General features: G+C 65.1%; 50 protein-coding genes (1 of these 50 running past the window's edge). 21 read left to right on the forward strand and 29 right to left on the reverse strand.

The annotated features are described in order from the left end of the window. A protein-coding gene (locus EJ067_RS14785; RefSeq protein WP_126086392.1) for a GntR family transcriptional regulator crosses the window boundary here: on the reverse strand, positions 1-217 show its beginning. Its footprint begins 563 nt before the window's first position; the window shows 217 of its 780 coding nt (coding positions 1-217); its start codon is at positions 215-217; its stop codon lies off the left edge, out of view. Between the two features lie 90 nt (positions 218-307). After that, the gene (locus tag EJ067_RS14790; RefSeq protein WP_126086393.1) at positions 308-1,189 is read right to left on the reverse strand and encodes an N-acetylglucosamine kinase; all 882 of its coding nucleotides are present in this window, start codon (positions 1,187-1,189) and stop codon (positions 308-310) included. A 200-nt stretch (positions 1,190-1,389) separates the two neighbouring features. Between EJ067_RS14790 and EJ067_RS14795 the strand changes: the two genes are divergently transcribed. From EJ067_RS14795 to EJ067_RS14820, 6 genes are all read left to right on the forward strand, one after another. Next, complete coding sequence (locus EJ067_RS14795) at positions 1,390-2,298, forward strand: N-acetylmuramic acid 6-phosphate etherase (RefSeq protein ID WP_126086394.1); 909 nt, start codon at positions 1,390-1,392, stop codon at positions 2,296-2,298. Positions 2,299-2,350: 52 nt separating this feature from the next. Beyond that, complete coding sequence (locus EJ067_RS14800) at positions 2,351-3,610, forward strand: ABC transporter substrate-binding protein (protein ID WP_126086395.1); 1,260 nt, start codon at positions 2,351-2,353, stop codon at positions 3,608-3,610. 225 nt (positions 3,611-3,835) lie between these two features. Beyond that, a complete protein-coding gene (locus tag EJ067_RS14805) occupies positions 3,836-4,765 on the forward strand; it encodes a sugar ABC transporter permease (protein WP_126086396.1) in 930 nt (309 codons plus the stop codon). Between the two features lie 8 nt (positions 4,766-4,773). Next, positions 4,774-5,613, forward strand: a complete 840-nt coding sequence (locus tag EJ067_RS14810) for a carbohydrate ABC transporter permease (RefSeq protein WP_126086397.1) — start codon at positions 4,774-4,776, stop codon at positions 5,611-5,613. After that, a complete protein-coding gene (locus tag EJ067_RS14815; RefSeq protein ID WP_126086398.1) occupies positions 5,610-6,671 on the forward strand; it encodes a Gfo/Idh/MocA family oxidoreductase in 1,062 nt (353 codons plus the stop codon). Before EJ067_RS14810 ends, EJ067_RS14815 begins: the two co-directional genes overlap by 4 nt. A 15-nt stretch (positions 6,672-6,686) precedes the next feature. Further along, positions 6,687-7,685 carry an ABC transporter ATP-binding protein gene (locus EJ067_RS14820; protein ID WP_126086399.1) on the forward strand — a complete coding sequence of 333 codons (999 nt, stop codon included), beginning with the start codon at positions 6,687-6,689 and terminating at the stop codon, positions 7,683-7,685. A 205-nt stretch (positions 7,686-7,890) separates the two neighbouring features. On the opposite strand, the gene EJ067_RS14825 is transcribed toward EJ067_RS14820, so the two are convergent. The 5 genes from EJ067_RS14825 to EJ067_RS14850 form a co-directional block, all read right to left on the reverse strand. After that, the gene (locus EJ067_RS14825; RefSeq protein WP_126086400.1) at positions 7,891-8,736 is read right to left on the reverse strand and encodes a fumarylacetoacetate hydrolase family protein; all 846 of its coding nucleotides are present in this window, start codon (positions 8,734-8,736) and stop codon (positions 7,891-7,893) included. Positions 8,737-8,948: 212 nt separating this feature from the next. Further along, positions 8,949-9,680, reverse strand: a complete 732-nt coding sequence (locus tag EJ067_RS14830; protein WP_126086401.1) for an SDR family oxidoreductase — start codon at positions 9,678-9,680, stop codon at positions 8,949-8,951. 210 nt (positions 9,681-9,890) lie between these two features. Continuing rightward, the gene (locus EJ067_RS14835; protein WP_126086402.1) at positions 9,891-12,266 is read right to left on the reverse strand and encodes an aldehyde dehydrogenase family protein; all 2,376 of its coding nucleotides are present in this window, start codon (positions 12,264-12,266) and stop codon (positions 9,891-9,893) included. Between the two features lie 235 nt (positions 12,267-12,501). Continuing rightward, positions 12,502-13,557 carry a deoxyribose-phosphate aldolase gene (gene deoC / locus EJ067_RS14845; protein ID WP_126086403.1) on the reverse strand — a complete coding sequence of 352 codons (1,056 nt, stop codon included), beginning with the start codon at positions 13,555-13,557 and terminating at the stop codon, positions 12,502-12,504. A gap of 191 nt (positions 13,558-13,748) precedes the next feature. Then, positions 13,749-14,576, reverse strand: a complete 828-nt coding sequence (locus EJ067_RS14850; protein ID WP_126086404.1) for a ferredoxin--NADP reductase — start codon at positions 14,574-14,576, stop codon at positions 13,749-13,751. A gap of 218 nt (positions 14,577-14,794) precedes the next feature. Between EJ067_RS14850 and EJ067_RS14855 the strand changes: the two genes are divergently transcribed. Both EJ067_RS14855 and EJ067_RS14860 read left to right on the forward strand, forming a co-directional pair. Further along, positions 14,795-16,867 (forward strand): hydantoinase/oxoprolinase family protein, encoded by a 2,073-nt coding sequence (locus EJ067_RS14855; RefSeq protein ID WP_126086405.1) that lies wholly within the window; start codon positions 14,795-14,797, stop codon positions 16,865-16,867. Between the two features lies 1 nt (position 16,868). After that, the gene (locus EJ067_RS14860; protein ID WP_126086406.1) at positions 16,869-18,563 is read left to right on the forward strand and encodes a hydantoinase B/oxoprolinase family protein; all 1,695 of its coding nucleotides are present in this window, start codon (positions 16,869-16,871) and stop codon (positions 18,561-18,563) included. Here the strand turns inward: EJ067_RS14860 and EJ067_RS14865 are convergent, their stop codons facing one another. The 6 genes from EJ067_RS14865 to EJ067_RS14890 are packed head-to-tail and all read right to left on the reverse strand — an operon-like array spanning position 18,564 to position 25,667. Next, entirely contained in the window at positions 18,564-19,025 is a 462-nt protein-coding gene (locus tag EJ067_RS14865; RefSeq protein WP_126086407.1) for a MarR family transcriptional regulator, read from the reverse strand. It abuts the gene before it with no gap. Then, a complete protein-coding gene (locus EJ067_RS14870; protein WP_126086408.1) occupies positions 19,022-19,606 on the reverse strand; it encodes an amino acid synthesis family protein in 585 nt (194 codons plus the stop codon). Before EJ067_RS14870 ends, EJ067_RS14865 begins: the two co-directional genes overlap by 4 nt. Further along, positions 19,599-20,480, reverse strand: coding sequence for a UPF0280 family protein (locus EJ067_RS14875; RefSeq protein WP_126086409.1), 882 nt, complete (start codon positions 20,478-20,480; stop codon positions 19,599-19,601). The genes EJ067_RS14870 and EJ067_RS14875 overlap by 8 nt, the downstream gene beginning before the upstream one ends. Next, entirely contained in the window at positions 20,480-22,021 is a 1,542-nt protein-coding gene (locus EJ067_RS14880; protein WP_126086410.1) for a 6-hydroxynicotinate reductase, read from the reverse strand. Before EJ067_RS14880 ends, EJ067_RS14875 begins: the two co-directional genes overlap by 1 nt. Continuing rightward, the gene (locus tag EJ067_RS14885) at positions 22,018-24,813 is read right to left on the reverse strand and encodes a molybdopterin-dependent oxidoreductase (protein ID WP_126086411.1); all 2,796 of its coding nucleotides are present in this window, start codon (positions 24,811-24,813) and stop codon (positions 22,018-22,020) included. Before EJ067_RS14885 ends, EJ067_RS14880 begins: the two co-directional genes overlap by 4 nt. Continuing rightward, on the reverse strand, positions 24,810-25,667 hold the full coding sequence (locus EJ067_RS14890; protein WP_126086412.1) for a xanthine dehydrogenase family protein subunit M: 858 nt from the start codon (positions 25,665-25,667) through the stop codon (positions 24,810-24,812). The genes EJ067_RS14885 and EJ067_RS14890 overlap by 4 nt, the downstream gene beginning before the upstream one ends. A gap of 248 nt (positions 25,668-25,915) precedes the next feature. Between EJ067_RS14890 and pncA the strand changes: the two genes are divergently transcribed. From pncA to EJ067_RS14905, 3 genes are all read left to right on the forward strand, one after another. Further along, complete coding sequence (gene pncA / locus EJ067_RS14895) at positions 25,916-26,530, forward strand: bifunctional nicotinamidase/pyrazinamidase (protein ID WP_126086413.1); 615 nt, start codon at positions 25,916-25,918, stop codon at positions 26,528-26,530. Between the two features lie 58 nt (positions 26,531-26,588). Then, positions 26,589-27,989, forward strand: a complete 1,401-nt coding sequence (locus tag EJ067_RS14900) for a sodium:proton antiporter (protein WP_126086414.1) — start codon at positions 26,589-26,591, stop codon at positions 27,987-27,989. 201 nt (positions 27,990-28,190) lie between these two features. After that, positions 28,191-29,147 (forward strand): ornithine cyclodeaminase family protein, encoded by a 957-nt coding sequence (locus tag EJ067_RS14905; RefSeq protein WP_126086415.1) that lies wholly within the window; start codon positions 28,191-28,193, stop codon positions 29,145-29,147. A 122-nt stretch (positions 29,148-29,269) separates the two neighbouring features. On the opposite strand, the gene EJ067_RS14910 is transcribed toward EJ067_RS14905, so the two are convergent. The 8 genes from EJ067_RS14910 to gcvA form a co-directional block, all read right to left on the reverse strand. Further along, positions 29,270-29,977 carry an ABC transporter ATP-binding protein gene (locus EJ067_RS14910; RefSeq protein ID WP_126086416.1) on the reverse strand — a complete coding sequence of 236 codons (708 nt, stop codon included), beginning with the start codon at positions 29,975-29,977 and terminating at the stop codon, positions 29,270-29,272. After that, positions 29,970-30,698 carry an ABC transporter ATP-binding protein gene (locus EJ067_RS14915; RefSeq protein ID WP_126086417.1) on the reverse strand — a complete coding sequence of 243 codons (729 nt, stop codon included), beginning with the start codon at positions 30,696-30,698 and terminating at the stop codon, positions 29,970-29,972. The genes EJ067_RS14910 and EJ067_RS14915 overlap by 8 nt, the downstream gene beginning before the upstream one ends. Next, positions 30,695-31,657, reverse strand: a complete 963-nt coding sequence (locus EJ067_RS14920) for a branched-chain amino acid ABC transporter permease (RefSeq protein ID WP_126086418.1) — start codon at positions 31,655-31,657, stop codon at positions 30,695-30,697. The genes EJ067_RS14915 and EJ067_RS14920 overlap by 4 nt, the downstream gene beginning before the upstream one ends. Next, positions 31,654-32,535, reverse strand: coding sequence for a branched-chain amino acid ABC transporter permease (locus EJ067_RS14925; RefSeq protein WP_126086419.1), 882 nt, complete (start codon positions 32,533-32,535; stop codon positions 31,654-31,656). Before EJ067_RS14925 ends, EJ067_RS14920 begins: the two co-directional genes overlap by 4 nt. Positions 32,536-32,694: 159 nt before the next feature. After that, on the reverse strand, positions 32,695-33,999 hold the full coding sequence (locus EJ067_RS14930; RefSeq protein ID WP_126086420.1) for an ABC transporter substrate-binding protein: 1,305 nt from the start codon (positions 33,997-33,999) through the stop codon (positions 32,695-32,697). A 138-nt stretch (positions 34,000-34,137) separates the two neighbouring features. Next, the gene (locus EJ067_RS14935; protein ID WP_126086421.1) at positions 34,138-35,574 is read right to left on the reverse strand and encodes a hypothetical protein; all 1,437 of its coding nucleotides are present in this window, start codon (positions 35,572-35,574) and stop codon (positions 34,138-34,140) included. Positions 35,575-35,772: 198 nt separating this feature from the next. Continuing rightward, a complete protein-coding gene (pncB, locus tag EJ067_RS14945) occupies positions 35,773-37,077 on the reverse strand; it encodes a nicotinate phosphoribosyltransferase (RefSeq protein ID WP_126086422.1) in 1,305 nt (434 codons plus the stop codon). A 317-nt stretch (positions 37,078-37,394) separates the two neighbouring features. Further along, positions 37,395-38,378, reverse strand: coding sequence for a transcriptional regulator GcvA (gene gcvA, locus EJ067_RS14950; protein ID WP_126086423.1), 984 nt, complete (start codon positions 38,376-38,378; stop codon positions 37,395-37,397). Positions 38,379-38,600: 222 nt separating this feature from the next. Between gcvA and speB the strand changes: the two genes are divergently transcribed. The 4 genes from speB (at position 38,601) to EJ067_RS14970 (ending at position 42,063) form a co-directional block, all read left to right on the forward strand. After that, positions 38,601-39,656 carry an agmatinase gene (gene speB / locus EJ067_RS14955; protein WP_126086424.1) on the forward strand — a complete coding sequence of 352 codons (1,056 nt, stop codon included), beginning with the start codon at positions 38,601-38,603 and terminating at the stop codon, positions 39,654-39,656. 156 nt (positions 39,657-39,812) lie between these two features. Further along, on the forward strand, positions 39,813-40,613 hold the full coding sequence (locus tag EJ067_RS14960; protein ID WP_126086425.1) for a transporter substrate-binding domain-containing protein: 801 nt from the start codon (positions 39,813-39,815) through the stop codon (positions 40,611-40,613). Positions 40,614-40,753: 140 nt separating this feature from the next. Continuing rightward, positions 40,754-41,422, forward strand: a complete 669-nt coding sequence (locus tag EJ067_RS14965; protein WP_126086426.1) for an amino acid ABC transporter permease — start codon at positions 40,754-40,756, stop codon at positions 41,420-41,422. Then, positions 41,419-42,063, forward strand: coding sequence for an amino acid ABC transporter permease (locus EJ067_RS14970; RefSeq protein ID WP_126086427.1), 645 nt, complete (start codon positions 41,419-41,421; stop codon positions 42,061-42,063). Before EJ067_RS14965 ends, EJ067_RS14970 begins: the two co-directional genes overlap by 4 nt. Before the next feature lie 37 nt (positions 42,064-42,100). On the opposite strand, the gene EJ067_RS14975 is transcribed toward EJ067_RS14970, so the two are convergent. After that, a complete protein-coding gene (locus tag EJ067_RS14975; protein WP_126086428.1) occupies positions 42,101-43,504 on the reverse strand; it encodes an MATE family efflux transporter in 1,404 nt (467 codons plus the stop codon). 242 nt (positions 43,505-43,746) lie between these two features. Here EJ067_RS14975 and EJ067_RS14980 point away from each other — a divergent pair, with 242 nt between their 5' ends. The 6 genes from EJ067_RS14980 (at position 43,747) to ugpC (ending at position 50,100) form a co-directional block, all read left to right on the forward strand. Next, positions 43,747-44,664, forward strand: a complete 918-nt coding sequence (locus EJ067_RS14980; RefSeq protein ID WP_126086429.1) for an AraC family transcriptional regulator — start codon at positions 43,747-43,749, stop codon at positions 44,662-44,664. Positions 44,665-44,894: 230 nt separating this feature from the next. Continuing rightward, a complete protein-coding gene (locus tag EJ067_RS14985) occupies positions 44,895-46,169 on the forward strand; it encodes an extracellular solute-binding protein (protein WP_126086430.1) in 1,275 nt (424 codons plus the stop codon). Between the two features lie 102 nt (positions 46,170-46,271). Continuing rightward, positions 46,272-47,138 (forward strand): sugar ABC transporter permease, encoded by an 867-nt coding sequence (locus tag EJ067_RS14990; protein ID WP_126086431.1) that lies wholly within the window; start codon positions 46,272-46,274, stop codon positions 47,136-47,138. Further along, entirely contained in the window at positions 47,135-47,950 is an 816-nt protein-coding gene (locus EJ067_RS14995; protein ID WP_126086432.1) for a carbohydrate ABC transporter permease, read from the forward strand. The genes EJ067_RS14990 and EJ067_RS14995 overlap by 4 nt, the downstream gene beginning before the upstream one ends. Positions 47,951-47,964: 14 nt before the next feature. Further along, positions 47,965-49,011 (forward strand): NAD(P)-dependent alcohol dehydrogenase, encoded by a 1,047-nt coding sequence (locus EJ067_RS15000; protein WP_126089623.1) that lies wholly within the window; start codon positions 47,965-47,967, stop codon positions 49,009-49,011. A gap of 3 nt (positions 49,012-49,014) precedes the next feature. Further along, on the forward strand, positions 49,015-50,100 hold the full coding sequence (gene ugpC, locus EJ067_RS15005; RefSeq protein ID WP_126086433.1) for a sn-glycerol-3-phosphate ABC transporter ATP-binding protein UgpC: 1,086 nt from the start codon (positions 49,015-49,017) through the stop codon (positions 50,098-50,100). Between the two features lie 19 nt (positions 50,101-50,119). Here the strand turns inward: ugpC and EJ067_RS15010 are convergent, their stop codons facing one another. The 7 genes from EJ067_RS15010 to EJ067_RS15040 all read right to left on the reverse strand — a co-directional run bounded on the left by EJ067_RS15010 (position 50,120) and on the right by EJ067_RS15040 (position 57,575). Further along, positions 50,120-51,706 (reverse strand): FGGY-family carbohydrate kinase, encoded by a 1,587-nt coding sequence (locus tag EJ067_RS15010; RefSeq protein ID WP_126086434.1) that lies wholly within the window; start codon positions 51,704-51,706, stop codon positions 50,120-50,122. Further along, positions 51,703-52,386 carry an HAD family hydrolase gene (locus EJ067_RS15015; RefSeq protein WP_126086435.1) on the reverse strand — a complete coding sequence of 228 codons (684 nt, stop codon included), beginning with the start codon at positions 52,384-52,386 and terminating at the stop codon, positions 51,703-51,705. The genes EJ067_RS15010 and EJ067_RS15015 overlap by 4 nt, the downstream gene beginning before the upstream one ends. Before the next feature lie 16 nt (positions 52,387-52,402). Continuing rightward, positions 52,403-53,881 carry a mannitol dehydrogenase family protein gene (locus tag EJ067_RS15020; protein ID WP_126086436.1) on the reverse strand — a complete coding sequence of 493 codons (1,479 nt, stop codon included), beginning with the start codon at positions 53,879-53,881 and terminating at the stop codon, positions 52,403-52,405. Between the two features lie 156 nt (positions 53,882-54,037). Then, on the reverse strand, positions 54,038-54,808 hold the full coding sequence (locus EJ067_RS15025; RefSeq protein WP_126086437.1) for an L-iditol 2-dehydrogenase: 771 nt from the start codon (positions 54,806-54,808) through the stop codon (positions 54,038-54,040). Positions 54,809-54,818: 10 nt separating this feature from the next. After that, a complete protein-coding gene (locus EJ067_RS15030) occupies positions 54,819-55,823 on the reverse strand; it encodes an ABC transporter ATP-binding protein (protein WP_126086438.1) in 1,005 nt (334 codons plus the stop codon). A 43-nt stretch (positions 55,824-55,866) separates the two neighbouring features. Then, entirely contained in the window at positions 55,867-56,691 is an 825-nt protein-coding gene (locus tag EJ067_RS15035; protein ID WP_126086439.1) for a carbohydrate ABC transporter permease, read from the reverse strand. Between the two features lie 11 nt (positions 56,692-56,702). Next, a complete protein-coding gene (locus EJ067_RS15040) occupies positions 56,703-57,575 on the reverse strand; it encodes a sugar ABC transporter permease (protein ID WP_126086440.1) in 873 nt (290 codons plus the stop codon). Positions 57,576-57,671 lie beyond the last annotated feature (96 nt).

Below are 57,671 nucleotides of genomic sequence, written 5' to 3' on the forward strand. Positions count from 1 at the left end.
TGCCGCCTTTGACCAGGTCCTGCACCGCCTTGCGCACCGTGACGCGCGAGATGTCGGCCTTGCTGGCGATGTCGCGCTCGGAGGGCAGCGCGTCGCCCGGACCGATCAGGCCGCGATTGACCGCTTCCTCGATGCTTTTCCTCAGCTGCAGATAGAGCGGCGCGCCGCTCTGCGAGGATTCCTTCAGCATCGCGAAGATCTGGTCGGCGGCGCTCATCGCGACGCCTCCGGCAGCATGGCGAAGATCTGGTCGGCGGCGCTCATCGCGACGCCTCCGGCAGCATGGCGAAGATCTGGTCGGCGGCGCTCATCGGGCTGTCCCCGACTTGCCGGCGAAGATGCGCACGGCCATCTGCACCGCGCCGCCGAGCGCGTCATCGAGCGGGGCTTTCAGCAGCGCCTGATAGCGCGCCGACAGGCGCGGCGCATAGAGCGGCGCCAGGCCGCCGAGCAGGCAGAGCGGAGCACCGTCCGCAAGATCGAGCGCGCCGAGCGAGGCCTCGACATCGGCAACCGCCTTGTCGAGGATCCAGTTGGCGACAACGTCGCCCCTCTCGGCATGCTCGAAGACTTTTGGCGCGAAGCCGCCGAAGTCGCCCGGCTTGGCGTTGGTGGTGAACTCGACCACGTCCTCGGGATTGTTGCGGAAGACGGCGAGCATGGCGTCCGTCAGCGGCGAGCCGGGGCGGATGCCGTCATAGGCAAGCAGCGTCTGCTCGAGCAGATCGCGGCCGATGCGGGCGCCGCTGCCCTGGTCGCCGACCTGGAAACCCCAGCCGCCGATGGCGCGCGACTTGCCGTCCTTGCGCGCCATATAGGCGGTGCCGGTGCCGAGAATCGCCATGGCGCCGTCGCCAGAGCCGACCGCGCCTTCAAGCGCGATCTCGGCGTCGGTTTCGACGCGGCTCCTGCTGAAGGGCAGGATCGCTTCCAGCTGCTGCCTGTAGGTGCCGACATTGGCGCCGGCAAGGCCGAGGATGGCGGGCGTCTCAGGGATCAGCTGAGGGTCCTGGCCGGAGGCCAGGAATGCCTGCCTTGCCGCCTCGACGATGTTGGCTCGCGCGCCGGTGAGATCGGTGCGGATGTTGGCCGCGCCGCTTTTGGCGCGACCGACGACGGCGCCGTCGACGGTCGCAAGGGCCGCCCTGCAGCTGGTGCCGCCGCCATCGATGCCAAGCACGAATTTCACGCGATTTTCTCCTCGCCGAGGATAATACCAATAAAATACCAATAGCCAAGCGTTAATTTCGGTTCGAAAAAGATTAACGCGTATCTTATTGAAAAATCAGTGGAATTTGCCGACAAGGTATTTTGAAGGCACGAAAAGTGTTAATGGATGTGGACAAGTGGTATTTTTTTGGTATTGTTCGTTCAGTTGGAGGACGTTGGATGGTCGAGACGCGCACGGAAGCGCTTCATCAAAACGCCGAGGGGCTGGATGTCCAGACCCCGGAAGCCATCCTGGCGTTCCTGGCCAATGCCCAGGTCGAGGCCGCCAAGGCCGTGCATGGCGCCATTCCGGCGATCGCCGCGGCAGCCGAACTTATCGCAAGACAATTGAAGAGCGGCGGCAGGCTCGCCTATGCGGCGGCCGGCAGCTCCGGCCTGATGGCTGTTGCCGACGCGCTGGAACTTCCCGGCACCTTCGGCATCGCGCGCGACCGCATCGCCATCCTGATCGCCGGCGGCAACGAGGCCTTCCGCACGCTTGCCGGCGGACCGGAAGACGACACCGAGGAAGCCGCGGCAGCGGTCGCAAAGGCCGATATCGGCAAGGGCGACTGCCTGATCGCGATCTCGGCCAGCGGTTCGACACCTTATGCCGTCCAGGCGATCGGCGATGCGCGACGCCGGGGCGCCGCGACGATCGCGATCGCCAACAACAGCGGCGCGCCGCTGTTCGGCGAGGCCGATGTCGCCATCCTGCTCGAAACGCCGCCGGAACTGATCGCCGGCTCGACCCGCATGGGCGCCGGCACCGCGCAGAAGATCGCGCTCAACATGCTGTCGACGCTTGCCGCTGTCCATCTCGGCCATGTGCATGACGGCTACATGGTCAACCTCACCGCCGACAACATCAAGCTGCGCGACCGCGCGGTGCGCATGGTGGCCGCCATCACCGGCCGCAGCCGCGACGAGGCGGCGCGCCTGCTCGAAGAGAGCGGCGGTGTGGTCAAGACTGCCATTCTGCTCGCCGCCGGCGCCGCCAACGCCGACGCGGCCGAGAAGATACTGGAAGGAACCGGCCAGAAGCTCAGGCCGGCGCTTTCCGCGATCGAGGGGAGCAAGGGGCGCTAGCCCCTGTTCTCATCAGAACCGAACCTGAAAAAGGTCAACAGGGAGACTGAACATGACGACCAAACTACTGACGGCCCTTCTGCTCGGCACGAGCATCCTCGGCACCACCGGGATGGCGCTGGCCGAGGACGTGACGCTCAACATCGAAAGCTGGCGCGGCGACGACCTGACCATCTGGAAGGACAAGCTGATCCCGGCCTTCGAGGCCAAGAACCCCGGCATCAAGGTGGTGTTCGCGCCCTCGGCGCCGACTGAGTACGACGCAGCCCTCGGCGCCAAGCTCACCGCCGGCTCGGCGGGCGACCTGATCACCTGCCGGCCGTTCGACAAGTCGCTGGAGCTGTTCAAGAAGGGCAACCTCACCGACCTCTCGTCGCTGCCCGGCATGGACAACTTCTCGGCCGTCGCCAAGGCCGCCTGGCAGACCGATGATGGCAAGTCGAGCTTCTGCGTGCCGATGGCCTCGGTCATCCACGGCTTCATCTACAACAAGGACGCCTTCGACAAGCTCGGCCTCAAGGTGCCGACCACGAATGAAGAGTTCTACGCCGTGCTCGACAAGATCAAGGCGGACGGCACCTACATCCCGATGGCGATGGGCACCAAGGACCTCTGGGAAGCCGCGACCATGGGCTACCAGAACATCGGCCCGAACTACTGGAAGGGCGAGGACGGCCGCCAGGCGCTGATCAAGGGCGAGCAGAAGCTGACCGACGCCGACTGGGTCGAGCCCTACAAGGAACTGGCCAAGTGGAAGCCCTATCTCGGCGACGGCTTCGAGGCGCAGACCTATCCGGACAGCCAGAACCTGTTCACGCTCGGCCGCGCCGCCATCTATCCGGCCGGCTCGTGGGAGATCGGCCTGTTCAACACCCAGGCGCAGTTCAAGATGGGCGCCTTCCCGCCGCCGGTGCAGAAGGCCGGCGACACCTGCTACATTTCCGACCATACCGACATCGGCATGGGCCTGAATGCGGCATCGAAGCATCCGGAAGAGGCCAAGAAGTTCCTGGAATGGGTCGCCTCGCCGGACTTCGCCACCATCTACGCCAACGCGCTGCCGGGCTTCTTCAGCCTGAACAGCACGCCGGTGAAGATGGAAGACCCGCTGGCGCAGGAATTCGTCTCCTGGCGCGGCAAGTGCAAGTCGACGATCCGCTCGACCTATCAGATCCTGTCGCGCGGCACGCCGAACCTCGAGAACGAGACCTGGGTTGAATCGGCCAACGTGATCAACGGCACCGATACGCCGGAAGCCGCGGCCAAGAAGCTGCAGGACGGCCTCGACAGCTGGTACAAGCCGGCGAAGTAAAAGCTCAGGCAACGGCCGGCCGGGAACATGCCCGGCCGGCATTCGAACAGTTCTCAGATAGCGATTGTCGGCGCCGCCTCTCGGTCCTACCCTCATCTTGCGGGGAAGACGAAGCCGTACGGTCGCTGGCCTTGTCCACCCGTGAATGGGGACCGTCAGGCCGTGCATCGAGGCATCAGCTAAGCATCATCGACCTGGAACCGAGAGACGGCGGGGACCGAACTCATGGCCGCACAAACACGACCCAAGAAACCGATCCGCTGGCATATCGGCGTCTTCCTGGCGCCGGCGGTGCTCGTCTACACGGCGGTCATGATCCTGCCGCTGTTCGGCACTTTGCAGCTCTCCTTGTTCCGCAACATCGAGCAGTCCCAGGTGTTCGTCGGGCTGGGCAACTTCCGCACGCTGTTCGGCGATCCCAACTGGTCGGTGAACTTCTGGAACGCGCTCAGGAACAATGTCTGGTTCTTCATCATCCACATGCTGGTGCAGAACCCGATCGGCATCCTGCTCGCAGCCCTTCTGTCCAGCCCGCGGCTGCGCTTCGCCGCCTTCTACCGGACGGCGATCTTCGTGCCGACGATCCTGTCCTTCGTCATCGTCGGCTTCGCCTGGAAGCTGATCCTGTCGCCGATCTGGGGCGTGGCGCCGCACCTGCTTGACTTCGTCGGGCTGAAGAGCCTGTTCACGCCGTGGCTCGGCAAGGAGCAGTATGCGCTGACCGCGCTCAGCCTGGTCTCGGTCTGGCAGTTCGTCGGCATCCCGATGATGCTGATCTATGCCGCGCTGCTGTCGATCCCCGATGAGGTGATCGAGGCCGCCGAATGCGACGGCGTCACCGGCATGGCGCAGTTCTGGAAGATCAAGCTGCCGCTGATCCTGCCTTCGATCGGCATCATCTCCATCCTGACCTTCGTCGGCAATTTCAATGCCTTCGACCTGATCTACACCGCGCAAGGGGCGCTCGCCGGGCCGAACTATTCGACCGACATCCTCGGCACCTTCCTCTACCGCGCCTTCTTCGGCTTCCAGCTGCAGGTCGGCGACCCCAACATGGGCGCGGCGATCGCCACGATGATGTTCCTGATCATCCTGGCCGGCGTCTGCGTCTACCTGTTCCTCGTCCAGACGCGCCTGCGTCGCTACCAGTTCTGAGGCGCGCCATGAGCACAGCCACCCATTCGCTTCCCCGCACCATCGGCGCACACGCGGTCCTTTTGACCTACACCGTGATCGCGCTGTTCCCGGTGATCCTGGTGATCATGAACTCGTTCAAGTCGCGCGCGGGCATTTTCGGCGCGCCGCTGACGCCGCCCACGCCGAAGACCTTCGACCTGATCGGCTACACGACCGTGATCGGCCAGGGCGACTTCCTGCACTATTTCCAGAACAGCCTCGTCGTCACCGTCGCTTCGCTGTTCTTCGTGCTGCTGTTCGGCGCGATGGCGGCGTTCGCGCTGTCGGAATACCGCTTCCGCGGCAACACGCTGATGGGGCTCTATCTGGCGCTCGGCATCATGATCCCGATCCGTCTCGGCACGGTCGCCATCCTGCAGCTGATGGTGGCGACAGGACTGGTCAACACGCTGACGGCGCTGATCCTAGTCTATACCGCGCAAGGCCTGCCTTTAGCCATCTTCATCCTGTCGGAATTCATGAAGCAGGTGTCCGACGATTTGAAGAACGCCGGCCGCATCGATGGGCTGTCGGAATACACGATCTTCTTCCGGCTGGTGCTGCCGCTGGTGCGCCCGTCGATGGCGACGGTCGCTGTCTTCACCATGATCCCGATCTGGAACGACCTCTGGTTCCCGCTGATCCTTGCGCCGTCGGAAGAAACCAAGACGGTGACGCTCGGCGCGCAGCTCTTCCTCGGCCAGTTCGTCACCAACTGGAACGCGATACTGGCCGCGCTGTCGCTGGCGATCCTGCCGGTGCTGATCCTCTACGTCATCTTCTCGCGGCAGCTGATCCGCGGCATCACCTCGGGAGCCGTCAAGTGAGTTCAGAAAAACCCCTTCGCGTTGTCGTTGCCGGCCTCGGCAATATGGGCCGCAGCCATGCGCTGGCCTACCACACCAATCCGGGCTTCGAGATCGCCGCGCTCGTCAACCGCTCCGACGTGCCGCTGCCGGACGGGCTTGCCGGCTACGGCATCAGGCGCTCCTTCGAGGACGCGCTGCGCGACGAGAAGCCGGATGTCGCCGCGATCGCCACCTATTCCGACAGCCATGCCGACTACGCGGTCAGGGCATTCGAGGCGGGCTGCCATGTCTTCGTCGAGAAGCCGCTGGCAACGACGGTTGCCGATGCGCAACGCGTCGTCGACGCGGCCAGGGCCAACGGCAAAAAGCTGGTGATCGGCTATATTCTTCGCCACCATCCATCCTGGGTGCGGTTGATCGCCGAGGCGCGCAAGCTCGGCGGTCCCTACGTCTTCCGCATGAACCTCAACCAGCAGTCCTCAGGCCATACCTGGGGGACGCATAAGCAGCTGATGCAGACGACCTCGCCGATCGTCGACTGCGGCGTGCACTACCTCGACGTGATGCTGCAGATCACCGACGCCAGACCCGTCGAGGTGCGCGGCATGGGCGTGCGGCTCTCCGACGAGGTGGCGCCGTCGATGTACAATTACGGCCATCTCCAGGTGCTGTTCGAGGACGGTTCGGTCGGCTGGTACGAAGCCGGCTGGGGTCCGATGATCTCGGAGACCGCCTTCTTCGTGAAGGACGTGATGTCTCCAAACGGCTGCGTGTCGATCGTGATGAAGGAGGGCGTGAAGTCCGACGACATCGACACCCACACCAAGACCTCGACCATCCGCCTGCACAGCGCCGCGACCGGTCCGGACGGCACGTTCGCCAGGCAAGACGAGCTGCTGTCGATGGAGGGCGAGCCAGGACACCAGGAGCTCTGCGACCGCGAGCAGGCCTTCCTGCTCAGGGCCATCCGCGAGGACATCGACCTCACCCGCCACATGGACGACGCGGTGAAGTCGCTCGCCGTCTGCCTGGCGGCCGACGAGAGCGTGCGCACCGGCGCCCCGATCAAACTCTAGAACAAGGACGAAGCCGTGGGCTCGCTGAACATCGAGAATGTGAAGAAGGCTTTCGGGCCGGTCGAGGTGCTGAAGGGCATCGACCTCGAGGTCAATGACGGCGAGTTCGTCGTCTTCGTCGGCCCTTCCGGCTGCGGGAAGTCGACGCTGCTGCGCGTGATCGCGGGGCTGGAGGATTCGACCTCCGGCCGTGTGCTGATCGACGGCGACGACGTCTCCGTGACGCCGCCGGCCAAACGCGGCATCGCCATGGTGTTCCAGACCTACGCGCTCTATCCGCATCTGACGGTGAGGAACAATATGGGCCTCGGCCTGAAGCAGGCCGGCACGCCTTCGGCCGAGATCGACCGCCGCATCAAGATCGCTTCCACCATGCTGTCGCTGGAGCCCTATCTCGAGCGGCGCCCGGCGGAGCTTTCGGGCGGCCAGCGCCAGCGCGTCGCCATCGGCCGCGCCGTCGTGCGCGAGCCGAAACTGTTCCTGTTCGACGAGCCGCTGTCGAACCTCGACGCGGCGCTGCGCGTCAACACAAGGCTGGAGATCGCGCAGCTGCACCGGCGGCTGGAGGCGACGATGATCTACGTCACCCACGACCAGGTCGAGGCGATGACGCTGGCCGACAAGATCGTGGTGCTCAACGCCGGGCGGATCGAGCAGATCGGCAGCCCGATGGAGCTCTACAATTCGCCGGCCAATGATTTCGTCGCCGGTTTCATCGGCTCACCGAAGATGAATTTCATCGACGGCGCCAAGCTGGGCGAAACGGCGAAGACCGTCGGTGTCAGGCCGGAGCATCTGACGGTCGACACGAAATCCGGCGCCTGGAAAGGCACGGTGGTGCATGCCGAGCACCTCGGCGCCGACACCAACCTCTATCTCGACTGCGAGAAGGCGGGGATGCTGACGGTGCGCATCTTCGGCGTCTACAATGCCGAGCCGGGCTCGACGCTCTATGCGACGCCCGATCCGGCGAAGACGTATCGGTTCGGAGCCGATGGAAGAGTGTTGAAGTAGGCGCCAGCCTCTCCTTCTCCCCTCGTGGGAGAAGGTGGATCGGCGCGCAGCGCCGAGGCGGATGAGGGTGCGCGACGGAGCGCGGCGTCAGGAAATCGAAGGGTGCTCAGCTCTCACCTCTGCAAGGTTGAGATCCTTCCAACACCCCTCATCCGGCCGCTTCGCGGCCGCCTTCTCCCTCAGGGGGAGAAGGGGAGGCGGCGCTTTACTCGTCCGCCTTGAACGTCTGCTTCTGCTGGCCCATGCCTTCGATGCCGAGCTCGACGACGTCGCCGGGCTTCAGGAACACCGGCGGCTTCATGCCGAGGCCCACGCCAGGCGGCGTGCCGGTGGAGATGATGTCGCCGGGATGCAGCGACATGAACTGGCTGAGGTAGGAGACCAGATATTTGACCCCGTAGACCATGGTCCTGGTCGAGCCGTTCTGCATGGTCTTGCCGTTGACGGTCAGCCACATCTTGAGGTTTTGCGGGTCGGCGATCTCGTCCTTGGTGACCAGCCAGGGGCCGATCGGGCCGAAGGTGTCGCAGGACTTGCCCTTGGTCCACTGGCCCTGGCGCTCGGCCTGGAAGGCGCGCTCGGACACGTCGTGCGCGACGCAATAGCCGGCAACATAATCCAGCGCGTCGGCCTCGCTGACATATTTCGCCGTCTTGCCGATGACGACGCCGAGCTCGACTTCCCAGTCGGTCTTGACCGAGCCGCGCGGGATCAGCACGTCGTCGTCCGGCCCGACGATGGCCGAGCTCGCCTTCATGAAGATGATCGGCTCCGGCGGCACGGTGGCGCCGGTCTCCGCCGCGTGGTCGGAATAGTTGAGGCCGATGCAGATGAATTTGCCGGTGCCGGCGACGCAGGCGCCCAGGCGCGGGCTACCGGCGACCGCCGGCAGCGAGTTCGGATCGAGCTTCGACAGCATCTCCAGCGAAGCCGGATGGAGCGCGGTGCCGCCGATGTCGGCGACATGGGCCGAAAGGTCGCGGATCGTGCCATCCTGATCGAGCAGGCCGGGACGCTCGCTCCCCACCTCGCCATAGCGCAGCAACTTCATCTTTGTTCTCCACCTTGCGGCCAAGGGCCGTTTTCTCAAACTCTATCCGCGAAACCGGGCGGACCGTAGTCGCCGTCCCGGTCGCCAGCAAGCGCGCGTCACACTCAAGTTGCGCCCGGAAGCAGGATTTTCAGACCCTGCGATCCCTCCGCCGACAAATGTCGGATGAGGCCGCTATCTTTCCCTGTCCGTCCTTTTCCTAAGGCAACAGGTCAGATCGACCAGCCGCCATCGATATTGTAGGCCTGCCCCGAGGTGTAGGTCGCGCCTGCCAGATAGACGGCGAGGTCGGCAATCTCCTCAGGCGTGCCAAGCCGCCCCATGGGCTGGCGGGCGATGAAGGCCGCGCGGGCCGCTTCGTAATCCCCCTGCGCATGCATGCGGTCCTGCAGCGACGGGCTCTCGACCGTGCCCGGGCAGATGGCATTGCAGCGTATGCCCTTGGCGACATAGTCGGCGGCGATCGCCTTGGTCAGGCCGATGACGGCGGCCTTGGTGACACCATAGGCGAAGCGGTTCGGCACGCCCTTCTGCGAGCTCGCCAGCGACGCCATGTTGATGATCGAGCCGTCGCCGCGCTCCAGCATGCCGGGCAGCACGGCGCGGATGGTGCGGATCATCGAGCGGACATTGAGGTTGAGCGCGAAATCGAGATCGGCATCGGTCATTTCGAGGATCGAGCCGGAATGGACGAAGCCGGCGCAGTTGAACAGCACATCGACCGGTCCGATCTCGGCGAAGGCGGCACTGACAGCCGCATCGTTCAGCACGTCGAGCTTGCGGGCCCTGATGCCGGCAGTCTTGCCAAACTCGGCCAATAGAGGCTCATTGATGTCGGTGGCGTGAACCGTGGCGCCGGCATTGGCAAAAGCCAGGGCGCTTGCCCGGCCGATGCCCTGCGCCGCCGCGGTGACGACCACCACCTTGCCTGCCAGATCCGCCATGCTTTCCTCCTCGCCTGCCTGGTGCGTCCGACTCTATCGATGGCCGGCTGCGACGTCGTCTGCCAGCGGGCCGGCATCGTGCGGCCTATCCGCCGCCCTTCATAGATAAAGATGTTTTTTCTCGTTAAAGAACACGCGCGCCAGCGTCAAGCCCGAACGCGATCTCGTCGCGGCGGCGGCCGCAAGCCGGCGCGTTTGCAGCGACGGGCTTCAGTCGCCGTAAGGCACCCAGACGTTCTTGACCTCGACGGCGCGGCGCAGGAAGGCATCGCCTGCGGCTTCGCCCGAGGCCCAGTCGAGGCTGCGGCCGTTGCCGGTCCAGACGCGCTTCAAGTTGCCGATGGAATCGGCCTCCGCCTTGGCGCAGCTGTCGGCATCGGCAAACACCCAGAGCCCGTCGACGTCGTCATGCTTGGCCAGCACGCCGCAAAGCTCGGCGCTGCGTCCGGTGACGATGTTGATGGCGCCGGCCGGAATGTCGGAATACTCGATGACCTGGTAGAGATCCGTAGCCAGCAGAGGGTGGCGCTCGGACGGGACGGCCACCACCGTGTTGCCCATGGCGAGCGCCGGCGCCACCAGCGAGATAAAGCCGAGCAGCGGCTGGTTGTCCGGCGCGACGATGCCGACGACGCCCACCGGTTCGTGCAACGCAAGTGTCACGACACGGGCCGGCGGCTGGTGGACACGGCCCTCGAATTTGTCGGTGAGGCCCGCATAGAGGAACAGCCGCTCGATCGACTGCTCGACCTCTTCCCGCGCGGCTTTGGGAGCGACGCCGGTGAGCTGGACGAGGCGCGCCGCGAACTCGTCGACGCGGCCCGAAAGGTTTTCCGCGAAATAGTAGAGCACCTGGCTGCGGTTGTAGGCGGTCGCCTCCGGCCAGGCCTTGCACGCGCGGGCAGCAGAAACCGCATCGCGGATGTCCTTGCGGTTGCCGAGGCCGACTTCGCCGGCAAGCTTGCCCTTGGCGGTGGCGACGGCGAGCGAGTAGTTGCCGTCCGGCCGCACCTGCTTGCCGCCGACGAACAGCTTTGCCGTGCGGTCGACGGCCATGCCGTCGGCCTGCTCGGCCGGTTGAGCTGAGCCGGCGGCGGCCGGCTTGATGGCGGGGCCGACGGGCAGTTTTGCCGCCAGATATTCGAACATGCCTTCCCGGCCGCCCTCGCGGCCGAAGCCGCTTTCGCGATAGCCGCCGAAGCCGCAGGCGGCGTCGAACATGTTGGTGCCGTTGACCCACACCACGCCGGCCTTCAACTGCGGCGCGACATGCAAAGCGAGATTGATATTCTCGCTCCACACCGAAGCGGCAAGGCCGTAGCGCGTGTTGTTGGCAAGCTCGATCGCTTCCTCGGTGTTGCGGAAGCTCATTGTGGCCAGCACCGGCCCGAACACCTCCTCCTGCGCCAGAATATTAGCCGGCGCAACAGATGTCGCGAGCGTCGGCAAATGATAGTAGCCAGTCGTCGGCAAGCCAGCGTCGGGCTGCCAGCACACCGCGCCCTGCCTGGCGCCCTCGGCGATCAGGCCCTTGACGCGGTCGAGTTGGGTGCGGTCGACCAACGGGCCGATATCGGTGTTCTTGTCGAGCGGGCTGCCAACGCGCAGCCGGCTCATCCTGACTTTGACCTTGGCGATGAAGGCCTCGGCGACGCCTTCCTGCACCAGCAGCCGCGAGCCGGCGCAGCAGACCTGGCCCTGGTTGAACCAGATGCCGTCGACCAGACCTTCGACGGCGCTGTCGAGATCGGCATCCTCGAAAACGATGAAGGCCGACTTGCCGCCAAGCTCCAGCGAAAGCTTCTTGCCCGAGCCGGCGGTGGCCTTGCGGATGATCTTGCCTACTTCCGAAGAGCCGGTGAAGGCGATCTTCTGGACGTCTGGATGATTGACGATGGCCGCACCCGCCTCCGGTCCGCCCTGGACGATGTTGACGACGCCTTTCGGCACACCGGCGCGCTCGCAGATCTCGGCGAACAGTATGGCGGTGAGCGGCGTGAACTCGGCCGGCTTCAGTACCACGGTGCAGCCGGCGGCCAAAGCCGGCGCGATCTTCCAGGCCAGCATCAGCAGCGGGAAATTCCACGGGATGACCTGACCGACGACGCCGACCGGCTTGTGATCGGGAAAATCCTTCTCAAGCGTCTGCGCCCAGCCGGCGTGATGGATGAAATGGCGGATCGCCAGCGGCACGTCGATGTCGCGGCTCTCGCGGATCGGCTTGCCGTTGTCGATCGATTCCAGCACCGCGAACAGCCGCTGATGGCGCTGCATGGCGCGGCCGATGGCGTAGAGCACCTTGGCCCTGGCATAGCCCGAGCTGACGCTCCATTTCGGCAGAGCGTTGGCGGCCGCGGCGACCGCGGCGTCGATGTCGGCGGCGCTCGCGTCCGAGACCTTGGCAAGCAGCTTGCCAGAGGACGGCTCGGTTGTCTCAAAAGTCTTGCCGCCCGCCGCCGCTTTCCAGGCGCCGTCGATGAACAGCGCCTTGGAGAAGTCGCGCGCGGCGAGCCAGGCATCCGCCTCGTTGCGGGCTTCCGGCGCCGGGCCGTATTCCATGGCATGGTAGCGGTCGAGGATGTTCATGAGACGGCGCTCCAGATAATTGTCTCGGGAGGCATTCCTTCGCGCCCCCCTCTGTCCTGCCGGACATCTCCCCCACAAGGGGGGAGATCAGCCTTCGCGCCTGTCGGCTGCCGTCCTACAACGTCGACGATTGGCGAAATCATCGATGACAGCCAATCTCCCCACAAGTGGGGGAGATGTCCGGCAGGACAGAGGGGGGCGCGAAGGAACTCGGCGTTCAAGGGCTTGGCCCGCACTATGCCATCGCGTGGCGATGGTTGGCCGAATAGTGGCCGGTCAGGTGATGCTCCAACTGGCGTTCGATGTCGGTGAGCAGGCTGGACGCGCCGAAGCGAAACAGCTCCGGCTCCAGCCAAGGCCGGCCGAGCTCTTCCTTCATCAGCACCAGCCAGTCGAGCGAGACTTTGGCGGTGGAAATGCCGCCCGCCGGCTTGAAGCCGATGAGATAGCCGGTTTCCTCGAAATAGGCGCGGATGGCGCGCACCATCGCGAGGCCCACCGCAAGCGTGGCGTTGACGCTTTCCTTGCCGGTCGAGGTTTTTATGAAATCGGCGCCCGCCATCATCGCCACCATCGAGGCGAGCATCACATTGCGCAGCGTGGCGAGGTCGCCGGTGCCGAGAATGACTTTCAGATGCGCATCGCCGCAGGCGGCGCGCATGGCGACGATCTCGTTGAACAGCTCGCGCCACTTGGCGCCGTAGACCAGGCCGCGCTGGATGACGACGTCGATCTCGTCGGCGCCGTCGCGCACCGAAGCCTCGATCTCCTGCAGGCGGGTCGAGAGCGGCGCCAGCCCGTGCGGGAAGGCGGTGGAGACGGCTGCGACATGGATGCCGGTGCCGCGCAGCGCGTCGACCGCGGTGGCGACGAAGGGATGGTAGACGCAGACCGCCGCCGGACGGATGGTTTCGCCTGATATGCCGAGCCCCTCGACGATATCCCGACGCAGTGGATTGATCGCCTTGGCGCAGAGCCGGCGCACGCGCTCGTCGGTGTCGTTGGAATTGAGCGTGGTGAGGTCCATGCAGGCAATGGCGCGCAGCAGCCAGGCGGCCTGATTGTCGGCCTTGATCGAGCGCCGCTTGGTGAGCGTGGCGACCCGGCGCTCCAGCGCCGATCGGTTGACGCTGCGCACCGATTCCAGGAAGCCTAGATCGAGCTTCATGCCGGGGTTGCGGGCGATGCCATGCTCCAGCGGCATCGGCGTGTTGGCAGCGGCGCGCGCCGGCAGCGGCATAACCTTGGACGCGCCGGCGCCTGCGCCGGCCTCGCGGATGGTGCTGCTCATCTCCTGCCCTTTCATTTCAGCGCGCTTGCGCTTTATGCCTTCGTGCGTGTCGCTGGGTGACCCGCACGAAGATAGCCCGTGAAGCGACGCTTCACGAGTCTTTCAAAGGGTCATAGCGGAAAAAGGCCGCCGAAGCAGCAGATTTTTGACCGTATGGTCAAAACAACATGTTGGGCGGTGGGCGACGCGCCTCAGCCGACGAAGGCGCGCTCGACGACGAAGCTGGCGGGATGGCTGAGCGAGCCCTCCTGGAAGCCGAGGCTCTCGGCGAGTTCCTTGACATCCTTCAGCATGTGCATCGAGCCGCAGATCATGATGCGGTCGGTCTTGGGATTGAGCTTGTCGATCCCGAGGTCGGAATAGAACTTGCCCGAGCCGATCAGCGCGGTGATGCGGCCCATGCGCGCCGATTGCTCGCGGGTCGTCGAATTGTAGAGCGTGACGCGGCCGCCGGTCAGCTCGCCGATCAGCGGATCGCTCTCGAGCGCCGCCACCAGTTCCTGGCCGTAGGTAAGCTCGGCATTGTCGCGGCAGGTGTGGGTGAGGATGACCTGGTCGAACTTCTCATAGGTGTCGGGATCGCGCAGCAGGCTGGCGAAGGGCGCAATGCCGGTGCCGGTCGAGATCATGAACACGCGCTTGGCGGGCGTCAGCGCATCGAGCACCAGCGTGCCGGTCGACTTCTGGCGCATGATGACGGTGTCGCCGACCTCGATCTTCTGCAGCTCGGAGGTCAGCGGACCGTCCGGAACCTTGATCGAGAAGAATTCCAGCTCGTCGTCCCAAGCGGGACTGGCGACGGAGTAGGCGCGGAAGATCGGCTTCTCGGCATTGGGCAGGCCGATCATGACGAACTCGCCGGAGCGGAAGCGCAGCGACTGCGGGCGGGTGATGCGGAACGAGAACAGCCGGTCGGTGTAGTGCTTCACCGAGACCACGGTCTCGGCATAGACATTGGCCGGGATCGGGAACTGCAGCGGCTTGGCGCCGGCAACGTTCAACGCGGATGACGTGTTCATCAAACCCAACCTTCCGGCGCGGACGCGAGGCGCGAGCGCCAAACCTTCTCCTGCGCGCCCGAACTCAGGTTCCGACGCGCTCTCCACACACTGCCAAGCGGTAAGCTCTTGTGTGCCGAATTTATTAGTATACAAATGATCTTCAGGTCAAGATGGCAGCGTAAAACGCCTTTCCAAACCAAGGCATATCCGTAGTCCTGGCATTTCGGGTTTCGGCAATGAATGAGAAATTTTCGGCGTCGGCGGGAAGCGTCGTTGCCGGCATCGATGTCGGGGGAACCTTCACCGATCTGCTCCTGATCGATGGCAAGGCAGGCGGCAAGGTGCATATCGCCAAGACGCCGACCACGGTGGAAAATCAGGCCTTTGGCGTGGTTTCGGCGCTCGGTGCGACCGGCTTTCCGGTCGACGGCATCGACCTCATCGTGCACGGCACGACCACCACCACCAACGCCGTGCTGGAGCGCCGGCTGGCGCGAACCGGCATGATCACCACGCGCGGCTTTCGCGACGTGATCGAGCTCGGACGGCGCACAAGGCCGCAAGCCTATGGCATGACGGGCACTTTCGTACCAGTCATTCCGCGAGACCTCCGCCTTGAGGTCTCCGAGCGCGTGGAGGCCTCCGGCGCCGTTCGCGTGCCGCTCGACGAGACCGAGATGCGCGATGCGCTGAAGCGGCTGCTCGCCGCCGGCTGCGAGTCGCTCGTCATCCATTTCCTGCATTCCTACGCCAACCCGGCGCATGAACGCCGCGCCGCCGAGATCGCGGCGGAGTTCTGGCCGAACGGCCACATCACCACCGGCCATGCGCTGCTTTCGGAGGCGCGCGAGTTCGAGCGCGGCGTGACGGCCGCGGTCAACGCCTCGGTGCAGCCGATCCTGGAGCGCTATGTCGAACGGCTGCGCAAGGAGCTCGCCGCGAAGGGCTATGCCCGCGACTTCCTGATCATGAACGGCAACGGCGGCATGATCTCGGCCCGCTTCGTCACGCTGGAATCGGCCAAGACCGTGATGTCGGGCCCGGCGTCGGGCGTGATCGCCGCCGCCTATACCGGAAAACGCGCCGGCTTCGGCAACCTCGTCACCTATGACATGGGCGGCACCTCGACCGACGTGGCGCTGATCCGCAACGCCGAGCCCGCCGTCTCGAACGAGATCGAGATCGAATATGCGATGCCGATCCATGTGCCGATGGTGGCGGTGCATACGGTCGGCGCCGGCGGCGGCTCGATCGCGCGCGTCGACGCGGCCGGGCTGATCCAGATCGGCCCGGAAAGCGCCGGCGCCAATCCCGGTCCGATCTGCTACGGGCGCGGCGGCACGGAGCCGACCATCACCGATGCCAATCTGGTGCTCGGCCGGCTGGCGCCGAAGAAGCTGCTCGCGGTCGACAATCCGGTCACCGTCGAAAGCGTCACCTCGATCTTCGAGGACAGGATCGGTAAGAGGACCGGCCTGTCCGGCGTCGAGGCGGCGGGCGCGATCTTGAGGCTCGGCAACATGAAGATGGCGGGCGCCATCCGCATGGTCTCGGTATCGCGCGGCCACGATCCGCGCGATTTCGCGCTGTTCGCCTTCGGCGGCGCCGGACCGCTGCATGCGACGGCGCTCGCCCGCGAGCTCGGCCTGCCGAAAGTGCTGGTGCCGGCGCGCCCCGGCATCACGAACGCGCTCGGCTGCGTCGTCGCGGATATGCGGCATGACTTTGTCAACACAATCAACATGCCGGTCGGTGGGCTCGACGAAGCTGCGCTTCGCGAGGTGTTGGAACGGCACCGTAACGAAGGCGAGGCGCTAATCGCCAAGGAAGCGGTGAAGCCGGACGCGATCCGCGTGACGCACTCCGCCGACATGCAGTTCGTCGGCCAGACGCATATCATCAACGTGCCGTTGCCTTCGTCGTCGGTTTCACGAGAAACGCTGCAGCAACTGTTCGAAAAGGCCTATTTCGCGCGCTTCAAGGTCGAGCTGCCGGAGATCCGCGCCAACCTCGTCAACCTCAACACATCGGTGACCGGCGTGCGGCCGCAGATCGACCTGTCGAAGCTGATCGACCCAGCGGGGCGCGCGGCGACGCTCGAGGAGGCGCGGCGCGAGATCCGGCCGGTCTGGTATCACGGCGCCTGGCGCGACACGCCGGTCTACGCCCGCGAAAAGCTGCCGCTTGACGCTATCATCAAGGGGCCGGCGATCCTGGAACAGATGGACGCCACCACCGTGCTCGAGCCAGGCGACCGCGCCCGCTCGGACGCCGACGGCAACATCATCATCGATATCGGCGAGGCCTAAGATGGCAAAGCTCGACACGATCACGCTTTCGGTGCTGCAGGCCGCCCTGCAGCAAGTCTGCGACGAGATGGACCTGACCTTCTCGCGCGCGGCTTTCTCGCCGGTCATCGCCGAGGCCAACGACCGCTCGGACGGAATCTATTCGGCGGTCGACGGCTCGCTGATCGCGCAGGGCAGCCAGGGCCTGCCGGTGTTCGTCGGCGTCATGCAATATTCGACCAGGACGGTGATCGAGATGATCGCCGACAGCCGCTGTCTCGCCCCGGAGCCGGGCGACATCTACATCGTCAACGATCCCTATCTCGGCGGCACGCATCTGATGGATGTGCGCTTCGTCATGCCGGTCTACCGGGCTGGTAAGATTTTCTGCTGGCTTTCCAACACCGGGCACTGGCCGGATATCGGCGGCTCGGTGCCGGGCGGCTTCTCGGCCTCGGCCACGGCGGTCGAGCAGGAAGGGCTGCGGCTGCCGCCGGTGAAACTGTTCAAGAAGGGCGCGCTCGATCCAGAGATCTACGCCATCATCTGCTCGAACATCCGCGTCGCCGACCAGCGCATTGGCGACATCCGCGCGCAGGCTGCGGCCCTGCTGATCGGTCAGGACAGGCTCAATGAAATCCTCGATCGTTACGGCGACGAAACCGTCGTCGAGGCCATTGCCGAGCTGCGGCGGCGAGCCGCCGAGCAGATGCGCGCCTCGATCGCGGTCATACCGGACGGGGTGTACCGCTCGCAGGCCTTCGTCGATTCCGACGGGGTGGTGAACGAGCCGCTGACCATCAATCTCGCCGTCGAGAAGAAGGGCGACACGCTGACCTTCGATTTCGCCGGCTCGTCAAAGCCTTGCGCCGGACCGATGAACAGCGTGCTGGCGACGACCCTGTCGTCGGTCTATCTCGCCATGCGCCACATCTTCCCCGAAGTGCCGATCAGCGCCGGCGCATTCGAGCCATTGAACGTCAAGCGGCCGGAGGGCACCTTCCTCGACGCGAAATACCCACGCCCCGTATCGGGCTGCGCGGCGGAGGTGTCGCAGCGCATCGCCGAGGCGGTGTTCGCGGCCATGGTGCAGGCGTTGCCGGAGAAGGTGACGGCGGCGCCCGCCGGCTCCAGCGGCAATTTCGCGCTCGGCGGCAACGATCCCGTGCGCGGCCGCGACTACGTCATGTACCAGATCTCCGGCGGCGGCTACGGCGGCAATGCCGGCCATGACGGCCTAAGCAATGGCTGCTCGACCATCGGCATTTCGAAATCGCCGCCGGTGGAGATCATGGAGCAGGCCTTTCCGGTGCTCTACCGGCATTATGCGCTGCGCGAAGGCTCCGGCGGCGCCGGCAGGCATCGCGGCGGCTTCGGGCTTGCCTATGAAGTGGAGATCCTGCGCGGCGAGGCGCGCGCATCCTTCGTCATGGATCACGGCCGCTTCGGGCCGCAAGGCGCGCAAGGCGGCAAGGACGGAGCGCCAAACAGCGTGACCGTGTTCCAGGGCGGCGAAGCGCATGTGCCGCCGCATCTTTCGAAGGAGCAGGACATCGCGCTCAAGGCCGGCGACCGCGTGCGTGTCGGCACACCTGGCGGCGGCGGTTATGGCGACCCGCGCCAGCGCGACCCGAAGCTGGTCGCCGAGGATGTCAGGCTCGGCTACTATACAGCCGAACAGGCCAAGGAGATGTTCGGGAGCGTTCCGACCGACTGATTAGGCCAGCTTCGCTAACAGCCGCAGGAAGGTCGCGGCCTCCTTGGCGGTCAGGGGCGCCAGTGTCTCCTCGGTGATGGTGCGGGCAAGCGGGATCAGCCGCTCGATCGCCTCGCGGCCTTCCGGTGTCAGGTTGACCAGCAGCCGCCTCTTGTCGACCTCGTGCTTGGAAAGTTCGACCAGGCCGCGCGCTTTCAGCCGGTCGATGACGCCTTTCACTGTCGCGGCATCCATGGCGATCAGCGTTCCCAACTGGTTCTGCGAGGTCTCGCCGATATCGTAGAGCTTGGCGAGGGCCGCGAATTGCGGCGGCGTCAGATCGCCGATGTGGGCGGCAAAGATCGAGACGTGGCGCTGATGCGCCTTGCGCAGGATGAAGCCGACCTGATCCTGCAGATGGTAATTGTTTTCATCCGGCTCTTCGGCCTCGACCAGCCGCAGCAGATTGTCCTCGCCGCTCATCGCAACCCATCCCATGCCTTGATGTCGCTTGCAGCAAGACCGCCCATCCGGTTGTGGACACGCGGACCGCAGGTCATGGCCAGGCAGAACAGGATCTCGTCCGGACGTGGCCCGTCGCTGATGCCGACCTCCATCGCGTCGAAATGGCTGCGCACATAGGCGGCGTTGATGTGGCCGAGCGGCACGTCGAGCCGCGAACCAAAGGCGCCGACCTTCTTGGCCGACGGCACGATCGCCTTGGCGTCGCCGAGCCGCTCGCGCATGGCGTAACCGCCCGGCACGTGCCATAGCGCGCCGTGCTCCAGTTCGCCCGCAGAGCCGACGATGGCGCCCTTGCCGTAGCCGTCGATCTTCTTCACGTCGCCGCCAAGTGCCGCAATCAGCTTGTCGGCCAACAGAAGGCCGAGCGGCTTCAGGTCATCCATCGCGCCCTGCAACTCCTCGACATAGCGGCCGGCGAAGGGGTTCTTGACCACGGCGAGAGCGGCGGCGCGCAGCCTTGGCTCCTTGGCCACGGGACCACCGTCGTGAAAAATCTCTTCGGTCAGGACCGCGATCTTGCGGATCGGGAATTCAGGCATGGGCAGTTTCCTTCGCTTTATGCTTGTTGGGCGCGGCGAGCGCCACCGAGCCACTGATGCGGGTCTCGCCGGCAAGGAACAGCGCCGAGGCGGCGATCAGGCCGCGCCGGCGAAAATCTTCGGCGACGGCAAGGCCGTTGTCCAGCGCCCGCGCCACCTCGCCGGATGCGAGCGCGCCGACGTCCTGCGTCACCGGCCGGTCGCCGAGATCGGTGTCGGGCGCCAGATCGCGCGCGGGCACGCGACGGATCGCGGGGTGTCCAGGCAGATCGACGGCGTTGGCGATGAGCGTTGCCGCAGCGTCGGCCTCGGCACCGGAGCGCGCTAGCACGGTCACCGCATCCGCTATGCCGAGCGAAAAGGAGCGGCCGCGCCAGCCGCTGGTCGCGACGCCGCGCACGCCGTCCTCGGCCAGGATGGTGATACGGTCGGCGAGGCCGTGCCCAGTGCCGGCGATCGCCAGCGTCATCGACTGCCCCTTGCCGAGATGGATGGCGCTGTCACCGCCATTGTTGACATAGGCGCGCTCCAGCCGGCGCCCGGCAAGCAATGCGGCAAGCATTTCGTCGGCTACCGAGCCGGCGACGGCTGCCATCGGCGTGATGAACCTTTCGGACAATGGCACAACCGCCGCCTCCATGCGCCGTGCCGTCGGGTCGGCGAATGCTCGTGGCTCCAATGATGCCGGGCGACGCAGTTCAGGAAGCTCCGCGACCAGCCCGTTCAAAACCGTCTGGAAGCGCGCGACGGCCTGCGCGTAGGCGGCACGGCATTCATCCGCAGCACCAAAGGCTTCGACGATCAGGTCGATCGGCCCATGGTTGAGATGAAGCCGCCTGCCGTCGGCAAGCCAATGCGCTTGCGGGCCGTTCATCATCCGGCCCCGTTCGCCGCGGCGCGCCGCAGCTGCGCCAGCGGCGGCCAGGGGTTGTTTACCGGTGCGCCAGCGCCACGGCGCGGATTGAGATACTCGCCGCCCTTGGCGAGGATATCCTCGACGCTGCGGATCTCGTTCTCGTAGCCGCCGAGCCGGATATAATCGTCGCGGCGCAGCGTGAACTCGATTGGCGCGACCAGCGCCGGCGTCGGCACATAACCGAAGGCGCCTTCGGGCACGCGGGTGACGTCGACCATCAGCGTGATGCCGCCGCCCGGCCAGACATAGACCGGCGCGCCGCCAACCGTGACATAGGTTTTCAAACCCTGCACCGAGCGGGTGAGATTCACAGGGTTTTCGGTGACGCCGGCGCGCAGCGAGCCGCCGGCGCCGCCGATGAACAGCACGGTGCACAGCGCCGGCTCACAATTGTCCTCGATCAGGCCGACGGACTTTTGGAGCCGCTCCGGAAACGGCTTCTCGACCGGCTTCAGCTGGTCGTCGAGCTCGTAATAGGCGAACTGCTCGCCCGTGGTCGACACCATCAGCAGCGACAGGCCGGGGCGCGCCCCCTTCTTGGCGTTCCAGTCGCCGAGGATCGACAACGGATCGGAAATCGTCGTGCCGCCCCAGCCGAGGCCGGGTTCCGACACCTTGAAATAGCGGCCTGGCGTCGAGCGGCGGCCGATGATCTTTATCCCCGTATCCTCCCAGCCCAGCACCTTGCCGGCCTGGTGCTCGGAGACGACGCCGGTGATGTGATCGTCGACCACCACCACCTCGTCGACGAGACCGCGCCATTGCGTGGCGAACATGCCGATGGTGGCCGAGCCGCAGCCGACGCGCATGCGGTGTTCGACCTTGCCGTCGATGACCGGCGCCTTGCCGGCCTCGACAACGATCGTCGCGCCGCCGTCGATGGTGAGCTCGACGGGCTTCCTGTTGCAAAGGTTGAGCAGCGCATCGCAGGTGGCGCGACCTTCAGCCTTGGAGCCGCCGGTCAGGTGATGGACGCCGCCAAGCGACAGCATCTGCGAGCCGTACTCGCCAGTAGTGACGTGGCCGATCGCCTCGCCTTCCGAGCGCACCGTCGCCGTCTCGTCGCCGATGTGGCGATCCGTGTCGATCTTCACCTTGACGCCGCAGTAGGAGAAGATGCCTTCGGTGACGACAGTGACGAGTTCGACGCCCTCGACCTCCTGGCTGACGATGAAGGGCGCCGGCTTGTAGTCCGGATAGGTGGTGCCGGCGCCGATCGCGGTGACAAAGCGGCGCCCGGTGTTGACCAGCTCGCCGTTCCAGGCCTCGCCCTCGGCAATGAAAGGCACGACCGCGCCGCCGGTCTCGGCGGCATGGTCGAGGATGGTCAGCGGGTCCATGCGCACGATGCGGCCGCCGACATTGCCGTAGCGGTCGCAGGCGCCGGTGCGGCCGTCGGCGATGTAGCACATGACCGGGCAGGCATCGCAGCGGATCTTCTCCGCCACCTGCTTCTCACCGGGATCGTGGGTTTCGAAACGCTCGGCAAGCTCGCTCATCGGCGCGCCTCCTTCTCGCGGATCGCCGCAAGGATGCGGCTCGGCGTCGCCGGCACCTTGGTGACCAGGACGCCGGTGGCATGGCGGATGGCATTGAGGATCGCCGGCGTCGTCGGGATCAGCACATGCTCGCCCAGGCCCTTGGCGCCGAATGGCCCCTCAGGATCCGGAACCTCGACGAGAATATGCTCGATCGGCGGCACGTCGCCGATGGTCGGAATGAGATAGTCGTGCAGGTTCTCGGTACGGCCGGGGATGTATTCCTCCATCAGCGCCATGCCGATGCCTTGCGCGATGCCACCCTCGATCTGGCCTTCGACCAGCACCGGGTTGATCGCCTTGCCGACATCATGCGCGGCGGTGATCTTGATCAGCTTCACGGTGCCGAGCCTGAGGTCGACCTCGAGCTCGGCGATCTGCGCGCCATAGCCATAGACGGCGTAGGGCTTGCCCTGGCCCTTGGCGTCGAGCGGCAGCGTCGGCGGGTCGTAGGTTTCTTCGGCGACGAAGAACAAGCCGTCGGCATCAGCCTTCAGGGTCGCGAGATCGATCAGCCGCGTCGCGTCGCCTTCCTGGATTGAGATGCTTGCGCCATCGAGCGCGATCGAAGCCCGGTCGGACACATTGGCAAAGCGCAGGATTTTCTCGCGCAGCGCGCGGCCGGCCTTCTCGGCGGCCTTGCCGGTGACAAAAGTCTGCCGTGAGGCGGATGTCTTGCCGGCATCGGGCGTGATGGCGGTGTCGGCGCTTTTCAGCCGGAATTTTTCAAGCGGCAGGCCAACCGCGTCGGCGCAGATCTGCGTGATGACGGTGTTCGAGCCCTGGCCGATGTCGACGGCGCCCTGGTGAAGGACGACGTCGCCGGAGGCCGAGATACCGACCTTGATGGTCGAGGGATTGGGCAGCGAGGTGTTGCCGCAGCCATACCAGCAGGAGGCGACGCCGACGCCGCGTTTGCTTGCCGTATGGGCCGCGTTGAAGGCCTCCGCATCCGCGAGCGCGCGCGCCCAGTGCGGCTGAAGCTGCTCCAGGCATTCGCCGATGCCGACGCCCGATTCCAGGCGCTGGCCGGTGACCGTTTCGGAACCGTTACGAAGACAGTTTTTCAGGCGGAAGTCGAGCCGATCCAGGCCGAGCTTGACGGCGAGATCGTCATAGAGCGTCTCCTGCATGATGGTCGCCTGCGGCACGCCGAAGCCGCGGAAGGCGCCGGAGATCGGGCCGTTGGTGTGGATGGCCCGGCCTTCTGCCCGATAGTTCGGTGTGACATAGGGGCCGGAGGCATGCACCGGCACGCGATTGGCGACGGTGGGGCCCCAGCTTGCGTAGGCGCCGGTGTTGAAATCGCCGGAGAACACCATGCCGGTGACGCGGCCCCCGGCGTCCGTGCCGATGGTTGCCTTCATCTCGGCCGGATGGCGCTTGGTGGTCGACATCATCGATTCGTTGCGCGTGTAGACGAGTGCCGCCGGCCGGCCCGTCTTCATCGCCACCAAGCCGATCAGCGGCTGCAGCGAGACATCGAGCTTGGAGCCGAAGCCGCCACCGGTGGCGGTCGGCACGATGCGCACCTTGTCGACGGGAAGGCCCAGCACCTTGGCCGTGTCGTCGCGGTCCATATAGGGCGCCTGCGTGCAGGCGACGACGACCAGCGTGCCGCCGTCCATGTAGGCATAGCCGGCTTCCGGCTCGATATAGGCGTGCTCGACGAAGGAGGTCTCGATGGCGCCGGACGCGGTGACGGCAGCGCCGGCAAGCGCGCCATCGGGATCGCCGCGCTCGACAAAGCCGGAGGTGAGCAGGTTCGCCGGCCGGTGCTGGTGGATGAGCTTGGCGCCGTCGGCCTTCGCGTCAGTGGGCTGGAGCACATGCGGCAGCGCCGTCCAGGCGACTGGAAAATCCGTCAGGTCGAGATCCAAGATCGCTTCGCGTTCGCCAGCCACCAGCGCCACCGCTTCGCCGCGAAAGCGTGCGAAGCCTTCGGCAAGCGCCGGCTGGTCGGCAAAGGGCCCGATGACGCCGAAGCAGTTCTTGCCCGGAATATCGGCGGCGGTGAAGACACCGGCGACGCCGGGGTGGGATTTGGCCCAGGTTTCGATTTCGCCGAAGCTGAAACGGGCATGGTGGTGCGGCGAGCGCACCACCAGCACGGCGAGCGCATCGGCCGGGAAGGAATCGCCACCGAATTTTTCGCCGCCGGTGATCTTCGGCACGCCATCGAGGCGGATCGGCGAGGCGCCGACGGCGCGGCCAATCGTCGGCATCCGATGATCAAGGCTGCCAACGTGACGCGATGCGTCCATGACCGCGGCGACGATCTTCCGGTAGCCGGTGCAGCGGCAAAGCACGCCGCCCAGCGCATCCTGCGTCTCGGCCTCGCTCGGTGTCGGGTTGCGTTCCAGAAGCGCGGTGCCCGCCACCAGCAGGCCCGGCGTGCAGATGCCGCACTGCGCGGCGCCATGCGCCAGGAACGAGGCCTGCAAGGCGGACAGCCTGCCATCGGCGAGGCCCTCGACCGTGGTGACACAAGCGCCGGACACCGAGGCCGCCGGCACCAGGCAGGCGCACACCGGCTCGCCGTCGACCAGCACGGTGCAGGCACCGCAATCGCCGGCATCGCAGCCGACCTTGGTGCCGGTGAGCCGCAACTCGTCGCGCAAAACCTGCGACAGCCGCCGCACCGGCGGCACCGATACATTGACGGCGGCACCGTTGACCTGGAAGGCGATGTCGGCGCGTTGCATGCCCGTGGACGGCCGGGCCTTGCCGATGTCGGGCCGCGCTTCGTTCATGCCGCCACCCTGCCGCTATCCTGGCCGAGGGCGGCACCCGCGGCGCGCACAATGAGCTCACGCGCGGCGTGCTCTCGGTATTCGGCGCTGCCGCGCACATCGCCGATCGGCGACAGTTCATCGATCGGCGCAGACAATATCGCGTCGTCAACCGCGGCGGTGATCGGCTGGCCGCGCAGGGCGGCCTCCACGCCGGCCAGACGGCGGGCAACCGCCGAGCAGGCGCCGACGGCGATAGCGGCATCCGCGACCACGCCGCCCTCGACCACCAGCCGAGCCGCGGCCATGACGATCGAGATGACGAGATAGCGCCGGGCGCCGAGCTTGACGAAGGCCGATGCGCCGACAGCCGAGCGCTTCGGCACGCGAATGGCCGTGACCATCTCGCCCGGCTGCAGCGCCGTGCGGCGATTGCCGAGGATGAACTCGCCGAGCGGCAAGTGGCGTGCGGCTTTGGCCGACCGCAGTTCGACATCGGCATCGAGCACCAGCAGCGCCGGCACGCCATCGGCGGCGGGCGAGGCGTTGCAGAGATTGCCGGCGACGGAGGCGACGTTCTGGATCTGGACGGAGCCGACTTCGCGCGCGGCCGCCTTCAGCGCGTCGAATGCCGCCGGCAGCGGCTGGCGCACGATGTCGGTCCAGGTCGTGCGGGCGCCGATCCGCCAGTGATCGGCCGTCTCGGCAATGCCGCGCAGCGCGGCGAGACCGTTGATGTCGAGGATGTTGTCGCGGAAAGGCTTCGCGCCCTGCGCCGGATAGAAATCCGTGCCGCCGGCGAGAATGCGCCAGCGATCCTCGCCGAGCAGAGCGAGCGCCTCGTCGACCATGGTGGGTTTCGCGTAACGGGTCACGCCTTGCCTTCCCGAAAAGGGGCCTTTCCGAGGGAATCTGCCGCCGTCCCAGTCAGGCAAATTCATTCGTATGCAAATGATATCAACTTCGCGGCGATTGTCAAAGCGAAGCCACCGGCCAGGCCTGTCACAAACAAGCCGCCACGGCTTTGTTATGCCTATGGAGGTTGACGCCGCCGGCCATCTGGTCAAGGTTCCGTGTCCGGTCTCGTCAACCGGAGCCCAAGCCGAGACAGAAGGGAGGCCGCATGGCCGACGAAGCGCTCATCGTCATCGACCTGCAGAACGATTTTTGCCCCGGCGGCGCGCTGGCTGTTGCCGGCGGCGATGAGATCGTGCCGCTGGTCAACGACCTGATCCGGCGGACCGACCATGTGATCCTGACGCAAGACTGGCATCCCGCCGGCCATTCGAGCTTCGCTTCCAGCCATCCCGGAAAGCAGCCTTTCGAGACCATCGAGATGCCCTACGGGCCTCAGACCCTCTGGCCGGACCACTGCATCCAAGGCAGCCTGGGCTCGGATTTCCATTCCGGGCTTGCCTGGACCAAGGCCGAGCTGGTGATCCGCAAGGGCTTTCGCACGGCGATCGACAGCTATTCGGCCTTCTTCGAAAACGACCATACGACGCCGACCGGGCTTGCCGGCTATCTCAAGGAACGCGGCATCGATACCGTCATCCTGGTCGGGCTCGCCACCGATTTCTGCGTCGCCTATTCGGCGCTCGACGCGGTCAAGCAGGGCTTCAAGGCGACCGTGCGGCTCGACGCCTGCCGCGGCATCGACCTCGGCGGCTCGCTCGACACGATGTTGAAACGTATGCGGGAAGCCGGCGTGACGCTCGAAGACCATTCGTCGGACTGACCCACCTGTGAGGCATCGAGGGGGCTTCACGATATCGGCGAAGGCGTTGGCGGCTGGCATGGCCGGCGCACTCCCGATCGCTTTTCCGCAGTCGGCTTTCGCCGCCGAGGCTCACGAACTGCCGGGCGCGGCGATGTCGTTGTGGTGGGCGCTGCCCTTTGCCGGCCTGCTGCTTTCGATCGCGACCGGACCGCTGCTGTTCCATCATGTCTGGGAACATCACTACGGCAAGATCGCCGCCGGCTGGGCTGCGCTGGTGGTGGCGCCGCTGGCGATCGGCTTCGGCATCCCGACCGCGGGCGAAGCGGTGCTGCACACACTGCTCACCGAATATATGTCCTTCATCATCCTGTTGTTCGCGCTCTACACGATTTCGGGTGGCATCCTGCTTGCCGGCAATATCCACGGCACGCCGCTGGTCAATGCCGGGCTGCTGCTTGTCGGCGCGCTCCTTGCCTCGGTCATCGGCACCACCGGCGCCTCGATGATCCTGATCCGGCCGATGCTGCGCGCCAACGACAACCGGCCGTTCAACGCCCATGTGGTGATCTTCTTCATCTTCCTGGTCTCCAACATCGGCGGCTCGCTGACGCCGCTCGGCGACCCGCCGCTGTTCGTCGGCTTCCTGCGCGGCGTCGACTTCTTCTGGACGACAGCCAATCTCTGGCGCGAGACGCTGTTCACCGGCGGGCTGGTACTCGTCATCTTCCTGGCGCTCGACATCGTCCTGCATCGCCGCGAAGGCGGCTTGCCGAAGATCAAGGACCCGACGCCGGACACGAAGGTGCGCCTGCGGGGCCTCGCCAACCTGCCGCTGCTCGCCGGCGTGATCGGCGCCATCCTGCTTTCCGCCGGCTGGAAGCCGGGCATCAGCATCCCGATCCTCGGCGTCGGCCTCGAACTGCAGAACCTGGTGCGCGACGCGATCATCCTGGCGCTGGCCTGGCTGTCGCTTCGCGTGTCCTACAAGAGCCACAGGCAAGCGAACGGCTTCAGCTGGGGGCCGATTGCCGAAGTGGCGAAATTGTTTGCCGGCATCTTCATCTGCATCGTGCCGGTCATCGCCATCCTTCGGGCCGGCCACGACGGCGCGCTGGCGCCGCTTGTGTCGCTCGTCACCTCCGCCGACGGCCAGCCGAACAATCTGGCCTATTTCTGGCTGACCGGAGCGCTGTCGTCCTTCCTCGACAACGCGCCGACCTATCTGGTGTTCTTCGAGCTTGCCGGCGGCGATGCAAAGCACCTGATGACCGAGGCCGCCTCGACGCTTGCCGCGATCTCGGCCGGGGCGGTGTTCATGGGCGCCAACACCTATATCGGCAATGCGCCGAACTTCATGGTCTTTGCCATCGCCAGGCATCGCGGCTTCAAGATGCCCGGCTTCTTCGGCTACATGGCGTGGTCGGGCCTGGTGCTGATCCCGACCTTTTTGATTGCGGGATTCCTGTTCTTCAGGTGAGCCGGGAAACCACCACCGGGTCGCTCTGTTCGCGTGATCGCCGCCATCGGCCTCGAAGCTGGTGGGCCGCCGCCATCGGGGCGGCTGCGTATGCGCGGTTGGCAATTTCTGCTATGAGCGAGGCGAGAGTCCGCGATCAGGTTCGTTTCAGAGCCGAACCGAGTAAATGCTTATCGAAAACACGCCATTCCCGGGGCAACAATGACCATCGAGAAGCTGCCCTATCTGTCGGCCGATTTTCTGGATGGCTTGGAGATTTCGACATCCGACGTGGTTGACGAAATCGAGCGCCAGATCATCGGTCAGAGGCAGGGCGAGGTCTGGTGCGCGCCGAAGGCGGTGGTGCTGCCGGGCGACGACCGCTACATCATGGCGACTCTCGGGGTGGCGACCGAGCCCCCGGTGCTGGCGACCAAATCGCTGGTGGTCAACCCCCGAAACCCCGAGCGGGGACTTGCAACCCTCAACTCAATCGTCACCCTTCTCGACGGCGAAACGGGGCTGCCGCTTGCCGTGGTCGACGGCAATTGGGTGACCGCGAAGCGCACGGCCGGTCTAAGCTGCGTGGCGGCGAGGCGTCTGGCTCGGGACGGTTCGACAAGCGTCGCGTTCATCGGATGCGGCGTTCAGGCGCGCGGCCATCTCGAGGCGCTGGCTGACCTTTTTCCGCTGCAGGAGATTCGCGCCTTCAGTCGGGGCAAAAGCAGCCGCGACGCACTGTGTCGGATGGCCGAGGCGCGTGGCCTCACCGCGGTGCCGAGCGATACCGCCAAAGCGGCGGTCGAGTCGGCCGACATCGTGGTGACGACGGTCACTCTGGTGCCCGAGCCGGTTCCATTTCTGGATGCGCGTTGGCTGAAGGCAGGAGTTTTTGCCACCATGACCGATCTGGCCCTGCCCTGGTTCCCTGACACCATGGCCAGCTTCGATCGCATCGTCATCGACGACTTGGTGCAAGAGGCGCAGATGAGCAGACCGATGGTCAGGCCCGAACGCGTTGCCGGCGACTTGACGGGTCTGGTCAGCGGCGACGTGTCCGGTCGTCAAAGCCCGAGTGAGCGAACTGCTTTCGTGTTCCGTGGCATGGCGGTCGGCGATCTCGCAATAGCCGGCCTGGCATTTGTGCGCGCGAAAGCGACCGGCGCCCTGGACAACTAGTGCGTTTCACCGTTTCACTGAAACGGCGAAACGCCCTATCTCCTTGTTTTTGCGCAATTCCGGACGGAAAACCGCTCACACTTTTCCTGGAATTGCTCTCGACTCAAAATCCGGGGCCTGCCTCAACCCACTCCCACATACCGCCGCACCGCCGATGGATCGGCGCGCAAGGCCTCGACATCGACCGTCTCGCGGTTGCGGCCGTTCTCGATGAATGAGACGCGGTCGGCGACCGAGAGCACGGCATCGACGCGCTGCTCGACCAGGATCGTCGAGACGCCGAGATCGCGCAGCTTCGCCACCGTTTCGCGGATCTTTGCGATCATCGACGGCATCAGCCCTTCGGTCGGCTCGTCGAGCAACAGCACCTGCGGCTCCAGGCAGAGCGCGCGCGCCATGGCCAGCATCTGCTGCTCGCCGCCGGAGAGCGTGCCGGAGCGCTGCTTCAGCCGCTCGCGCAGCAGCGGGAAAAGATCGAGGACTCTCTCACGCGTCGCCTTGCCCTTGCCGCGGGCCATCAGGCCGATCTCGATGTTCTCCGCCACCGTCATCTCGGCAAACAGCCGCCTGCCCTGCGGCACATAGGCGACGCCCGCCCTCGGCACGTCATGCGCGGCGAGCCCGGTCAATTCCGTGCCGTCCAGCCTGATCGAGCCCGCCGTGGCCGGAACCAGCCCCATGATCGCCTTCAGCGTCGTCGTCTTGCCGGCGCCGTTGCGGCCGAACAGGCAAAGCACCTCGCCCTTGTCGAGCGTGAGGTCGAGGCCGTAGAGCACCTGCACCTCGCCATAGAAGCAGTCGAGGCCGGAAATGGTGAGCGCCTCAGCCATGGGTCGCTCCGAGATAGGCGTCCTGCACTTGCGTGTCGGCGCGGATCTGCTCCGGCGTGCCCTCGGCGAGGATCTTTCCCGAATTGAAGACGGTGATGCGGTCGGCGAGTTGCATGACCACCGGCATGTTGTGCTCGATCAAAAGCACGGTGGCGCTTTTGGCGATCTCGCGCACCAGCGTGATGAAATTGTCGATCTCGCTGTCGGCCAGGCCTTGCGTCGGCTCATCGAGAATCAAGAGGCGCGGCCTGAGCGCCAGGCCCATCGCGACTTCCAGCAGGCGCTGGTGGCCGTAGGACAAATGCCCGGCCAGCGTGCCGGCGCGGTCGGCGAGGCCGGTGCGGTCCAGCGCCTCCATGACGCCGCTCCTCACCTGGCCCTTCGAGCGGCCGTCGGTCAGCGTGCGCTGCACCGGCAGGGCGACGTTGTCGAATGCCGTCAGATTGGCGAAGACGCTGGTGATCTGGAAGGTGTAGGCGACGCCGAGGCGAACCCTTTTGTAAGCCGGCATGGTCGTGATGTCGGCGCCGTCGAAGACGATCATGCCGGAGGACGGGCGGATGCGGCCCGAGAGCAGGCTGACGAAGGTGGTCTTGCCGGCGCCGTTGGGACCGATGATGGCGCGGATCTCGCCCGGGATCAGCGCGAAGTCGACGCCGTCGACGGCGCGCAGGCCGCCGAAATGGCGCGACAAGCCCTTGGTGGTGAGCAGCGGCATCACGGCAGCCACCCCAGCCAGCGCTGACGGATGGAGCCCAGAACGCCCTTCGGGGCGAACAGCACCAGCAGGATCAACGCGACGCCGACGATCAGCAGATAGGCGGATGTGAAGCCGCTGGTGATGTCGGTGACATAATACATGAACAGCGTGCCGATGAGCGGTCCGAGCGTCGTCGCGGCGCCGCCGAGCAGCACCCACAGCAACGGCAGGATCGAATACTGCACCGAGGCGAAGCTGGAACCGATATAGCCGAACAGCAGCGCATAGGCAGCACCGGACGCGGCGCAGATGGCGCCGGAGATAACGACCGCGGCGAGCTTGTTGGCGACCGTGTCATAGCCCAGCATCTTGGTGCGTTCCTCGTTCTCGCGAATGGCGACAAGAACGCGACCGAAGCGGGAGCGAACGATGGCCAGCGTGGCGAGCAGCACGACCGAGAACAGCGCCAGCGCGCTCATGTAGCGGACGGTAGGGCTTGTCAGGTCGAGCGAAGCGCCGCCGATGGTGATCACCCGCGACGCCTGCTGGATGACAAGGCCCTGGTCGCCGCCGGTCCAGGCGGCGAAATAGAGGATGAGCAGATAGAAGACCTGCGCGAACATCATGGTGACGATCATGAACGCCACACCCGAGGTGCGCAGCGCTAGCAGTCCGATGACCAAGGCGAGCGCCGCGCCGCAGACGATGCCGGCAATGAAGGCCTCCGGCATGCCCCAGCCGAGATGATAGACCGTCAGCCCGGCGCCGTAGAGACCGGCGGAGAAGAACATGGCGTGGCCGAGGCTGAGCAGGCCGACATAGCCGAAGAGCAGATTGTAGCCCATGGCGAAGACGGCCAGCGCCATGATGCGCGCGAAGAGGCCCTGGTGATAGTCGGGCAGGACGAAGTTCAGCGCGAACAGCAGCGCGATGACGCCGACATGCAGGGCGTAGATTTTTGCCGGCGAAGCATTCCTCATCGCTGGACGGTCCCGAACAGGCCCTGCGGCCGGAACACAAGAACCATGGCGACGACCAGCGTGGCGATGATCTTGGCCAGCGTCGGCGAGAAGAACACCGAGACGATGCCGTCGGAGAGGCCGATCAATATGGCGGCGACCACGGTGCCGCGCAGCGAGCCGAGGCCGCCGATGATGACGACGATAAAGGACAACAGCAGCGGGTCCTGCCCCATTAGGTAGTGGGCCTGGCTGATCGGCACGATCAGCACCGCGGCGATCGCCGCCAGCATGGCGCCGATAGCGAAGACGCCGGCATAGACGCGCTCGACCGGAATGCCGAAGGCCTGCGCCGTCTCGCGGTCATACTGGGTGGCGCGCATGATCAGGCCGATCCTGGTGCGCGTCAGCACCAGCCATGTGAGCAGGAGCAGAACCGCTGAGGCCGCAACCACCGAGAGCTTGTAGCCCGAATAGCCGAACCAGGGCAGAAGGATGCGGTAGCTGAAGGGCGGCTCGACCGGGCGCGCCTCAGGCCCGTAGAAAGTGAGCGCCAGCTGCTGGATGATGTAGAGCATGCCGATGGTGGCGACGATGGTGCTTTCGGGATTGTAGTTCAGCCGGCGCAGCACCAGCCATTCGGCGAGAAACGCCACCAGCCCGACCAGCAAGGGCGCGATCACGAGTGCTGCGACGAAGCCGACCGCCGGATGGCCGGAAATCGCCGTCGAGACCGCCCAGGCGAGCACCGCGCCCAGCATGAAGAATTCGCCATGGGCGACATTGACGATGCGCATGACGCCGAAGACCAGCGACAGGCCAAGCGCCGTCAGCGCCAGCACGGCGGAGGTGACGAGGCCTTCCAGGGCAGCGAGGAGGAAGTGGGGTCCGAAGTGCATTCAGGGCGCCCTTGACCCTCCCCCTTGTGGGGAGGGTGACCGCGCAGCGGTCGGGTGGGGGGTGGGGCACGAGTCGTAGCGACCCCCACCCCGTCTCATTAGCTTCGCGAGCGAAGCTAATTCGCCGACCCTCCCCACAAGGGGGAGGGTAAAGGCACTTCACAGCGCCTGCGTCGTGTAATCCCCTTCCGGCTCGTAGAGGCCGTCCTCGATCTTGGTCTTGTGGACGACCTTGAGCTTGCCGCCCTCGACCTTGGAGATGTTCTGGATGCCGAAGCACTGGTGGATCTTGCCGTTGAAGGTCTTCGGCCCCTGCGGATGCTCCGGTCCCTCGGCGAATTCCTTCAGCGCTTCGGTCGCCTCGACCAGCTTGGCGCGGTCTTCCGGCCCCTTGTAGCCGGCATCCTCCATCGCCTTCTTGACGACATAGAGCGTTTCCCAGCAGCCGAACATGTGCGAGGCGGTGGAGACATCCTTGGGATCGCCGACGGCAGCTCCATTGTCGTCGATGCCTACGGCGGCGCGGTAGGCCTTCTGCGCGGCGGAGTCATCGGGCTGCGCGTAGCGCGGCGAGCCTTCCCAGAAATGGCTGCCGTCGAGGAATTCCAGGCCGGGGCTGTTGATGTCGGTGGCCTCCAGCGAATCCATGAAGCCGAACAGCTGCGGCCTCTGCGATCCGTAGAACTCGCCAAGCTCCTTGACGAAGGTGAGCACGGCCGGGCCGACCATGACGTGGTAGATGACTTCCGTCTCGGCCGGGATCTGCGGGAAGTATTTGGTGAAGGAACTCTCCGTCGGCGGGATGGCGATCTGCGCGATGACGTCGGCGCCCTGCGCCTTCAGCGCCGGCGGCAGGTAGTCGCGATGGTCGTAGCCGAAGGCGAAGTCGGGGAAGATCTGCGTCACCTTCTTGCCGGCGTTGGCCGCGATCCACGGCGCCATCGACTGGATCTGGCTCTTCACGTCGGTGATGCCCGGCTGGAAGACGTAGCGGTTGAGCTTGGTCGAGGCGACGTGGTGGCCTTCGCTGACCACGAAATAGGGGATCTTGTTCTCGCCGGCAGCGGGCGCCGAGCCGATCACGACATGCGAGAACAGCGTGCCGAAGACGATGTCGGTCTTGTGCTGCTTGGCGAACTTGCCGACCACCTCGGCGCCGCGGGCGGGGTCGGTGCCGTCATCCTCGATGACAAGCTCGACCTTGCGGCCGCTTATGCCGCCAGCGTCGTTGATCGCCTTGACCGCGGCTGCGCTCGTCTTCTCGTACCAGCGGCCATAGGCGGCGCCGATGCCGGTGCGGTGCGACTGGAAGCCGATCTTGATCGGCGCCGAGCTCTGCGCCTGGCTGTAGCGGACGAAGCCGGGCGCCAGCGCAAGACCGGCGCCGGCCGCCATGCCCTTCAGCGCGGAGCGGCGCGAAAGCGTGGTCTTGGAGAGGTCGAAAAATCCGTTCTTGTCAGCCATGTCCGTTCCCCTGTTTTTTCAGTCTTGACCAGCGATAAGGCGGCACGATCCTCCGCGCTCGGAGGACGCGAAAATTGCATGTGTACAAACTAAATCACCAAAGCCATGGCCTGGCAAGCGAGCTTCGCTGGGACACTCTCACCCGGCAGTCGGCGTGGCAAGCAGCCATAGGCCGAATATCGTGTAGGCGATCATCAGAAACGTCAGCGGCAGCTGGCTGAGCGCCGCGCGGGACGGTTGCGGATGCAGGCGCCAGGCGAGCCCGTGCGCGATCAGCACCGCAAGCACGTGGCCGGCGATGATGACGCCGGCCTGGCAATTCCACAGCCACCAGGCCGATCCGGCGCCGGCCACGACACCCGCCTCGACCACCATGTCGGCGGTGCCGAAAAGGTCCCAGCCGAGCGCGAAAGGATCGGACAGCGCAGCCAGCGCGTATTGGCCGCCAACCAGCAGAGCTGCGAGGTAGTGGGCGATGTGATAGGCGAGCGCGATCGGCACGATCGACCACACCAGCAGGCCGGACGCCTCGCCGAATGAATGCCCGCCGCCGGCAAGGCGCTGGCCGAGGAAGACCGCCAGCGCGAAGATCGCCGCCAGCAAGACAAAAGTCAGCACGAGGCCGAAACTGCCGCTGCCGATCAGCGCGGTGCGGCCGGGAAACTCCAGCGGATTGATGCCGAACAGGCCGAGCCAGAAGAAGGTTTTGGACAGGCCGTCGAAAGATACCGAAGACAAGGCCAGCAAGAGAAAGGCCGTGCCGCTTGCCGGCAGCGAGGACGCGGCCAGCAGCTTCGAGCCCGGCCAGCCGAGTCCGAGCCGGCCTTGCTCGCGCTGGAAGGGCGCGAAGCGGGCGACCATGGAGAAGAAGATCGTCAGGAATTCGCCGCGCCGGCTCCAGTCCTCGTAGCCGAAGGCCAGCATGGCGACGGCGCTGAACAGCCAGTAGAGGCCGGCAGCGAGGGCCAGGCGGGACGGATCGTCGGGCGCCGGGTCGATCAGCTCGAACCAGGCAAAGGCGAGGAACAGCGCGAAGGCGGGCCAGAGGCCGAGCCGTGAGGGCAGACGTTGCGGGGTTTCGCTTCCGCTTTTGCCGACAAGCAGGGATACGACGCGCCACGGCCCGTACCAAGGGTTGAGCCAGGACCAGAGGTCGCCGAAGACGCCCTGCAGCAAGGTGAAGCCGGCCCAAAGCAACGTCCAGATCACCAGCGGCAAAGGGTTGGAGAGCGGATCGCGGCTGCCGAAAATGCCGGCCGCAACCAGTACCGCGAAGCCGGCAAAGGAAAGCAGGCTGACGATGGTGCGTGGCGCGTCGCCGAAGGTGAACAGGGAGAAGCGCCGACGCCAGAAATTGTCGAGGGCCGCCGGCGGCAGCAGCACCAAGACGAGGAAGCTGACCGCCACGGCAAAAGCGCCGCCGGCGATGTAATAGCCGGTCGGCAGAAGGAGAACGTGGCCGCGGTCGGAGGCATGGGCCAAGGCGGGGATGGGGAGGAGCAGGGTGAAGGCGGCTACGAGAGCCAATCGCGAAGGTTGGCGCCCTGCGGCGCCCCCCTCTGTCCTGCCGGACATCTCCCCCACTTGGGGGGAGATCAGCAGTTTCGTCGCCGGCTTTCCGCCCTCAACGTCGGAGATTGGCGAAGGCGGAGATGAGAGAGCAATCTCCCCCCTTGTGGGGGAGATGTCCGGCAGGACAGAGGGGGGCGCGAAGGAACTCAGCCTATCCAACTCTGCCGTCTCGCGTGGCGAAACGGGAAGCACCCGCCACCCTCAAACCTTGACCAGCTGTCTCACGCGCCCTTTCTCGCCAAATATCCTGAGATACCTCTTGATCTCCTTCTCATCCCCCGTCGCCTTGGCCGGGTTGTCGGAGAGTTTCACCGCAGGCCGGCCATTGGCTTCGCTGACCTTGCAGACCAGCGAGATGGCATCGAGGCTCTTGGTCTCTGTCGGCGCGCAGCCTTCGAAATCATTGGTGAGGTTGGTGCCCCAGCCGAAGGACATGCGCACCTTGCCCTTGAAGTGACGATAGGCCTCCTCGATGGTCTCGACCTCGAGCCCGTCGGAGAAGATGAGCAGCTTCTGCCTCGGGTCCCTGCCTTTCTCGCGCCACCAGGAGAGGATCTTCTCGCCGCCTTCGATCGGCGGCGCGCTGTCGGGGCGGAAGCCGGTCCAGTCGGCGATCCAGTCCGGCGCATCGCGCAGGAAGGCAGCCGTGCCGAAGGTGTCCGGCAGCACGATCAGAAGGTTGCCGCCGTAGTAGCGCTGCCAGTCCTGCAGCACCTTGTAGGGCGCTTCGCGCAACTCCTCTTCGGAATTGGCAAGCGCGCCAAAGACCATCGGCAGCTCATGGGCATTGGTGCCGAGCGCCTCGAGGTCGTTGTCCATGGCCAGTAGCACGTTGGAGGTGCCGGTGAAGGCCTCGCCGATGCCTTCCTTCAGCGCCTCGACGCACCAGCGCTGCCACAGGAAGGAGTGGCGGCGGCGCGTGCCGAAATCGGAAATGCGGATGCCGGGCAAGGCCTTGAGCCGCTCGGTCTTGTCCCACATCTTGGCCTTGGCCCGGGCATAGAGCACGTCGAGCGCGAACGGGCCGAAGGAGCGCAAGGCCGCGCGGGAACGCAGCTCATTGATGATTGCCAGCGCCGGGATTTCCCAGAGCGTCGTGTACATCCAGGGGCCGGGGAAGGACAGTTCGTACTGGCCATCGCGCTTGGTGAGCTCATAGTCGGGCAGCTGGAAATCTTCGAGCCAGGCGAGGAATTCCGGCTCGAAAATCTGCTTGCGGCCATAGAAGGTATTGCCGCCCAGCCAGATCATTTCTTTCTTCGAGAAGCGCAAGGTGCGGGCATGGTCGAGCTGCTCGCGCAATTCGCCTTCGTCGATCTCGTCGGCGAGCCGCACCGAGGTGGTTCGGTTGATCAGGGTGAAGGTGGCGTCGACCTTGGGGTACATGCCCCAGATCATCTGCAGCATCAGAAGCTTGTAGAAATCGGTGTCCAGCAGGCTGCGGACGATCGGGTCCAGCTTCCAGGTGTGGTTGTAGACGCGCCGCGCTATATCGGTCTTTGCCATGTCCTGCCTTCACTGCTCAGGCTAGCCTTGTTGTTGAGCAATTCCGGACGGAAAACCGCTACAGGCTTTTCCTGGAATTGCTCCGAAAGCCTCTTAGCATCGAATTTCCGAAAGTTCTGCCCGCTTTGCCCGCTGGCCCGACAAAAAGCAGCCATGCAGTCCAGCGCTCAGGACGCCGTCCTGGACCATTTCACCGTTTCACGGAACCGGCGAAATGCTCCGGTTTTTGTTGACGCAATTCCGGACGGAAAACCGTTTCACACTTTTCCTGGAATTGCTCCGGTTTTTGTTGACGCAATTCCGGACGGAAAACCGTTTCACACCTTTCCTGGAATTGCTCTGGCCCCGATCACCTTGAGCGCAGGTCGCTTCCTGCGGCTCGGCACGCGGCCGGCCACCGGCGCATCGGCCCTGCCCTCGTCCTGTTCCTTCTCGGCAAACAGCCAGTCGATGAAGAGCTGGACGATCGGCGCCGAGCGCATCTCGTTGCGACAGACGACATAGAAATCGTCGACCGCCGGCACAGACAAAGTGAAGGGCGCGACCAGCATGCCCCTGGCGAGCAAGGCGCGCGCGGTCACGGAATCGCCCAGCGCCACACCATGGCCGTGGACCGCCGCCTCCGTCGCCATGCGCGCGTCGCCCAGATGATGGCGGCGGCCGCGCTCCAGGTCGAGCGCATCGGCGGCGGCGAGCCAGGTGTGCCACTCGCGGCCGTCGTCGCCATGCAGGAAGACGTGATCGGCGAGGTCGCGGACGCTGCGGATCGGCCGGTTGTTGATCAGTGTCGGGCTGACCACCGGAAACAGCTCGAGGCCCGACCATTTGCGTATCCAGCAGTCGCTCCAGCTGCCGTCGCCATAGTGCACGCAAACGTCGACATGCGGCGCGCGGATGTCCCTGGCGTCGTTGGAGGGGATCAGCGTGAGCTGGATGTCCGGATATTGCGCTGTGAAGGAGCCGAGCCGCGGCGTCATCCATAGCAGCAACAGCGCCGGCACGCAGGATACCGACAGCACGCCGGCGCTTGCCGGCCGCGTCATGCGCTGGGTGGCGGCGGCGATGCCCTCAAAGGCGGCCGAAACCGCCGGCAGGAACTCCGCGCCATGCGGCGTCAGCTTGACCCGCTGACCGGTGCGTTCGAAGAGCTTCACGCCGAGCGACCGCTCGAGCGCCTTGATCTGATGGCTGACGGCGCCATGGGTGACGTTGAGCTCGCCCGCCGCCTTGGTCAGCGAGGCATGCCGCGCCGTAGCCTCGAAGGCGCGAAGCGGGTTCAGCGGCGGCAGGCGCTTGGCCACGGATACCTCCCGACTTTGTGAAATTTTCTCACAACAAAGACCCTAACAATATCAATTGATTTTTCAAAGCGGCTGCCCGACACTTTTGCCCGGAACAGCTTCAACAGATGTGGAACCCGCGGGCGCCAGCGGGCGACGATCCAGCCGGACAACGGGTTGGACAAGGGGCCGGCTTGGCAAATCGTCCATGCGGGCAGCGCTGCAAGCAGAGGAGGACCGGACATGGGTTACGATCGCGGCAAGCTCGAAGCGTTGCGCCGCAAATATGGCGAGAGCCATGGCGGCGAGATGTTCGACCCGAAATTCCGCAAGGTCGCCGACAAGATCTTTTCGAAGAGCGGCACGCGCCTCGCCCCCTATTCCGGCGTCCCGACCTTCCTCGCCGCGCCCTACCGGCAGGTCGCTGCCGACAATCCGGATTTCGGCGACCTGCAGGTGGCGATGATCGGCGTGCCGATGGATCTCGGCGTCACCAACAGGCCGGGCGCGCGCTTTGGACCCAGGGCGTTGCGCGCCATCGAGCGCATCGGCCCTTACAACCATGTGCTGGAATGCGCGCCGACGCATGAGCTTCGCGTCGCCGATATCGGCGACACGCCGTTTCGCAGCCGCTATCGACTGGAAATCAGCCATGAGGACATCGAAAAGCGCACCAACCAGATCGTCGATGCCGGCGTGCTGCCGCTCTCGGTCGGCGGCGACCACTCGATCAGCCATCCGATCCTGAAGGCGGTCGGCAAAAAGGCTCCAGTCGGCATGATCCATATCGACGCCCACTGCGACACCAGCGGCCTGTTCGACATGACCAAGTTCCACCACGGCGGACCGTTCCGCAACGCGGTGCTGGACGGCGTGCTCGATCCCACCCGAACGATCCAGATCGGCATTCGCGGCTCGGCCGAATATCTGTGGGAGTTCACCTATGAATCCGGCATGACGGTCGTGCATGCCGAGGAGGTGACCGGCCTCGGCATCCCCGCCATCATCGAGAAGGCGCGGAAAATCGTCGGCGATGGCCCGACCTACCTCTCCTTCGACGTCGACAGCATCGATCCGGCTTTCGCGCCGGGCACCGGCACGCCGGAAGTCGGCGGGCTGACGACGCGCGAGGTGCTGGAGCTGCTGCGCGGCCTGAAGGGCCTCAACATCGTCGGCGGCGACGTCGTCGAGGTGGCGCCGCAATATGACGCCACCACCAACACCGCCCATGTCGGCGCCCAGGTGCTGTTCGAGATTCTGAGCCTGATGGTGTTCAGCCCGGCGATCAAGAAAGGCTGACGTCTCTTATTTTCACGCAATTCCAGACGGAAACTATGGCGAAGTCGCCAAACCTAAACCGCGTCTCACTTTTCCTGGAATTGCTCTGCCAATACGGCCGTCGCGCTGGAGCCGGCGACCGGTTTCAACAAACAAGCTTCCAGCAGGGGAACTAAAATGACTTTTCGCAACGCAGTGAAATCCGCCCTCGCGGCAATGCTGATGCTCGGCGCCGCCGGCCTCGCCACGCAGGCGAGCGCCGACGCCGTCGACGACATCACCAAGGCCGGCGCCATCAATGTCGGCATCTTCTCGGACTTCCCGCCCTTCTCCTCGGCCAGCGCCGACATGAGCATCAAGGGCTATGACATCGACGTGGCGCAGGCGATCGCCGATTCCTTGAAGGTGAAGCTGAACCTGGTCAGCGTCACCGGCCAGAACCGCATCCCCTACCTCACCGACAAGCGCGTCGATATCCTGATGAGCGTGGGCTACTCCAAGGAGCGCGAGCAGGTGATCGATTTCGCCGCCGCCTACGCGCCCTACTATATCGCTGTCATCGGTCCGGCCGAACTTGCCGTCAAAGGCAAGGAAGACCTCGCCGACAAGTCGATCGCCGTCAACCGCGGCACGCTGGAGGACACCTCGCTGACCGAGGCCGCACCCGCTTCCGCCGACATCCGCCGCTTCGACAACTACAATTCCGTCATCCAGGCCTTCATCTCCGGCCAGACGCAATTGATGGTGGTCGGCAACGATGTCGGCGCGCAGGTGCTGGCACGCCAGGAAGCGCTCAAGCCCGAGCAGAAATTCCAGCTGCTCACCTCACCCTCGCATATCGGCCTCAACAAGAACGAGGACCGGCTGAAGAAGGCGGTGAACGACGCGGTCGCCAAGATGCTTGCCGACGGCAAGCTCGACGAGAGCTCGAAGGCCTGGCTGAAGACGCCGCTCAATCCCGACAACCTCAAGGATTGATCCCCAGGGCGGTTCAGCTCGACAGGAAGAGCTGAGCCGCTCCCGCGCTTTGTTTTAACGCAATTCCGGACGGAAAACCGCTTCACACTTTTCCTGGAATTGCTCAATGCGCTACGCGCTTTCCAACAGGGCCAATCGCCATGGGCTACAGCCTCGACTTCGGCTGGCTTGCGGGTGCAGCAGGCGCGATCGCGCGCGGCGCGGCGACGACAGTGCTTCTGATCGTCGTCACCACGCTGGCGGGAACCTTCCTCAGCATCCTCGGCGCCGCCGGCAAAAGAAACGGCCCGAAGCCGCTTCGGCTGGCGATCACGACCTATGTCGAGGTGATGCGCAACACGCCGTTCCTGGTGCAGCTGTTCTTCATCTTCTTCGGGCTGCCCAGCCTCGGCATCAGGCTCGACCCGATCCTGGCAGCCATGCTGGCGATGACGCTCAACATGGCGGCCTACACGATCGAGATCGTCGGCGCCGGCCTCGACGCCGTGCCGCGCGGGCAGACGGAGGCAGCGCTGGCGCTTGGCCTCAGGCCCCGACAGGTCTTCGTCAAGATCGTGCTGCCGCAGGCGCTCAAGGTGATCTACCCCGCTTTGACCAGTCAGATCGTCATCATGATGCTGGAATCGGCCGTGGTGTCGCAGATCGCGGTGCGCGAGCTGACCTACGAGGCCGACATGCTGCAGGCGCGCACCTTCCGCGCCTTCGAGACCTATCTGGTGGTGACCATGGTCTATCTCGGCCTGTCGATGGGGCTGCGCCGGCTGCTGGTCGGCGGCGGGCGCCGCGTTCTTGGAGCCGGTGTGTCATGATCGAATTCACCTTCTGGGATATATTGCGCAACCTGCTGCTCGCCGCCCGCTGGACGGTGCTGCTGTCGCTCGCCGCTTTCATCGGCGGCGCGCTGGTCGGGCTGGTCGTGCTGTTCTTCCGCATCGCCAGGAACAAATGGATCAAGCGGATCGCCTCGGGCTACATCGCGCTGTTCCAGGGAACGCCGCTCCTGATGCAGCTCTTCCTGATGTTCTTCGGGCTGCCGATGCTGGGGTTGCGCATCGAGGCTTGGACCGCGGCGGCGCTCGGCCTCACCTTCTTCGCCAGCGCCTATCTGGCGGAGATCTGGCGCAGCGGCGTCGACGCGCTGCCGCGCGGCCAATGGGACGCCGGCGCCAGCCTCGGACTGCATTACCTGCAGGAACTCAGGCTGATCATCCTGCCGCAGGCGTTCTCGATCACCCGCGCGCCGACCGTCGGCTTCCTGGTGCAGCTGATCAAATCGACGGCGCTGACCTCGATCATCGGCTTCGAGGAACTGGTCAGGACCTCCAACGCCATCAACAACGCGACCTTCGAGCCGTTCACCGTCTACGGCTTGGTGGCGCTGATCTTCTTCGTCATGTGCTTCCCGCTGACGCAGTACGCCCGCCGGCTCGAGCGCGCGGCAGCGCATTGAAGCGTGAAAGGGACCGCCGGCCGACCTGCGGTCCTTCTCAGTGACTGAAGGAAAGCGCCGGCGCGACGCGGTCGCGCCTGAGCCAGCGCACGAGCAGCAGCGCCGCCACCACGGCCAGCCCGGACGACAGGCCGATCCAGATGCCGACGCCGTTGAAGCCGAAATGGAAGGCGAGCAGCACGCCGAGCGGCAGGCCGACGCCCCAATAGCCGATCGCCGCGTAGATCATCGGCACCTTGGTGTCGTGCAGGCCGCGCAGCATGCCGGCGGCCACCGCCTGCGCACCGTCGAAGATCTGGAACAGCGCGGCAAACACCAGGAACGACACGGCAAGCCCGATCACCCTGGCATTGGCCGGGTCGGCGAGATCGATGAAGGCGCTGATCAACAGATGCGGCCACAGGATCATGACCAATCCCATCAGCGCCATGAAGGATACGCCGATGACAAAGGCGGTCCAGCCGGCGCGCGAGACGCCTTCCGGATTGCCGGCGCCATGGGCAAGGCCGACGCGCACGGTGACCGCCTGGTTGAGGCCGAGCGGCACCATGAAGGAGATCGAGGCGATCTGGATGGCGATCGCGTGCGCGGCCAGCGAATCCGCGTCGATCAGGCCCATCAGCAGCGCCGCCGCGTTGAAGATCGTCACCTCGAAGGCAAGGATGCCGGCGATCGGCAGGCCGAGCCTGAGCAGGCCGCGGAAACGCGGCCAGTCGGAGCGCCAGAAGCGGCCGAACAGACGATAGCGGCGAAACTTCTTCTCCATGAGCACCACGGCCGCCAGGCCAACGAACATCAGTGTGCTGGAAAGCGAGGTGGCGAGACCCGAGCCGGCAATGCCCATGGCCCGAACGCCCAGATTGCCGAACATGAACACCCAGTTGAAGAAGGCGTTGCAGGCCACCGCGACGAAGACGATGATCAGCGCCCAGCCCGGCCGCTCCAGCGCCGAGATGAAGGAGCGCAGCACGATATAGCCGTAGAAGGGCAGCACCGCCCATTGCAGCCAGTGCAGGTAGATGCCTGCCTGATGTGCGAGCTCCGGCTTCTGGCCCATGGCCAAAAGCACCTCTTCGCCATGCCAGAGGAACAGCCAGATCGGGATCGAGACGAGGACCGCCAGCCACAGGCCCTGGCGCACGGTGCGGCGCAGGTCGCGCACCGAATGGCGGCGGCGGCCAAGCTCGGTCGCCATCATCGGCGAGGTCGCCAGCATCAGGCCAAGGCCGAAGATCAGCGGCATGAAATAGAGGTTGGAGCCGAGCGCGCCGGCGGCGAGCGTATCCGGCCCGAGCCTGCCCATCATCATGACGTCGGTCGCAGTCATGGCGGTCTGGCCGAGATTGGTCAGCACCATCGGCCAGGCGAGCGCCAGCGTCGCCCTGATTTCCTGACGCCAAAGATTTTCCGGCGCGCGAGCGCCGGCTTCGATCGCAGACATTTTCCGCTCTTTCAGACCGCGGCGCGTCGGGACAAGGCCCGGAAGCCGCACGACAACGGCGAAAAACGGCGCCGTTTGCGCCGTCTATTGAACGAAATGCGACATGTTGGCAAGGGAGGAGGAGCGGCGACCTATTGAGCCAGAAGGAACCTCGACCTCCTCGATGCCTCTTTCATTTGCCGGCCCCGGGCTGGTACGGATGCCAAGCATGTGCAGCCGGCGGACCTGCCGGGAGGAAATGGATGCCGTTCAGGCGCAGAAAGAACACGGCCGCGATCCCGCGAACGGTGCCCGCCTTCGAGCACATCGTAACCGAGGCGAGCGACAGCTTTCTCTGGCGGCTGGACGACTATCCGTGGGAGCGCAATGTCTGGAATTTCCATCCGGAATACGAGATCCATCTGCTCAGGAAATCCTCCGGCGTGGTGCTGGTCGGCGACCATATCGGCGAGTTCGGGCCGGGGTACCTCACCATCGTCGGCGGCGGGCTGCCGCATGACTGGGTGACGGCGGTACAGCCCGGCGAGCTGATCGAGGGCCGCGACATCGTCCTGCAGTTCGATCCCGAGCGGCTGCGCGGGTCGGCCGGGCTGCTGCCGGAACTGCGCGAGCTGGAGCCGTTCCTGGAGCGCTCGCTGCGCGGCATGGTCTTCCATGGCCAGACGGCGCTGGACGGCGCCGAGCTGATGGAACGAATGGGGGAGGTGCATGGGCTGGCAAGGTTCCGCATGTTCCTCGAAATGCTCGACCTTTTGGCCACCACCGACGAATACGAGCTGTTGTCGTCACCTGACTTTTCCCCGCTTCTCGACGCCGAGTCGCTGGACATCGTTCAGCGTTCGCTGACCTATCTGTTCCAGCATTTCGCCGAGGATTTGAAGCTGCCGGATGTGGCGAAACTCGCCGGCATGAGCGAGAGCACGTTCTCGCGTTTCTTCCAGAAGAACACCGGCAACTCCTTCAGCGACCATCTTGCGAAGCTCAGGCTCTGGCAGGCCTGCAAGCTGCTTGCCGATACCGAGATCCCGATCACCGATATCTGCTTCCAGGTCGGCTACATGAACATCTCGAATTTCAACCGGGCTTTCCTGCGCAAGCACAAGATGACGCCGTCATCCTACCGCAAGCTGTCGCGGCAACGCCTGACCATGCGGGCCTGATCGCATCAGGAACCGGCTCTCCTGATACTCGTGTGACGACCAGACTCTGCCTTCCCCGTTTTTTGCGCCGCACAATGCATAAAAGTACAGGTCCGATGCAACGGGGCTTCTAGTCTCGCTCCTTCCAACTCCTCATTTTGGCGACGGGTGGCAGGTCACCCGGGCGACGGTGAGGGTCGCTTAGCCCGAGAACCTCCGCTTCCGCGAGTGTTCCTGGAGGAGAAAAATCAATGAAATCATATCGGCTCGCTGCCAGCCTCGGCGCAGCGTTCGTGCTTACCGCTTCCGTATCAACCGCAGCACTTGCCCAGGCGCCGGCCTGCTCGGCCCCGGTCAAGGTGCTGGCGCAGCCACGCGACGGCCTGACGCTTCTGGAGGACTCCAAGGACGAGTTCAAGAAGCTCTCCGGCGCCTCGTTCCAGATCGACTACCTCAACGAGAACGACCGTCGCGCCAAGTCGCGCGCCGACGCCTCTACCGTCGGCAACTACAACGTCTATTATGTCGACGAGGCCAATGTGGCGCTGTTCGCGTCCTCGGGCTGGATCGCGCCGCTGACCGATTATTATCCGGCCGACTATGACTTCGCCGATTTCGATCCGGGCCGCCAGAAGGTTGCCACCTATGACGGCAAGGTGTGGTTCGCGCCGCTCACCGGCGGCGGCGACCTTATGGTCTATCGCAAGGACGTGCTGGAGGCCGCCGGCATCCAGCCGCCGAAGACGCTCGACGAGCTGATCGCCGACGTCCCGAAGCTGACCAATGCCGACAAGAGCATGTACGGCATCGCGCTGCGCGGCGCGCGCGGCTCGGGCGCCAATGTCTGGCGCTGGATGCCGTTCTTCAAGGCTTATGGCGGCACATGGTTCGACGGCGACAAGCCGGCTTTCAATTCGGACGCGGCCGTCAAGGCGACGGAGACCTATCTGAAGCTGTTCAAGGACTCCGCGCCCGGCACCCAGACCGGCAGCTGGGATGAATCGACCGGCGCCTTCCTCTCCGGCCAGGTCGCCATCCTCGTCGAATCGACGCCGCTGTCGGGCATGGCGGTCGACCCGAAGACCTCGCAAGTGGTCGGCAAGGTCGGCTTCCTGCCGCCGCCTTCGCCGCTGCCCGGCGGCGGCTACGGCCACGGGCTCGCCATCGGCACGAAGGCCAATGCGGATGACGCGGCGAAGAAATGCGCCGGCCTGTTCATCGCCTGGGCGACGTCCAAAGAAAACGAGAAGCGCCGGCTCGACGCCCACCAGTTCGGCGAGCTGAACCGCACGAGCATCCTCTCCAGCAAGGAATTCGCCGACATCTACGGCGCCGATCTTGGCAAGGCGCTGGCCGATACCGGCAAGGTGACGGCGGTGAACTTCTGGCAGGATCCACGCTGGCCCGATCTCGGCGACCGCTGGGGCATCATCCTGGAGGAGCTGGTCACCGGCACGCGCACCGACATCAAGGGCGGCCTCAGCGAGCTCAAGGCCTATGCCAACGAGCTGGCGAAGAAGAAGTAATCCTCCCGCCCGCGGCGCGCTGTTCACGGCGTTCGAAGGAATGCCGGGACCTGCGCGCCGCGGGTTTCATGCCCGGAAGCCAAACCAAGCAAGGACAGGCCGATGCGCCGACGTTCTTCCCTGCCCATCACCTTTCTCGTTCCGACGCTCGCCATCCTGCTCGTGCTGTCGATGGTGCCGACGCTCTACGCCATCGTGATCGCGCTACAGAACCGCGAGCTCAGCACGCCGGGCTATTCCTGGGTCTGGTTCTCGAACTTCGCCGATCTCTTTACCGACCGCCGCTTCCTCAATGCCGTCTGGGTGTCGGTGAAATGGGAGATCGTCACCGTCGTGGCGACGATGGTGGTGGCGATCGGGCTCGGCGTGCTGATGTTCGAGGCCGCCGGCCCACGCCTGCGCAATGTCTACTGCCTGCTGTTCATCATCCCTGTTCTGCTGCCGCGCGTCTCGGCGGCTTTCGTGTGGAAGTTCGCCTATCACCCGCTCTACGGCATCGCCACCTATCCCTACCGGCTCATCACCGGCGGGCTGATCTTCGACCCGCTGTCCAAGGCCTCGACGGCACTGTTCGCCGTTGCGTCGGTCGACGTCTGGCAATGGGGCCTGTTCTTCGCCGTCATCGTGCTCAAGCTTCTGGAGACCTTGCCGCCGCAGCCGGTCGAGGCGGCGCGGCTCGACCACGCCAAGCGCTGGCAGATCCACGCCTATGTCACCCTGCCGATGCTCAAGGCGCCGCTGATCAGCCTGATGTTCGTCAAGATGATCGAATCGCTGCGCTCGTTCGACCTGATCTATGTGATGACACGCGGCGGGCCTGGCGTCGCGACCGAAACGCTCGACATGTATGCCTTCTCGCAAGGCTTCATCGAATCCGGCAAGGTCTCCTACGCCTCCGCCATGGCGGTGCTGATGATGATCGCCACCGCCATCACCTTCACCATGCTCTGGAAGCGGGTCCAGGCATGAAGTCATATCGGATAAGACCGGGCCGCGTGATCGCCAAGGCCGTGCTGGCGCTGGCCGGGTTCCCGCTGGTCTGGACCGCGCTCAATGCGCTGAAGAACAATGTCGACATCATCACGCGCGTGCCGCGCCTGGTGTTTTCGCCAACGCTTGCCAACATCGGCTACATACTCGGCCGCGACAGCGTGCTGACCGGCCTCTACAACTCGGTCGTCGCCTGCGGCAGCGCCGTGCTGATCGGCGTCGCGCTCGGGCTGCCGGCGGCCTATGCGGTGGCGCGCTATCCCAATCGCTTCGCCGGCGACATCCAGTTCTTCGTGCTGTCGCTGCGCTTCCTGCCGCCGGTGGCGGTTGCCATTCCGCTGATGGTGATCTGGCTGCAGGTCGGACTCTACGACACTTTGCCGGCTTTGATCGTCACCTATTCACTGCTCACCATCTCGGTGATCATGTGGCTGGCGATCCCCGCCTTCCAGGCCGTGCCGAAGGAAATCGAGGAAGCGGCCTTCGTCGACGGCTACGGCGCCTATTCGGTGTTCTGGCGCATCGCGCTCCCCGTTGCGGCGCGCTCGCTCATAGGCGCCATCGCCTTCAGCTTCGTGCTGGTCTGGAACGAGTTCCTGATCGCGCTGATGCTGTCGAGCTCCAACGCCAAGACCCTGCCGATCGTGGCTTCAGAGCTCTCGCAGCAAGGCATGAACGTGCCGTGGGGGATCCTCAATGCTTCGGTCGTGCTTCTGTCGCTGCCGCCGCTGCTGTTCCTCGGCGTGCTCAGCGGCTTCCTGAATTCCGTTTTCCGGCAAAAGAAAAGTTGATGCGAGGATACCCGATGCGGGCACTGGTGCTTGAGAAAAAAGGCGAACTGTCGCTGCGCGAGATCGCGCTGCCGCTCAACGTCGGGCCGGACGACGTCAGGATCGAAATCCATACCGTCGGCGTCTGCGGCAGCGACGTGCATTACTACACCCACGGCGCCATCGGCAGCTATATCGTGCGCGCTCCGATGGTGCTCGGCCACGAAGCGTCGGGAACGATCGTGGAGACCGGCGCCAACGTCACGAGTCTGAAAGTGGGCGACCGCGTCTGCATGGAACCTGGCGTGCCGAACCTCTCGTCGCGCGCGACGAAGCTCGGCATCTACAATGTCGATCCGGACGTGCGCTTCTGGGCCACGCCGCCGGTGCATGGGGTGCTTGCGCCGCAAGCGGTGCATCCGGCGGCCTTCACCTACAAGCTACCGGACAATGTCTCCTTTGCCGAAGGAGCCATGGTCGAACCCTTCGCCATCGGCATGCAGGCGGCGACGCGCGCCCGGATCGTTCCCGGCGATATCGCCGTCGTCGTCGGTTGCGGGCCGATCGGCATCATGATCGCGCTCGCCGCCCTGGCCGGAGGCTGCTCGAAGGTGCTGATCTCCGACTTTTCCGCTCCCAAGCTGGAAATCGCGGCGCGCTATCCAGGCATCGTGCCGATCAACATCGGCGAGCGGTCGCTGGTCGAATCTGTACGGGCCGCGACCGACGGTTGGGGCGCCGACATCATCTTCGAGGCTAGCGGAAACCCGAAAGCCTTCGCCGATCTGTTCGACATCGTGCGTCCGGGCGGCGCGGTGGTGCTGGTCGGGCTGCCTGTGGAGCCGGTCAGCCTCGACGTGCCGGCAGCAATCACGAAAGAAGTGCGCATCGAGACGGTGTTCCGCTACGCCAACATCTTCGACCGCGCCCTGCAGCTGATCGCTTCCGGCAAGGTCGACCTCAAGCCGCTGATCACAGGCACCTATGATTTCCCGGACAGCATCAAGGCGTTCGAGCGGGCGGCTGCCGGCAACCCGCAGGACGTCAAGCTGCAGATCCTGCTCACCGGCGAGAAGGGATAAGGGATGTCGGCGATCGTTTGCTCCCATGTCGACAAGGCCTATGGCGCCACAACCGTCATCCGCGATCTCAACCTCTCGATCGAGGAGCACGAATTCGTCGTGTTCCTCGGCCCGTCGGGCTGCGGCAAATCTACCCTGCTCCGGATGCTGGCCGGGCTGGAGGACATCAGCGGCGGTGAGGTTTCGATCGGCGGCAAGGTGGTGAACGATCTCGACCCAGGCGACCGCGGCATCGCCATGGTGTTCCAGAACTACGCGCTCTATCCGCATATGACGATCTTCGACAACATCGCCTTCGGGCTGAGGCGGCAGAAGGTGCCGGCCGCCGAGATCAAGAAGCGGGTCGAGGCGGTGTCCAGAACGCTCGGCCTGGAACCCTATCTCGGCCGCAAGCCGACCGAGCTGTCCGGCGGACAGCAGCAACGCGTGGCGATCGCGCGCGCCATGATCAAGACGCCGAAAGTGTTCCTGTTCGACGAGCCGCTGTCCAATCTGGACGCCAAGCTGCGCAACCATATGCGCGTCGAGGTCGCCAGGCTGCACCAGTCGCTGAAGACCACGACCGTCTATGTCACCCACGACCAGCTCGAGGCGATGACTTTGGCCGATCGCATCTTGCTCCTGAAGGACGGCGTGATCGAGCAGATCGGCTCGCCGGCGGAGATCTATCGCCGTCCCGGCAATATGTTCGTGGCCGGTTTCATCGGCACGCCGAACATGAATTTCATCGAGGTGACGGTCAGTCGGGCAGAGAACGGGTGGACCCTGAACGGCGCCGGGACGGTGCTTCCGATCGAGGGCGGGGGATTCCATCTGCAGCATGGCGACCGCGCCGTCCTGGGCATCCGGCCCCCGGACCTGAAGACGGCAAGCAACGATGCGGGCAGCAAGCTTTTGCTGGGCACGGCCGACCTCATCGAATTCCACGGCAATGACGCGCTGGTGACCTTCGGCTCGGGCGGCAAGGAAATCAGCGCGCTGGTGCCGGCCCGCGAATGCCCGGACCTCAGCGCGCCTGTGCGTTACACGTTCGACGAAGAAAGCATTCATCTGTTCGATGCGACGGGCATGTCGCTGCGCAAGCAGTAGGCCGAAGCAGGCCTCCGCTTTACCCGATCGCGTCGAGAGCCCGGCGCTGCCGGTGCATCTCGAGGAAAATGCGGTAGTCGCGGTCGAAGCGGGCGCCTGCGGCGGGGTTCGAGGGGCGAGTCCTGCCGCCCTGCTGCATGGCGACGCAAGCCGCGTTCAGATCCGGGTAAAGCCCGGCGGCGGTGGCCGCCACCATGCCGGTGCCGAGCAGCACCGCCTCGTCGGCCAGCGGCTCGATGACGGTGCAGCCGGTGGCGTCGGCATAGAGCTCCATCAAAAGCGGGTTCTTGGTGTGGCCGCCGGTGACATGCAGGGTGTCGATCAGGTAACCGTTCTCGTTCAGCGCCTCCAGCACATGGCGCACGCCGAGCGCGATGCCGACGGCGGTGCGCCAGTAGAGCTTGCACAGGCTGTCGAAGGAAGAGTCCAGCGTCAGCCCGCTGACCACGCCGACCGCGTGCGGATCGGCGAGCGGCGAGCGGTTGCCATGGAAATCCGGCAGCACATGCAGCCGCGCCGCCAGCGCATCGCCTTCCACGGCGCGCAGTTCGGCGACGCGCCTGGCGATCCTGGCATGCATCGCCGCATCCGGCTCGCCGCCGGCGCCATGCCAGCGGATGATGTGGTCGAGCAGCGCGCCGGTGGCCGACTGGCCGCCTTCGGACAGCCATAGCCTCGGCAGAGCGGCGCCAAAATAAGGGCCCCAGACGCCGGCGAAAGGCTGCGGATCCTGCGACATCGCCATGACGCAGGACGAGGTGCCGGCAATCAGCGCCAGATGCCGGCTGATATCCGTCTCGTCGCCGGCAAAACCGCCGAGCACCCCGAGCGCGCCGGCATAGGCGTCGATGACCCCTGCGCCGACCCGGCAATTCCCGGTCAGGCCGAGCTCGGCGGCGGCTTGCGCCGTCAGCGGGCCGATATCGGCGCCGACCGGGCTCGCCTTTTCCGGAAGATTGCCATGCTCGAAAAGATCGCCAAGGCCGACGAGCTCGAAGAAATCGCGCCGCCAGCTCGTCTCCTCATGCGCCAGATAGGTCCATTTGGCCGTCAGCGTGCATTGCGAGCGGGCGAGCGAGCCGGTCGCCTTCCAGGTCAGGAAATCGGCAAGGTCGAACAGATAGCCGGCTTCGTTCCAGGTTCCGGGCAGGTTGCGCTTCAGCCACATCAGCTTCGGCGTTTCCATTTCCGGCGACATCACGCCGCCGATATAGTCGAGCACGGCATGGCCGCTTCTGGTGCATTCGTCGGCCTCGGCGATGGCGCGGTGATCGAGCCAGACGATGGTGTCCCAGCGCCTCTCGCCGGTGACGGAGACGCTGAGCTGGCCGCCCTGGCCGTTTCGCACCACAAGCGAGCAGGTGGCGTCGAAGGAGATGCCGACGATATCGGCGGCGGCGACGTTCGCCTTCTCGCGCGCGGCGCGCACGGCAGCACAGACGGCCGACCAGATATTTTCCGAATCGTGCTCGGCGTGATCGGGCCTGGGCTGGTGCATGGCAATCGGCCGATCGGCGCGGCCAAGCAGATTGCCATGCGAGTCGAGAATGCCCGCGCGAGCGCTCCCGGTGCCGACATCGACCGCGCAAACGAAACTCGTCGTCAAGATGCTTTTACTCTCGCTCCCAGGCCTGCAATCAGATCGGGCAATTGCAGCATGTCAGCGAATATAAAGTCCGGTTCGGTCGACGCAAGCCGCGCCTTCAATGCGGGGTTGTCCGCATGCGAGCCGCCGGTGAAGGCAAAGACGCGCATGCCCGCGGCGCGTGCCGCTGCGATGCCGGCCGGACTGTCCTCGATGACCAGGCATTTTCGCGGTTTGGCGCGCATGATGGCGGCGGCGTGGAGGAAGAGATCCGGCGCCGGCTTGCCACGCTTGACCATGGCGGCGCTGAACAGATGCGGCTCCAGCAGGCCCAGCAGGCCGGTGACGTCAAGGGCGTAGCGGATGCGCTCCAGCGTGCCGGAAGAGGCGACGCAATAGGGCAGGCCAAGCCTTGGCAGGATCTCCCTGATGCCGGGGATCGGCTTCAATTCCTCGCGGAACTTGCGCATCAGGTCGACGCGCATGGCGGTCAGATGCCGGTCGCTGATCTCCAGCCCGAACTCGCGGCCGAGGATCTCGCGCACGCTCTTCATGCTCTTGCCGAGGAAGTGCTCGTAGGCGGCATCCTCGCTGACCGTGCCGCCGGCGAGCTCGATCATGCCGAGCAGCGCCGAGACCGAGAGCGCCTCGCTGTCGACCAGCACGCCGTCGCAGTCGAAGATGACCAGTTCGGGCGTCATGGTTTCGCGTGGAGGCTCAGAGCTTGCCGGCGAGAAAGCGCGTCAAGGTTTCGCGCGCGCCGTTGGCCCAGAGCACGTCGAGCGCATGGGCAAAGGCTTGCGCGAAGACGGGCGAACGGCCGACATCGCCGTAGATGTCGTCCATGGCAAGCCAGGCGCCGGGCGCATCCTTCGCGGCACTGGCGGTCGCCTGCATGCGGTCCCAGCTCGGATCGTTCGGCTCGATGACGGCGCCGCTGTCGGTGGTGCCGAAGCAGTAGCGGCACCAGAGCGCCGATTCCAGCGCCAGACCCGCAACGTCTTTGCCCGCCTTCAGCCGGTCGGCAATGGTCGGGATGATGAATTTCGGCTGCCGGTTGGAGCCGTCGAGGCAGAGCCTGCGGATGGTGTCGCCGATCTTCGGATTGGAGAAGCGGCGTTCGATGAGCTGGTAGTAGTCCTCCAGCACCGTGTCGGGCACCGGCGGCACCGTCGGGATGATCTCGTCGCGCTCCAGCTTGGCAAGGAAGCCGCGCACCAGCGGCTCCTGCATCGCCTCATGGACGAAATGGATGTCCATCAGCCCGGCCGGATAGGCGATGGTCGCGTGGCCGCCGTTGAGGATGCGGATCTTCATCAGCTCGTAAGGCGAGACATCCTTGACGAACTGCACGCCGGCCTTTTCGAGCGGCGGCCGGCCGGCGGTGAAATGGTCCTCCAGAACCCATTGCTTGAACGGCTCGCAGAAGACCGGCCAGTTGTCCTCGAGCCCGAAATCGCTCGCCAGGATGCCGCGCTCGCGGTCGGTGGTGGCCGGCGTGATGCGATCGACCATGCCGTTCGGAAAAGCGACCTTGTCCCTCACCCAATCGGCCAGATCCTCGTCGATAAGGCGGGCAAGGCCGATGACGCCATCGGAGGTGACGTGGCCGTTGTGAGGGATGTTGTCGCAGGACATGACGGTGAAGGGCACGATCCCGTCAGCGCGCCGGCGCACCAGCCCGGCAAGGATGATGCCGAAGACGGTCTTCGGCGCCGCGCCCGGCTGAGCATCGGCCACGATATCCGGATGGGCCGGGTTGAACTTGCCCGAGGCCGGGTCGATGAAATAGCCGCCTTCGGTGATGGTCAGCGAGACGATCTTGATCGCCGGGTCGGCGAGCTGCTCGATCACCGCGGCCGCATCGCCGGGCGTCAGGAAATCGATCATGGCGCCGGTGACGCGGGCGCTCATATGGCCCTGGTCCTGCTCGACCACGGTGGTCAGCCAGTCCTGTTCCTCCAGCTTCGAGCGCCCTACTTTTTCGCCCTCGAACACGCCGGCGCCGATCAGCGCCCAGTCGTGGCCCAGTCCCGAATTGAACAGGTCGTCGAGATAGACGGCCTGGTGCGAGCGGTGGAAGTTGCCGACGCCGAAATGCACGATCCCGGCCTTCAGCGCGGCGCGATCGTATTTCGGACCGGAAACCTTCGAGGGAAGCTTTGCGAGGTTCGAGGAAGAGAGTTTCACGGTCATCTTGCTTACCCTTTGGCATATATGCAGCCCAACGATCCACGCCAATTCACCCGCCTGGGGCGAGCGGTGAGGGGCGGCATCCGGTTTGCCGGCTTGCTGCCCCTCACCTGCCCCTCAGCGCGTCCTCCCTGGAGGAAGGGAGGCGCGCCTTCCCCCTCAACTCATCCATTGGCCGCCGTCGACATTGTAGGTCTGGGCGACAATGTATTCGGCCTCGTCGCTGGCGAGGAAAACCGCCATGCCGGTCAGATCCTCCGCCCTGCCCATGCGGCCGTAAGGCACGCTTTCGCCGACGAGCTTCTTCTTCTCGCCCTTCGGCCGGTTCTCGTACTTGGCGAATAGCGAATCGACGTGGTCCCAATGCTCGCCGTCGACGACGCCCGGCGCGATGGCGTTGACGTTGATGCGGTGCTTGATGAGGTCCAGTCCGGCCGACTGGGTGAGCGAGATGACCGCCGCCTTGGTGGCGCAGTAGACCGCTACCAGCGCCTCGCCGCGGCGCCCGGCCTGGCTCGCCATGTTGATGATCCTGCCGCCCTTGCCACGCGCGATCATCGAGCGGGCCGCCGCCTGCAGCATGAACAGCGTGCCGGCGACATTGACGGAGAACAGCCTGTCATAGCTTGCCCGGCTGATCTCGACGATGGGCGCCAGATCGAACAGCGCGGCGTTGTTGATCAGGATGTCGAGGCCGCCATTCCTGGCCTCGACCGCCTTCACCGCTGCGTCGATCGAGGCCTGGTCGGTGACGTCGAGCTTGACCGCATGGGCTGCCGGACCGATCGCCTTCGCGGTCGCTTCCGCCAGTTCCAGGTTGACGTCGGCAATCGCCACTGTCGCACCTTCGCGCGCGTAGGCTTCGGCGAAAGCCCTGCCGATGCCGCGCGCCGATCCGGTGATCAGCGCCGATTTGCCCTTCAGCCTCACTTTGCCGTCCTCACTGCGCCAGCGCCTTGCCGTCGGCGCCGAAGCGATGGAGCTTGGACCTGTCGGGCGTCAGATAGACGGTGTCGCCATGCTTCACCGCGACCTCGCCGTCGGCGCGCACATTGATGGTGCCGATGCCGTCCGTCTGGACGTGCAGGAAGGTGTCGGAGCCGAGATGCTCGGCAACGCCGACCGTCGCCTTCCAGTCGCCGGCCGTGGTCGAGATGTTGATATGCTCGGGCCGGATGCCGATGGTCTTGGCGCCATATTTGTCCGCCGGCGCGCCCTCGATCAGGTTCATCTTGGGCGATCCGATGAAGCCGGCGACGAAGAGGTTCCTCGGCGTGCGGTAGAGCTCCATCGGCGAGCCGACCTGCTCGATGTTGCCGGCGTTGAGCACGACGATCTTGTCGGCCATGGTCATGGCCTCGACCTGGTCGTGGGTGACGTAGATCATCGTCGTCTTCAGCTGATGATGCAGTTCGCTGATCTCGAGCCGCATGGTGCCGCGCAGCGCTGCATCGAGGTTCGACAGCGGCTCGTCGAACAGGAAGGCCGAAGGCTGGCGCACGATGGCGCGGCCGATGGCGACGCGCTGGCGCTGACCGCCGGAGAGCTGGCCGGGTCGGCGCTCGAGATAGTTGGTGAGGTTCAAGACGCGCGCGGCGTCCTTGACCTTCTTGTCGATGGTCGCCTTGTCCTCGCCCGCCATCTTCAGCGGGAAGGCGATGTTCTTGGCGACCGTCATATGCGGGTAGAGCGCGTAGGACTGGAAGACCATGGCAAGCTTGCGCTTGGCCGGCGCCTCGCCGGTGACGTCGCGGCCGTCGATGCTGATGGTGCCGCCGCTGGTGTCCTCCAGACCGGCGATCAGCCTGAGCAGCGTGGACTTGCCGCAACCCGACGGGCCGACGAACACGACGAACTCGCCGTCCTCGATATTGAGGTCGATGTTCGGAATGATCGTCGTCGACCCGAAGGATTTGGAGACGTTCTTGAGCGTGATGTTTCCCATGGTTTCCTCCCGGATTTCGTCGTCCGCCGCCTGCCGCGCGCGGCTACTTCACGGCGCCAAAGGTCAGGCCGCGCACCAGCTGCTTCTGGCTGAACCAGCCCATGATCAGGATCGGCGCGATCGCCAGCGTCGAGGCCGCCGAAAGCTTGGCCCAGAACAGGCCTTGCGGACTGGAGAAAGAGCTGATGAAGGCGGTAAGCGGCGCGGCATCGGTGGTGGTCAGCCGGATCGTCCAGAACGCCTCGTTCCAGGCCAGGATGATGTTCAAGAGCATGGTCGAGGCGATGCCCGGCACCGCCATCGGCGTCAGCACATAGATGATCTCGTTCCACAGCGAGGCGCCGTCCATGCGCGCCGCTTCGAGGATCTCGCCCGGGATCTCGCGGAAATAGGTGTAGAGCATCCAGATCACGATCGGCAGGTTGATCAGCATCAGCATCACGGTCAGGCCGATGCGGCTGTCGAGCAGGCCGGTGTCTCGGAAGATCAGGTAGATCGGGAACAGCACCGCGACGGCCGGCATCATCTTGGTGGAGAGCATCCACATCAGGATGTCCTTGGTGCGCTTGGTCGGCGAGAAGGCCATCGACCACGCCGCCGGTATCGCGACGACGAGAGCCAGGATGGTCGAGCCCACCGACAGGATCACCGAATTCAGGAAGAATTTGAAATAACCGCTCTGCGCCTGGACTTCCGCGTAGCTTTCGGTGGTGCCCGACGGGATCAGGGCGAAGCCCTGGATCGCCTCCTGCTCCGACTTGAAGGAGGTGATGATCGTGTAGAGGATCGGAAAGAAGATCAGAAGCGCGACGATCCAGGCCGCGGCCGTGGCGATCGTCTTGTGCTGGGTGGTGACTGCGCGTGCCATTCTATCCTCCCTTACTTGTCCAGGTTCTTGCCGACGGCGCGCATGACGAAGAAGGCGACGATGTTGGCGAGAATGACCGCGATGACGCCACCCGCGGAGGCCTGGCCGATTTTGAATTCCAAAAGCGCCTTCTGGTAGACGAGGAAGGGCAGGTTGGTGGAGGCGTAGCCGGGGCCGCCATTGGTGGTGACCAGGATCTCGGCATAGATCGAGAGCAGGAAGATCGTCTGGATCAGGATGACGACGGTGATGGCGCGCGACATATGCGGCAGCGTCAGGTAGATGAAGCGGCTGATGAAGCCGGCGCCGTCCATCTCGGCCGCCTCCTTCTGCTCGGCGTCAAGCGATTGCAGCGAGGTGAGCAGGATCAGCGTGGCGAAGGGCAGCCACTGCCAGGCGACGATGAGGATGACCGCCGTCAGCGGGTGCTGGCCGAACCAGTCGATGGGGTTGGCGCCGAAGAAGCGGGCAATATCGGCGAAGACGCCGTATTGCGGGTGCATGATCATGTTCTTCCAGACCAGCGCCGCGACCGGCGGCATGACGAAGAACGGCGAGATGACGAGGATGCGCACGAACCCCTGACCCCAGATCGGCTGGTCGAGCAGCATTGCCAGGAGGATGCCGCCGATCACGGTGATGACCAGCACGCTGACGACGATGGTGAGCGTGTTGAGGATCGACTGCAGGAAGGCCGGGTTGGAGTAGAAGAGCTTGTAGTTGGAGAACCAGACAAACCCATCCCGGATCGGATTGAGCGGGTTGTACTGCAGGAACGAAAACCAGATCGTGAAGACCAGCGGCACGATCATCCAGATGAACAGCAGGATCACCGAGGGCGCCATCATGAAACGGGCAAGCGAACGGGTTTGCTGAGTAGCCATGACGGTCACCCTCCAAATGTCAGCCGGATCTTAGAGTCGTGCCACAATTTTCCTGATTGTGAAGGTGGCCGCCCGAACTGGGTTTCGGGCGGCCAA

Source organism: Mesorhizobium sp. M1D.F.Ca.ET.043.01.1.1, from assembly GCF_003952385.1.
GTDB lineage: Bacteria > Pseudomonadota > Alphaproteobacteria > Rhizobiales > Rhizobiaceae > Mesorhizobium.

Bases quoted from the DNA above. Each gene is read 5' to 3' on its own strand.
- EJ067_RS14860 (WP_126086406.1), top strand. From the start codon at position 16,869: ATGGCAAAGCTCGACACGATCACGCTTTCGGTGCTGCAGGCCGCCCTG.
- EJ067_RS14990 (WP_126086431.1), top strand. From the start codon at position 46,272: ATGCGCCGACGTTCTTCCCTGCCCATCACCTTTCTCGTTCCGACGCTC.
- EJ067_RS14865 (WP_126086407.1), bottom strand. From the start codon at position 19,025: ATGAGCGGCGAGGACAATCTGCTGCGGCTGGTCGAGGCCGAAGAGCCG.
- deoC (WP_126086403.1), bottom strand. From the start codon at position 13,557: ATGAGCAGCACCATCCGCGAGGCCGGCGCAGGCGCCGGCGCGTCCAAG.
- EJ067_RS15015 (WP_126086435.1), bottom strand. From the start codon at position 52,386: ATGACGCCCGAACTGGTCATCTTCGACTGCGACGGCGTGCTGGTCGAC.
- EJ067_RS14910 (WP_126086416.1), bottom strand. From the start codon at position 29,977: ATGGCTGAGGCGCTCACCATTTCCGGCCTCGACTGCTTCTATGGCGAG.
- EJ067_RS14995 (WP_126086432.1), top strand. From the start codon at position 47,135: ATGAAGTCATATCGGATAAGACCGGGCCGCGTGATCGCCAAGGCCGTG.
- EJ067_RS15000 (WP_126089623.1), top strand. From the start codon at position 47,965: ATGCGGGCACTGGTGCTTGAGAAAAAAGGCGAACTGTCGCTGCGCGAG.
- EJ067_RS15040 (WP_126086440.1), bottom strand. From the start codon at position 57,575: ATGGCTACTCAGCAAACCCGTTCGCTTGCCCGTTTCATGATGGCGCCC.
- EJ067_RS14975 (WP_126086428.1), bottom strand. From the start codon at position 43,504: ATGTCTGCGATCGAAGCCGGCGCTCGCGCGCCGGAAAATCTTTGGCGT.
- EJ067_RS14810 (WP_126086397.1), top strand. From the start codon at position 4,774: ATGAGCACAGCCACCCATTCGCTTCCCCGCACCATCGGCGCACACGCG.
- EJ067_RS14900 (WP_126086414.1), top strand. From the start codon at position 26,589: ATGGCCGGCGCACTCCCGATCGCTTTTCCGCAGTCGGCTTTCGCCGCC.
- EJ067_RS14980 (WP_126086429.1), top strand. From the start codon at position 43,747: ATGCCGTTCAGGCGCAGAAAGAACACGGCCGCGATCCCGCGAACGGTG.
- EJ067_RS14905 (WP_126086415.1), top strand. From the start codon at position 28,191: ATGACCATCGAGAAGCTGCCCTATCTGTCGGCCGATTTTCTGGATGGC.
- speB (WP_126086424.1), top strand. From the start codon at position 38,601: ATGGGTTACGATCGCGGCAAGCTCGAAGCGTTGCGCCGCAAATATGGC.
- EJ067_RS14805 (WP_126086396.1), top strand. From the start codon at position 3,836: ATGGCCGCACAAACACGACCCAAGAAACCGATCCGCTGGCATATCGGC.
- EJ067_RS14795 (WP_126086394.1), top strand. From the start codon at position 1,390: ATGGTCGAGACGCGCACGGAAGCGCTTCATCAAAACGCCGAGGGGCTG.
- EJ067_RS14835 (WP_126086402.1), bottom strand. From the start codon at position 12,266: ATGAACATCCTCGACCGCTACCATGCCATGGAATACGGCCCGGCGCCG.
- EJ067_RS14935 (WP_126086421.1), bottom strand. From the start codon at position 35,574: ATGTCCGGCAGGACAGAGGGGGGCGCCGCAGGGCGCCAACCTTCGCGA.
- EJ067_RS14850 (WP_126086404.1), bottom strand. From the start codon at position 14,576: ATGAACACGTCATCCGCGTTGAACGTTGCCGGCGCCAAGCCGCTGCAG.
- EJ067_RS14875 (WP_126086409.1), bottom strand. From the start codon at position 20,480: ATGAACGGCCCGCAAGCGCATTGGCTTGCCGACGGCAGGCGGCTTCAT.
- EJ067_RS15020 (WP_126086436.1), bottom strand. From the start codon at position 53,881: ATGACCGTGAAACTCTCTTCCTCGAACCTCGCAAAGCTTCCCTCGAAG.
- ugpC (WP_126086433.1), top strand. From the start codon at position 49,015: ATGTCGGCGATCGTTTGCTCCCATGTCGACAAGGCCTATGGCGCCACA.
- EJ067_RS14800 (WP_126086395.1), top strand. From the start codon at position 2,351: ATGACGACCAAACTACTGACGGCCCTTCTGCTCGGCACGAGCATCCTC.
- EJ067_RS15030 (WP_126086438.1), bottom strand. From the start codon at position 55,823: ATGGGAAACATCACGCTCAAGAACGTCTCCAAATCCTTCGGGTCGACG.
- EJ067_RS14855 (WP_126086405.1), top strand. From the start codon at position 14,795: ATGAATGAGAAATTTTCGGCGTCGGCGGGAAGCGTCGTTGCCGGCATC.
- EJ067_RS14930 (WP_126086420.1), bottom strand. From the start codon at position 33,999: ATGGCTGACAAGAACGGATTTTTCGACCTCTCCAAGACCACGCTTTCG.
- EJ067_RS14920 (WP_126086418.1), bottom strand. From the start codon at position 31,657: ATGAGGAATGCTTCGCCGGCAAAAATCTACGCCCTGCATGTCGGCGTC.
- EJ067_RS14925 (WP_126086419.1), bottom strand. From the start codon at position 32,535: ATGCACTTCGGACCCCACTTCCTCCTCGCTGCCCTGGAAGGCCTCGTC.
- EJ067_RS14985 (WP_126086430.1), top strand. From the start codon at position 44,895: ATGAAATCATATCGGCTCGCTGCCAGCCTCGGCGCAGCGTTCGTGCTT.
- pncB (WP_126086422.1), bottom strand. From the start codon at position 37,077: ATGGCAAAGACCGATATAGCGCGGCGCGTCTACAACCACACCTGGAAG.
- pncA (WP_126086413.1), top strand. From the start codon at position 25,916: ATGGCCGACGAAGCGCTCATCGTCATCGACCTGCAGAACGATTTTTGC.
- EJ067_RS14870 (WP_126086408.1), bottom strand. From the start codon at position 19,606: ATGCCTGAATTCCCGATCCGCAAGATCGCGGTCCTGACCGAAGAGATT.
- EJ067_RS14970 (WP_126086427.1), top strand. From the start codon at position 41,419: ATGATCGAATTCACCTTCTGGGATATATTGCGCAACCTGCTGCTCGCC.
- EJ067_RS14880 (WP_126086410.1), bottom strand. From the start codon at position 22,021: ATGAGCGAGCTTGCCGAGCGTTTCGAAACCCACGATCCCGGTGAGAAG.
- EJ067_RS14960 (WP_126086425.1), top strand. From the start codon at position 39,813: ATGACTTTTCGCAACGCAGTGAAATCCGCCCTCGCGGCAATGCTGATG.
- EJ067_RS14830 (WP_126086401.1), bottom strand. From the start codon at position 9,680: ATGGCGGATCTGGCAGGCAAGGTGGTGGTCGTCACCGCGGCGGCGCAG.
- EJ067_RS14965 (WP_126086426.1), top strand. From the start codon at position 40,754: ATGGGCTACAGCCTCGACTTCGGCTGGCTTGCGGGTGCAGCAGGCGCG.
- EJ067_RS14825 (WP_126086400.1), bottom strand. From the start codon at position 8,736: ATGAAGTTGCTGCGCTATGGCGAGGTGGGGAGCGAGCGTCCCGGCCTG.
- EJ067_RS14885 (WP_126086411.1), bottom strand. From the start codon at position 24,813: ATGAACGAAGCGCGGCCCGACATCGGCAAGGCCCGGCCGTCCACGGGC.
- EJ067_RS15035 (WP_126086439.1), bottom strand. From the start codon at position 56,691: ATGGCACGCGCAGTCACCACCCAGCACAAGACGATCGCCACGGCCGCG.